This is a genomic window from Anaerosalibacter sp. Marseille-P3206 (assembly GCF_900155565.1).
Taxonomy (GTDB): domain Bacteria; phylum Bacillota; class Clostridia; order Tissierellales; family Sporanaerobacteraceae; genus FUHM01.
In genome coordinates, this window is record NZ_FUHM01000002.1 from 461,372 (window position 1) to 519,042 (window position 57,671).

At 29.7% G+C, this 57,671-nt stretch carries 50 protein-coding genes and 1 CRISPR repeat array; of the genes, 6 read left to right on the top strand and 44 right to left on the bottom strand.

Going from position 1 to position 57,671, the window contains the following annotated elements:
* Window positions 1-31: 31 nt before the first annotated feature.
* The 8 genes from nrdG to BQ9840_RS03590 form a co-directional block, all read right to left on the bottom strand.
* Complete coding sequence (nrdG, locus tag BQ9840_RS03555) at window positions 32-538, bottom strand: anaerobic ribonucleoside-triphosphate reductase activating protein (RefSeq protein ID WP_077368134.1); 507 nt, start codon at window positions 536-538, stop codon at window positions 32-34.
* Window positions 539-550: 12 nt separating this feature from the next.
* Entirely contained in the window at window positions 551-2,878 is a 2,328-nt protein-coding gene (locus BQ9840_RS03560; protein WP_077368136.1) for an anaerobic ribonucleoside triphosphate reductase, read from the bottom strand.
* 275 nt (window positions 2,879-3,153) lie between these two features.
* Window positions 3,154-3,630, bottom strand: a complete 477-nt coding sequence (msrA, locus tag BQ9840_RS03565; protein ID WP_077368138.1) for a peptide-methionine (S)-S-oxide reductase MsrA — start codon at window positions 3,628-3,630, stop codon at window positions 3,154-3,156.
* A 55-nt stretch (window positions 3,631-3,685) separates the two neighbouring features.
* Window positions 3,686-4,492 (bottom strand): DUF92 domain-containing protein, encoded by an 807-nt coding sequence (locus BQ9840_RS03570; RefSeq protein WP_077368140.1) that lies wholly within the window; start codon window positions 4,490-4,492, stop codon window positions 3,686-3,688.
* Window positions 4,493-4,506: 14 nt separating this feature from the next.
* Window positions 4,507-5,160 carry a diacylglycerol/polyprenol kinase family protein gene (locus BQ9840_RS03575; protein ID WP_077368142.1) on the bottom strand — a complete coding sequence of 218 codons (654 nt, stop codon included), beginning with the start codon at window positions 5,158-5,160 and terminating at the stop codon, window positions 4,507-4,509.
* An 80-nt stretch (window positions 5,161-5,240) separates the two neighbouring features.
* Complete coding sequence (locus BQ9840_RS03580; protein WP_077368144.1) at window positions 5,241-6,077, bottom strand: DegV family protein; 837 nt, start codon at window positions 6,075-6,077, stop codon at window positions 5,241-5,243.
* An 82-nt stretch (window positions 6,078-6,159) separates the two neighbouring features.
* Entirely contained in the window at window positions 6,160-6,927 is a 768-nt protein-coding gene (locus tag BQ9840_RS03585; RefSeq protein ID WP_077368146.1) for a patatin-like phospholipase family protein, read from the bottom strand.
* An 88-nt stretch (window positions 6,928-7,015) separates the two neighbouring features.
* Entirely contained in the window at window positions 7,016-7,177 is a 162-nt protein-coding gene (locus BQ9840_RS03590) for a hypothetical protein (protein WP_200804861.1), read from the bottom strand.
* Window positions 7,178-7,309: 132 nt separating this feature from the next.
* Here BQ9840_RS03590 and BQ9840_RS03595 point away from each other — a divergent pair, with 132 nt between their 5' ends.
* Window positions 7,310-9,112 (top strand): heme NO-binding domain-containing protein, encoded by a 1,803-nt coding sequence (locus BQ9840_RS03595; RefSeq protein WP_077368148.1) that lies wholly within the window; start codon window positions 7,310-7,312, stop codon window positions 9,110-9,112.
* Between the two features lie 61 nt (window positions 9,113-9,173).
* Here BQ9840_RS03595 and BQ9840_RS03600 read toward each other — a convergent pair whose 3' ends face one another.
* Together BQ9840_RS03600 and BQ9840_RS03605 are read right to left on the bottom strand one after the other, a co-directional pair.
* The gene (locus BQ9840_RS03600) at window positions 9,174-10,025 is read right to left on the bottom strand and encodes a hypothetical protein (protein WP_077368150.1); all 852 of its coding nucleotides are present in this window, start codon (window positions 10,023-10,025) and stop codon (window positions 9,174-9,176) included.
* 25 nt (window positions 10,026-10,050) lie between these two features.
* On the bottom strand, window positions 10,051-11,148 hold the full coding sequence (locus BQ9840_RS03605) for an NADH:flavin oxidoreductase (RefSeq protein WP_200804862.1): 1,098 nt from the start codon (window positions 11,146-11,148) through the stop codon (window positions 10,051-10,053).
* A gap of 247 nt (window positions 11,149-11,395) precedes the next feature.
* Between BQ9840_RS03605 and BQ9840_RS03610 the strand changes: the two genes are divergently transcribed.
* Window positions 11,396-12,259, top strand: a complete 864-nt coding sequence (locus tag BQ9840_RS03610; protein WP_159436069.1) for a DUF4349 domain-containing protein — start codon at window positions 11,396-11,398, stop codon at window positions 12,257-12,259.
* A gap of 177 nt (window positions 12,260-12,436) precedes the next feature.
* Here BQ9840_RS03610 and BQ9840_RS03615 read toward each other — a convergent pair whose 3' ends face one another.
* The 24 genes from BQ9840_RS03615 to BQ9840_RS03730 all read right to left on the bottom strand — a co-directional run bounded on the left by BQ9840_RS03615 (window position 12,437) and on the right by BQ9840_RS03730 (window position 38,683).
* Window positions 12,437-12,943, bottom strand: a complete 507-nt coding sequence (locus BQ9840_RS03615) for a GNAT family N-acetyltransferase (RefSeq protein WP_077368156.1) — start codon at window positions 12,941-12,943, stop codon at window positions 12,437-12,439.
* Window positions 12,944-12,957: 14 nt separating this feature from the next.
* Window positions 12,958-13,545, bottom strand: a complete 588-nt coding sequence (locus tag BQ9840_RS03620; RefSeq protein ID WP_077368158.1) for a GrpB family protein — start codon at window positions 13,543-13,545, stop codon at window positions 12,958-12,960.
* A 129-nt stretch (window positions 13,546-13,674) separates the two neighbouring features.
* The gene (locus BQ9840_RS03625; RefSeq protein WP_077368160.1) at window positions 13,675-14,184 is read right to left on the bottom strand and encodes a nitroreductase family protein; all 510 of its coding nucleotides are present in this window, start codon (window positions 14,182-14,184) and stop codon (window positions 13,675-13,677) included.
* A gap of 28 nt (window positions 14,185-14,212) precedes the next feature.
* Window positions 14,213-14,656, bottom strand: a complete 444-nt coding sequence (locus BQ9840_RS03630) for a hypothetical protein (RefSeq protein ID WP_077368161.1) — start codon at window positions 14,654-14,656, stop codon at window positions 14,213-14,215.
* A gap of 12 nt (window positions 14,657-14,668) precedes the next feature.
* The gene (locus BQ9840_RS03635; RefSeq protein ID WP_077368163.1) at window positions 14,669-14,890 is read right to left on the bottom strand and encodes a YdbC family protein; all 222 of its coding nucleotides are present in this window, start codon (window positions 14,888-14,890) and stop codon (window positions 14,669-14,671) included.
* A gap of 115 nt (window positions 14,891-15,005) precedes the next feature.
* Window positions 15,006-17,324 (bottom strand): CRISPR-associated helicase/endonuclease Cas3, encoded by a 2,319-nt coding sequence (locus tag BQ9840_RS03640; protein WP_077368165.1) that lies wholly within the window; start codon window positions 17,322-17,324, stop codon window positions 15,006-15,008.
* A gap of 3 nt (window positions 17,325-17,327) precedes the next feature.
* A complete protein-coding gene (gene cas5 / locus BQ9840_RS03645) occupies window positions 17,328-18,152 on the bottom strand; it encodes a CRISPR-associated protein Cas5 (RefSeq protein WP_077368167.1) in 825 nt (274 codons plus the stop codon).
* Window positions 18,142-19,164 (bottom strand): type I-B CRISPR-associated protein Cas7/Cst2/DevR, encoded by a 1,023-nt coding sequence (gene cas7i, locus BQ9840_RS03650; protein ID WP_077368169.1) that lies wholly within the window; start codon window positions 19,162-19,164, stop codon window positions 18,142-18,144. The genes cas5 and cas7i overlap by 11 nt, the downstream gene beginning before the upstream one ends.
* Window positions 19,165-19,166: 2 nt before the next feature.
* Window positions 19,167-20,657 (bottom strand): hypothetical protein, encoded by a 1,491-nt coding sequence (locus BQ9840_RS03655; RefSeq protein WP_143254309.1) that lies wholly within the window; start codon window positions 20,655-20,657, stop codon window positions 19,167-19,169.
* A 9-nt stretch (window positions 20,658-20,666) separates the two neighbouring features.
* Window positions 20,667-21,398, bottom strand: a complete 732-nt coding sequence (cas6, locus tag BQ9840_RS03660; protein WP_077368173.1) for a CRISPR-associated endoribonuclease Cas6 — start codon at window positions 21,396-21,398, stop codon at window positions 20,667-20,669.
* Between the two features lie 188 nt (window positions 21,399-21,586).
* A CRISPR array of direct repeats spans window positions 21,587-23,193; the repeat unit is 29 nt; unit sequence ATTTACATCCCACATAGTTAATATAAAAC.
* 289 nt (window positions 23,194-23,482) lie between these two features.
* Window positions 23,483-25,378 (bottom strand): ATP-dependent helicase, encoded by a 1,896-nt coding sequence (locus tag BQ9840_RS03665; RefSeq protein WP_077368176.1) that lies wholly within the window; start codon window positions 25,376-25,378, stop codon window positions 23,483-23,485.
* Between the two features lie 252 nt (window positions 25,379-25,630).
* Window positions 25,631-26,608 (bottom strand): HNH endonuclease, encoded by a 978-nt coding sequence (locus BQ9840_RS03670; protein WP_077368178.1) that lies wholly within the window; start codon window positions 26,606-26,608, stop codon window positions 25,631-25,633.
* An 11-nt stretch (window positions 26,609-26,619) separates the two neighbouring features.
* Complete coding sequence (locus BQ9840_RS03675; RefSeq protein WP_077368181.1) at window positions 26,620-28,377, bottom strand: DNA cytosine methyltransferase; 1,758 nt, start codon at window positions 28,375-28,377, stop codon at window positions 26,620-26,622.
* Window positions 28,378-29,186: 809 nt separating this feature from the next.
* Window positions 29,187-29,435 carry a type II toxin-antitoxin system prevent-host-death family antitoxin gene (locus BQ9840_RS03680; protein WP_077368183.1) on the bottom strand — a complete coding sequence of 83 codons (249 nt, stop codon included), beginning with the start codon at window positions 29,433-29,435 and terminating at the stop codon, window positions 29,187-29,189.
* Window positions 29,436-29,454: 19 nt separating this feature from the next.
* Entirely contained in the window at window positions 29,455-29,643 is a 189-nt protein-coding gene (locus BQ9840_RS03685; RefSeq protein WP_077368186.1) for a hypothetical protein, read from the bottom strand.
* A 166-nt stretch (window positions 29,644-29,809) separates the two neighbouring features.
* The gene (locus BQ9840_RS03690) at window positions 29,810-30,052 is read right to left on the bottom strand and encodes a type II toxin-antitoxin system RelE family toxin (protein ID WP_077368188.1); all 243 of its coding nucleotides are present in this window, start codon (window positions 30,050-30,052) and stop codon (window positions 29,810-29,812) included.
* Complete coding sequence (locus BQ9840_RS03695) at window positions 30,045-30,266, bottom strand: hypothetical protein (protein ID WP_077368191.1); 222 nt, start codon at window positions 30,264-30,266, stop codon at window positions 30,045-30,047. The genes BQ9840_RS03690 and BQ9840_RS03695 overlap by 8 nt, the downstream gene beginning before the upstream one ends.
* A 308-nt stretch (window positions 30,267-30,574) precedes the next feature.
* Window positions 30,575-31,510: a hypothetical protein gene (locus tag BQ9840_RS03700; RefSeq protein ID WP_077368194.1), complete on the bottom strand. Its 936-nt coding sequence runs from the start codon at window positions 31,508-31,510 to the stop codon at window positions 30,575-30,577.
* Window positions 31,511-31,562: 52 nt separating this feature from the next.
* Window positions 31,563-32,768, bottom strand: coding sequence for a glycosyltransferase family 4 protein (locus BQ9840_RS03705; RefSeq protein ID WP_077368196.1), 1,206 nt, complete (start codon window positions 32,766-32,768; stop codon window positions 31,563-31,565).
* A 53-nt stretch (window positions 32,769-32,821) separates the two neighbouring features.
* Window positions 32,822-33,733 carry a helix-turn-helix domain-containing protein gene (locus BQ9840_RS03710; protein WP_077368199.1) on the bottom strand — a complete coding sequence of 304 codons (912 nt, stop codon included), beginning with the start codon at window positions 33,731-33,733 and terminating at the stop codon, window positions 32,822-32,824.
* Between the two features lie 150 nt (window positions 33,734-33,883).
* Complete coding sequence (gene uvsE, locus BQ9840_RS03715; protein WP_077368202.1) at window positions 33,884-35,137, bottom strand: UV DNA damage repair endonuclease UvsE; 1,254 nt, start codon at window positions 35,135-35,137, stop codon at window positions 33,884-33,886.
* A gap of 247 nt (window positions 35,138-35,384) precedes the next feature.
* Window positions 35,385-36,350 carry an IS3 family transposase gene (locus tag BQ9840_RS03720; RefSeq protein WP_077368205.1) on the bottom strand — a complete coding sequence of 322 codons (966 nt, stop codon included), beginning with the start codon at window positions 36,348-36,350 and terminating at the stop codon, window positions 35,385-35,387.
* A complete protein-coding gene (locus BQ9840_RS12825) occupies window positions 36,347-37,024 on the bottom strand; it encodes a helix-turn-helix domain-containing protein (protein WP_077368208.1) in 678 nt (225 codons plus the stop codon). The genes BQ9840_RS03720 and BQ9840_RS12825 overlap by 4 nt, the downstream gene beginning before the upstream one ends.
* Window positions 37,025-37,102: 78 nt before the next feature.
* Entirely contained in the window at window positions 37,103-38,683 is a 1,581-nt protein-coding gene (locus tag BQ9840_RS03730; RefSeq protein ID WP_077368211.1) for a hypothetical protein, read from the bottom strand.
* Window positions 38,684-39,310: 627 nt separating this feature from the next.
* Between BQ9840_RS03730 and BQ9840_RS03735 the strand changes: the two genes are divergently transcribed.
* The 4 genes from BQ9840_RS03735 to BQ9840_RS03750 all read left to right on the top strand — a co-directional run bounded on the left by BQ9840_RS03735 (window position 39,311) and on the right by BQ9840_RS03750 (window position 43,887).
* The gene (locus BQ9840_RS03735) at window positions 39,311-40,675 is read left to right on the top strand and encodes an alanine/glycine:cation symporter family protein (RefSeq protein WP_077368214.1); all 1,365 of its coding nucleotides are present in this window, start codon (window positions 39,311-39,313) and stop codon (window positions 40,673-40,675) included.
* Between the two features lie 80 nt (window positions 40,676-40,755).
* Window positions 40,756-41,442, top strand: a complete 687-nt coding sequence (locus BQ9840_RS03740; RefSeq protein ID WP_077368216.1) for a YoaK family protein — start codon at window positions 40,756-40,758, stop codon at window positions 41,440-41,442.
* Between the two features lie 158 nt (window positions 41,443-41,600).
* Entirely contained in the window at window positions 41,601-42,785 is a 1,185-nt protein-coding gene (locus BQ9840_RS03745) for an ornithine cyclodeaminase family domain (protein ID WP_077368219.1), read from the top strand.
* A 10-nt stretch (window positions 42,786-42,795) separates the two neighbouring features.
* Window positions 42,796-43,887, top strand: a complete 1,092-nt coding sequence (locus BQ9840_RS03750) for an ornithine cyclodeaminase family domain (protein WP_077368222.1) — start codon at window positions 42,796-42,798, stop codon at window positions 43,885-43,887.
* 45 nt (window positions 43,888-43,932) lie between these two features.
* On the opposite strand, the gene BQ9840_RS03755 is transcribed toward BQ9840_RS03750, so the two are convergent.
* From BQ9840_RS03755 to BQ9840_RS03800, 10 genes are all read right to left on the bottom strand, one after another.
* On the bottom strand, window positions 43,933-46,512 hold the full coding sequence (locus tag BQ9840_RS03755) for an ATP-dependent Clp protease ATP-binding subunit (protein ID WP_077368224.1): 2,580 nt from the start codon (window positions 46,510-46,512) through the stop codon (window positions 43,933-43,935).
* 204 nt (window positions 46,513-46,716) lie between these two features.
* Window positions 46,717-48,003: a nickel pincer cofactor biosynthesis protein LarC gene (gene larC / locus BQ9840_RS03760; protein ID WP_077368226.1), complete on the bottom strand. Its 1,287-nt coding sequence runs from the start codon at window positions 48,001-48,003 to the stop codon at window positions 46,717-46,719.
* Window positions 47,996-48,748: a nickel pincer cofactor biosynthesis protein LarB gene (larB, locus tag BQ9840_RS03765; RefSeq protein WP_077368229.1), complete on the bottom strand. Its 753-nt coding sequence runs from the start codon at window positions 48,746-48,748 to the stop codon at window positions 47,996-47,998. Before larB ends, larC begins: the two co-directional genes overlap by 8 nt.
* Before the next feature lie 16 nt (window positions 48,749-48,764).
* A complete protein-coding gene (locus tag BQ9840_RS03770) occupies window positions 48,765-49,193 on the bottom strand; it encodes a DUF3842 family protein (RefSeq protein ID WP_200804863.1) in 429 nt (142 codons plus the stop codon).
* Between the two features lie 80 nt (window positions 49,194-49,273).
* On the bottom strand, window positions 49,274-50,080 hold the full coding sequence (gene larE, locus BQ9840_RS03775; protein ID WP_077368232.1) for an ATP-dependent sacrificial sulfur transferase LarE: 807 nt from the start codon (window positions 50,078-50,080) through the stop codon (window positions 49,274-49,276).
* Window positions 50,081-50,157: 77 nt separating this feature from the next.
* Window positions 50,158-50,682 (bottom strand): FmdE family protein, encoded by a 525-nt coding sequence (locus BQ9840_RS03780; RefSeq protein WP_077368235.1) that lies wholly within the window; start codon window positions 50,680-50,682, stop codon window positions 50,158-50,160.
* Between the two features lie 199 nt (window positions 50,683-50,881).
* A complete protein-coding gene (locus BQ9840_RS03785; protein ID WP_077368238.1) occupies window positions 50,882-52,636 on the bottom strand; it encodes an ABC transporter ATP-binding protein in 1,755 nt (584 codons plus the stop codon).
* The gene (locus tag BQ9840_RS03790; RefSeq protein ID WP_077368241.1) at window positions 52,614-54,389 is read right to left on the bottom strand and encodes an ABC transporter ATP-binding protein; all 1,776 of its coding nucleotides are present in this window, start codon (window positions 54,387-54,389) and stop codon (window positions 52,614-52,616) included. Before BQ9840_RS03790 ends, BQ9840_RS03785 begins: the two co-directional genes overlap by 23 nt.
* A gap of 143 nt (window positions 54,390-54,532) precedes the next feature.
* On the bottom strand, window positions 54,533-56,467 hold the full coding sequence (locus BQ9840_RS03795) for a magnesium chelatase subunit D family protein (protein ID WP_077368244.1): 1,935 nt from the start codon (window positions 56,465-56,467) through the stop codon (window positions 54,533-54,535).
* A complete protein-coding gene (locus tag BQ9840_RS03800) occupies window positions 56,457-57,500 on the bottom strand; it encodes an ATP-binding protein (protein WP_077368247.1) in 1,044 nt (347 codons plus the stop codon). The genes BQ9840_RS03795 and BQ9840_RS03800 overlap by 11 nt, the downstream gene beginning before the upstream one ends.
* Window positions 57,501-57,671 lie beyond the last annotated feature (171 nt).

Here is a 57,671-nt window from a genome sequence, read left to right on the forward strand (position 1 = left end):
GAAAAAATACTAAAAAATATTACATATTTTTTTATACAGCTAATATTATTTGATTTAATTCCAGTGATTTCTTTACATCTATAATTCTTTGATTTGAAGAACCTCTGAATTTCAATGCAAGACTTTTTTTATTTAAATCAAATTTTCCATCCACTAAAATATCAGTAGTATAAAGAAGGGACTTCCATTGTGAATTTACATTTATTTCATCAATTATTTCTTCATAAGTATATCCCGTATAGGTCATTACATTTAATCCTAGTGCTTTGACTTTCTCTCCTAAAATCGCAAAACTATCTGCTTGTTCAAATGGATCTCCCCCACTAAATGTAACTCCATCTAGTAGGGGATTTTTCTTTACTAGTTCTAATATTTCTTCTACACTCATTAGCTCTCCGCCTTCAAAAGAATGGGTTTCAGGATTATGACATCCAGGACAATGATGTTTACAGCCTTGAGCAAATACTACCAATCTAATCCCTGGACCATCTACTATTGATTCCTTGACTATACCCGCAACTCTTATAGTAGTGTTCATTACAACCACCTCTTATTTATATGAACAAGAGAAATGTTTTACTCTATCTCTTTCCTCAGCTCTTTTTGCATCATTAAATCTATCTAATGTTCCAACAAGGTACCCAGTAATACGACGAATCCTTTCAAATTTAATATCTCCTTCTTCTCTGCCGCATTTTGGACAAGTATCTCCTATGATTCCTGTATATCCACAAATAGGGTCTCTATCAACAGGATGATTAATAGAACCATAACCAACTCCGGCTTCTTTCATAGCTCTAATTATCTTTTCGAAGGCTTCTAAGTTTTGAGTAGGATCTCCATCTACTTCTACATAGGTTATATGTCCTCCATTTGTCAATTCATGATATGGAGCTTCAATACTTATCTTGTCAAAAGCTGTTGTTTGGTAATATACAGGCACATGGAAACTATTTGTATAGTATTCCCTATCTGTAACCCCTGGAATTTCACCATATCTCTCTCTATCCATCTTTACAAATCTACCTGCAGTTCCCTCTGCTGGTGTAGCTATAAGAGAAAAGTTCATTTTGTATTTTTGACTTGCTTCATCCATCCTCTTTCTCATATGACCAATGATTTCAAGTCCTAACTTTTGTGATTCTTCAGATTCTCCATGATGTTTTCCAGTTAGTGATTTCAAACATTCTGCCAAACCAATAAATCCAGCTGTGAGTGTTCCATGTTTTAATACATCTCGAACTTCATCTTCCCAATCTAATTTATCTGAATCCAACCATAAACCTTGTCCCATTAAGAAAGGGAAATTCTTTACTTTTTTCTGTGCTTGCAATTCAAATCTTGCTAAAAGTTGATCTATAACTATATCGATAGTTTTATCTAATTCCTCAAAGAATTTATTTATATTTTGTTCACTTTTAATAGCAAGTCTTGGTAAGTTTATAGTTGTAAAACTTAAATTTCCTCTTCCAAAAATAATCTCCTTCGAAGGATCATACACATTAGCTGCAACACGCGTCCTACAACCCATATATGCTAATTCTGTCTCTGGATGTCCTTCTACATAGTATTGTAAATTATATGGTGCATCTAAGAAGGAGAAGTTTGGAAATAGTCTCTTTGCACTTACTTTGCATGATAGTTTAAAAAGATCGTAGTTAGGATCACCTGGATTGTAGTTGATTCCTTCCTTTACTTTAAATATTTGTATTGGGAAAATTGGTGTTTCTCCATTTCCTAATCCTCTTTCTGTAGCTAGAAGAACATTTTTAACTACCATTCTACCTTCTGGTGATGTGTCTGTTCCATAGTTTATAGAACTAAACGGAATTTGGGCTCCTGCTCTACTGTGCATAGTGTTTAAATTGTGAATTAGAGCTTCCATAGCTTGATAAGTTCTTCTGTCTGTCTCTTTTAATGCATGCTTTTCAGCAAACTTCTGAGCCTTTTCTATTATACTAGCATCTTTAATTATTTCTTGAAGATACATTTTCTCTAGTTTTTTATACTCTTGATTTTCCTCTAATGATGGTATAAGTCCATGTTTTTCTTCTATTTTTTCAAAAACATCTATAATAGCCTCTTCTGAATAATCTTCATCATAAATAAGTTGTAAAGCCTTCAATAAATTTTGTCTATATACTTTTCTATAGGTCTTTCTAACACCATTAGCAAGACCATAATCAAAGTTAGGAATACTCTGGCCTCCGTGTTGATCGTTTTGGTTTGATTGGATAGCAATACAAGCCAAAGCTGCATAACTTTGAATATCTTTAGGTTCTCTCAAAAACCCATGACCTGTGCTAAATCCACCTTTAAACAAAGTATCTATATCAATTTGACAACATGTAGTTGTAAGTGTTAAAAAATCCAAATCATGTATATGAATATCGCCATTTTTATGAGCCATAGAATGTTCTGGATTTAAAATGAATAAATCATAAAATTGTTTTGCACCCTCTGAACCATACTTAAGCATAGTCCCCATTGCAGTATTGCCATCTATATTAGCATTTTCTCTCTTTAAATCATTGTCCTCTGCTTCTTGAAAAGTCAAATCCTCATATACTTTCATAAGCCTAGTGTTCATCTCTCTGACCCTTGTTCTCTCTGCTCTATACAATATAAACTCTTTAGCAGTCCTTGCATGGCCAGATTCTATAAGTACTTTTTCTACAGCATCTTGAATCTGTTCTACTTCTGGAATACTACCTCTGTATTTCTCATCAAGATAATCAGCTACATCTTCAGCCAAACTAAGTGAAATATCATAGTCTTGTCCACCTGCAGCTTGAGCAGCTTTAAATATTGCGTTTGCAATCTTTTCTAAGTTAAATGGTACTTCTCTACCATCCCTCTTTTTAATTTTCTTAATCATTTAACAACCTCCTTACCCCTTCCTATTTTTCTTTTTTTGTGTTAATATATGTGTTGGTGGTCTTTATTAATTACTACATATCGTTATTATATGATATCAAACTACAACATATTGTGCAATAGTTTAAGACAAAATTTAAAAATCTGAATAGATAAAAGAAGGAAATAACGTCGGTTTTCAAGATTTGTCAAACGCAGATATAATAGTAGGGAACTTCAGTGATATTTCAATAGACCAAATCCAATTTCATCACTTACATTCCCTACAATAGATTCTTATGCATCCAAATTAATATGACAATATCCATTTGGATTTTTCTTTAGATATTTTTGATGATACTCTTCAGCTTCATAAAAGCTGGTTAATGGTTTAATTTCAGTTACTATTGGCTTATCGTATTTCTCTTGTTCAACCTTTAATGTACTTTCGATAACAGGTATATCTTCTTTGTCAATATAATATATCCCAGTCCTATATTGATGACCTATATCTCCACCTTGTTTATTTAACCATGTAGGCTCAATAATTCGCCAAAACCTAAACAAAAGTTTCTCCAAAGATATAATATTTTCATCAAACTCAATAAAACAAGCTTCTGCATGACCAGTAGTTCCTGTGCAAACTTCTTGATAGGTGGGATTTTCTTTTAAACCATTAGCATAGCCAACCTTAGTCTTTATAACACCATCTATTCTAGACATATACTCTTCAACACCCCAAAAACATCCACCAGCTAATACAATTTTCTTCACAAAAACACCTCCATCTTTATTTTCAAATAGGAGACAAAAAACCGACCTCTGTCTCCTAGATTAGACTTGAAAGACCAGTAATAATCATAGAAGATAATAGCCCACTAGATAAGTTTACAAAATTGTTATCTATAATAGATATACCGCTATATAGTGCATTTTCAATCCCTCCTGAGTATTTCTTTTCAGTAAGAGTATTGCTTATACAGCTAATGTATTTAGCTTGAACAGTAGCACCTAAAATGCTATCTATAATAGAACCTAAGAATCCACCTAGTGTTGACAATAAAAAAAATGCTAATAGATACTCATTGATTCCAAAAGATAGGATATAGCCAACAACAGATATCACTGCAATAAATCCTGCTCCAAATAGTGAAGCCATAATTCCTAAAGGACTAATGCCTCCTGAAACACCTTTTTCAATTGGCTCCCAAGTAATAATAGATACAGGATCTTTTTTACTTAATATACCAATTTCAGAAGCCCAAGTATCAGCATTTGCCGATGCAAGTGCTGTAGTAAACCCTAATATATAAATATAATTTCCAGTAATATAATAAATTAGTCCAAATATAAAACTAGGTAAACCATTTGCAATAACTTGAGTAAAATCCCTTTTACCAGTCTTTTCATTCATCCTTTCATATTTATTTTTTCTAGATTTTTTAAAGTGACTAAATAAGCTAGAAGAAACAAAAAAACTAATCATAACCAAGAAAAAATATAATCCACCAAATTTATAAATAGCTAACCCATACAAGGTAGCTGCTACAAAGCCACTTGTAGATAGTGATTCTTTCTTATAAGCTAAGTAAGCAATAGAAAAACTTAATAAAAAGCCAATTATATAATCCAGCAAATTCTACACTCCTCTCAAAACACCAATAAATAATACAACAAAGAAACCACTAAAGGAACCGCCAAATTGTCCGTTCCCTTTGGTGAAAACAACTCTACTATAGTTGCTACTACAGCTATTAGTATAACATACCCAAATGAATGAAGACTATTTGTATAAAAAGTAATTGCAAAAAGACATATAAATGAAAATACAAACATTGCAAGTGAACCTTCAACACTCTTTTTAATACTTCCAAAATTCAAGCGATGTTTCCCATATTTGCTACCAATTATAGCTGCAAAACCGTCTCCATAACCCATAACCAATATCCCAGCAGCACCAATCCAAGGACTTAGCTTTTCTGAAAAACTGATTAAAGACAATATAAGTAGTGAAACAGCATAATATACGGTTCCCAATGTTTCTTCTTCCTCTTCTCGCTCCATAGCCTTAAATATATTGTTTTTATATGATAGATAATTAATCAATACAAAAATAGCTGGAACTATAGAGGCACTCATTGGTGTTTTAAAATAATGCATTGCAATAAACCACCAATTAGACAACATTATATGTATAAACTTCCTACTTCCTTCATTTGAAATTAAATCTCTTTTATTTAAAATAGTAGCAACTGCAATTATTAAAAATATATAAACAAAAGATACAATTATTCCAATAGCCATAAATTAACCCCCTTTTTAACAATTAAAAACATCTCTTCCTACTTCAAAGAGATGTTTTTATCTATTTATAATTATTTTTCTTAATTAAATGCTACAACTATACCCCCATCATTTGCATAAACTGAACTAAGGCCTGCCATCTCTGTCACTATTATATTCTTAAAGTTATACTTTTTCTCTATTTCTTCCTTAAGTTCATTAGCTTTTTCAGGAGCATTACAGTGAGCTATCCCTATCGTCTTCCCTTCAGTATTTCCAGCTTCAATACCTATTATCTCAACAAATCTTTTAAAAGCCCTTTTACTTCCTCTAACCTTGTCTACTAACTTAATATTACCTTCTTGGTCTCCACCCATTATGGGCTTTATATTCAATAGAGAAGCAATATGTGCTGCAATCTTTGTCATTCTTCCACCTTTGATTAGATTGTCAAGATTATCTAGTATAAACAAAGTCTTCATCTCTTTAATGTATTGATTAACCTTATTTACAATGTCAAGTTTATCATATTTCTCTTGTATCAATTCAAAAATCTTCATGCTAATTAAAGTTTCGCCAACACAAGCACTTTTTGAATCAAATATGTGAATAAATTTTTCTGTACTCTCTTCTATAATGTTTTTAGCAATCATAGCACTATTATAAGTGCCACTCAACTGAGAAGACAAAGTAACCACAAATACATTGTCTGCCTTTTCATATTCCTTTATAAAGTCTCCTGGAGAAGGACTAGAAGTTTTTACAGAATTTTCGCTATTAGACATAGCACTTAAAAGTTCATTGATATTTAATTTTTCATCATCAACATAAGTTTTATCATCTATTTGAATTTTTAATGGAACTAATCCTATATCCATTTTCTCTTTTAGCTCATCATTTAAGTCACAACTACTATCTGCAACAATTCTACAATTCATTACCCCTTCACCTCTTTTAAAATATTCTCAATACCATTATTATGTTTGATTTTAGTCTATGTATAGCTATTTTTTCCTCAAATTAAAAAATAACCTGTTTACTTATAGCATATCCTTCTTGGAATATACTATTTAAAAATTCATGTTCAAATCTCAACGTATCATTAGCTTTGAAATCTGTTTTAGGCTCAATAACAACAATATCATTCATTGAGTAGTTGTTTATAATATAATCTGGTATTTCATAATTCTTTTTAAACACTATTAAACACAAATTATCTACTTTATGTTCTATAAATGGAAAAAGAAAATTATTGTTTACTACACCACCATCTATATTATATGATTCATAAATACCAGATTGTAAATCTTCTATAAAATTTTCACACATAATTGAAGAATCAAAACTATTTCTTACATCTTCAATTGAATCATAGTCTTTCATTCTATAAGGAAGTAATGAACTATATTTTATAGCCTTTAGCTGAGCATCGTGTGGAGATTTTACTAAATCCACAACAACTTCTTTCAATTGATTATTTTCAACATGAGTATAGTTTACATATACATTGTCTATCACTTCATTTATACCTTCTAATGTACTTAAATAATCAATCATTCCCTGATTATCTATAACAACATCAAAAGGTATTTCTACAGCAAAATCATTTTCTATCCAAAACTTCTTCATTTTTTCTATTTCATTTTTATATATAAAATAACTATTGATAGCACCTATTGATGTTCCAGATATTATATTAAATTCATACCCTCTTTCATACAATCCATAAATAACACCTGCTTGAAATGCTCCCTTTGCTCCTCCACCTTGCAAAAACAAACCATTCATCTTTAGTCCCTCCTTAACCCCATTGCTACCAATCACGATTTTAACTTATTATATCACATAATACAATGGTTTGACCACTATATCCTTTTTACAATCTTTTTTCATTTATCCTATCACTAATCCGTTTATTGTAGTCGATTGTTTTTCTCTCATATCCTCTTCCATCAGGAGAAGAAAGTAAAAAATCGGCTGTAGCTTGATTGTTTGCAACAGGTATATCATATAATACAGCAATTCTAAGCAATGCCATTATAAAACCTCCTCTTATCATTAATCTATAATATATTTCTACATATTTTTTATTTTTCCTCTTTATATTTTAGTTTTTTGGTAAATGCTGTGATATAATATATGTAATCGTAAGACAAGGGGGAAAATAATTATGAAAGGTACTATTGTTTCTGCTTGGATTCAAACTTGTAGAGAAGTATATGGAGAAGAAATAACTAATCAAGCAATGACACATTTTGATATTAGTCCAAATAAAATTTTTACTCTTTCTGAAGATGTAGAAGATAGAACTGCATTAGGTATTCTTGAATATATTGCTGATAAACTAAACAAATCTTCAGATGAAGTATGGAGAACTATGGGAAATCACAATGTATTTACATATTCAAAAGTCTATCCTGCATTCTTTAGGTACAAAAATCTATACTCTTTCCTTCAAGCTATGTATGATATCCATGTAGTGGTCACTAAGAGGATACTAGGAGCAAAACCTCCTATACTAAATTTAAAGCCAATAGACAAATATACTGCACATATGACTTATTCTTCACCTAGAGGGATGTTCTCCTATTTCCACGGCATGTTAGAAGGAGCAGCCAAATATTTTGGAGAAAACATTGAAGTTGAAACTTTAGAAAAAACAAATGATTTTACAAAAATAGCTATAACATTTTCTGAGGAAATCTATTATCAAAGAAAGTTTAGATTAAATAAAATCTTATCCTTAGGATTTATAAAAAATATGGAAGGTAAAATATCATTAGCATCATTATTACTTGTAGGTGTTCCCAGTGCACTGTTATTTAAATTTACACCTAATAATATAGCTTTACCAGCAACTTTAATTCTTTCAGCTGTTATACCATTTTTTATCAGCAAAGGATTATTTAAACCATTAAAATATATTAACGAAAATTTAGATGAATTAAATAATAAGGATTTATCCCTAGTGTATGATATATCAACCAATGACTTTTTTGAAGATATTAATAAAAAATTAAGAGAAGTAAAAGAAAACATAAAAACAGATTTTGTAGGCTATAAAGGTACTACAGACGAACTAAATGTATTTTCTGACAAATTTGCTGAGATTTCAAACAATATGAGTTATACTTCAAATGAAATATCCAATGTAGTAGAACAAGTGGCAGAAGGAGCTATACATCAAGCTAATGAAACAGAAGAAGTGGCAACTCAGTTAAATGATTCTATTATATCTTTAAATGAAGTAGTCGAAAAAGAAAATCAAGGTAAAGTGGAATTAGAAGAAGCTGTAAATAAAATCAATAAGGGCTTTGAAGATTTAAAATCTACTTCTTCTAATTTAAATCAAGTATTATTACAGTTTTCTCAAGTAAAATCTAAAGGTCAAGATTTGCAAAATAGGGCATATGAAGTCCGCAATATTGTTGAAACTGTTGAAAAAATAGCAGAACAAACAAATCTATTAGCTCTTAATGCTAGTATTGAAGCCTCTAGAGCTGGAATATATGGACAAGGGTTTACTGTTGTAGCTATGGAGATTAGAAAACTTGCAGAAGGCTCCAAAGAAGCAGTTCAAACTATCAATAACAATTTAGAATCCTTTATTCAAAATATAGATAAATTTGTATTTGATATTTCTGACCAGTTTAATATACTAGAAAAAGAAAATGTTAAACTCAATTCAGTAGCAGAAGAAAATGCCATTTCTGTAAACTCTATAGCTCAAGTATCTGAGTTGATTATTGAATTGACAAATGAACTTACAAAAGAAACCAATAATATTAATTCTATCTCACAAGCTATAGAAACATTGGCAGCAATTGCTGAAGAAAACTCTGCATCTTCTGAGGAAGTATCAGCTAATGTACAAACTTATACAGAAGAAATCAGAAAGATGACAGCTAGTATATATGAGTTTAAGAAAGTTAGTATACAATTTAGTGAAGACTTAGAAAAATATATAGTATAATGTTAATTTAGATATTTTTAAAGCCATGATTATTGTTTGTAATCATGGCTTTAATTTTAAATTATAAAATATCAGGAAAATATCGTAGTACTATCATTCCTAATAAAAAACTTAAAACATTTGCCGTTATAGAAAAAGCTACACGTCTTGATTTAGAATGCTGTGTCAAATACCTTGAAAACATTGTTGTTTCAATAATCAGAATTACAATTTCAAAAGGAATGTAAGTAAGTATTGCAGCAAATGAGCCAGATGTATACATAGCTCCAAAAACAATAAGTGTTAATAATACTTGTGTTAATAGATTAATATACAAAAATGGTTTCCAATTTTTCTTTAAATTAAATCCAAATAAAACAAGTATTAGCCCTTCAATTATAAGAGTAATACCACAAGTAGAAATAAATTGTAATAAATATGCCTTAACCATTGACTTTTCTACTAAATCCCCTGTCTCACAATCAAAATATACAGTACTATTAAACGCCTTTCTATCTACAACATTTTTAGATACTATTGTCTCTCCATCCGAAGTCACTATAATAACCTTGAATTTATCCGGAACTCCAACATAACTAAATTCGTGAATCATATCCTTTCCATCTGGAACACCAGTAAGCTTCCCAAAAATCGGAACCTTCGTTCCAGTAACAAGTGCAGGACGCCATCCATCAACATTATAATTTTCAAGAATATTATACATATTTTCTGAGTAAATTTCTTTATCATGTATGTTCTCATGGGAATCATCCCTACTATAATCAACTAGCAAATCTAAATAGTATTCAGTTTGTGGTGGGTTTTTGACAATGATTTCAATAGATGGTTTTGGCCCGAAGTCAGCACTAGCTACTATTGGAAATGTTAAAAGAAAAACCATTAAAACTAGAAAAAATACCGAGGTCTTTTTCATTTTACTTACCTCCTAAGGACATAATTTATCTATTCTGTACTGGGCAATTCCTCCCATCAATAAACCATCTACATGGCTTACAATCTAAACATTTGATTACATCTTTACCTTCCCTTATGTGATTTACAAAATTATGATCTGCAAGTTGTGCCCTACCTACTGCTACAAAATCTGCTAATTTATTTTCAATCAAGTATCTAACTTGTTCTACTGTCTTAATTGAATTTACAACAATAACAGGTATATCTACATTCTCTTTAATTATAGTTCCTCCATATACAATCCAATTGCAAGGAAAATCATCAGGTAATTCCTTATCAATTGCTGTATTGTCAAACCCAGTGGAAACATGAAGATAATCTATACCTATACTTTCAAATATCTTGGCCATATAAATACTATTTTCCAAATCATTTTCATTACATCCCATTCTAATACCTACAACAAAACTAGAATTAACATTTTGTTTTATTCCTTCAAAAATCTCCATTACAATTCTAATCCTGTTTTCAAAATTTCCACCATATTCATCTGTACGTTTGTTAACTTTTGTAGAGAAAAACTGTGTAAATAAATACGAATGAGCACCATGAAGCTCAATACCATCAAAACCAGCTTTTTCTGCTCTAATAGCTGCATTTACAAAATCTTCTTGTATAGAATGTATCTCATCTTTAGTCATTGCTCTAGCAGATACCTTCTCATCATTGTAATCAGAAGATGTTATAGTATCTTCATTGATACCCCTTGGAGTTCTAAGACCTGCATGGTGAAGTTGAATAAAAACTTTTCTCTCATGCTTATGACATACTTCAACTATTCTTTTTAATCCAGATATATGTTCATCAGACCAAATTCCCAATTGATCTTTAGACAATCTTCCATTTTCACTAACACATGTTGCTTCCACAATAATAAGTCCACTACCGCCCTTTGCCATCTTTTCATAATGTTCAATATTATTTTCAGATACAAATCCATTGTTAACTGGGAAATTAAAACAAACCATTGGTGGCACTACAATTCTATTTTTAATTTCTAAATCCTTTATATTTTTTGATGTAAATAATGAATCCATTATTATTTCGCCCTTTCTAAATATTATCTTGGCATGTAAATCCATATTTTTACTTAATTATATCATATAATACATTAAGTTAACCATTATAGCATTAAAATTTTTTATATATAATAAAAAACTTTCAATTCATCAATGAATTTTTCCTCACTTTCTCCATCATCATAATCTGTGACAGAGACAAAATTCGGGTAGTATCGGGTGCCTTTTTTAAATATGCAAAAATCTGTAACTATTTTGTAATTTGAATTTTCCAGTTTCCCTTATATAATGATTATAGGAGGTGAAAATAGTGAGAAAATTTCAAAAATATTTAATACTAGGTCTAATATTATTTTTAATCCTTTCATCATTGACAGGCTGTGGTTCTAAAGAATCAAGTGACAACAGTTCTTCTAATGAAATGAATTTAGCACCTACCGAAGAAAGCAAAAAAGAACGTGGCAATAACGAGGAAGCTAGTCCTCTGGAACCTGAAAAAGTCATCACCACCGTTTATATCCAACTTAAAACTACTGAATTTGAAAAAGCTAATAAAGACTTAAATGCTTTAATATCCAAGAATAATGCTTATGTAGAAAACTCTCAAATAAATTATAACCAACATTACAACAATAAAAGCTATAGAAATGGTTTTTATCTAATTAGAGTTCCAAAAGATAAAATATCTTCTTTTAAATCAGGACTTAATGGTGTTGGCAATGTAGTCAGTGAAAGTACCACTAAACAAGATGTGACCAGTGAATATAGAGATACTGAATCTAGATTGAAAGTTCTTGAAGTCAAAGAAGAAAGAATTTTAGCTCTACTATCTAAAGCGGGAAAAATGGAAGATATAATCAAGTTAGAAAATGAACTCAGCGAAACCATATATGAAAAAGAAAGACTTAAGACCAATCTCATAAATATTGATGATAAAGTAGATTTTAGTACCTTTGAAATCAATATTGAAGAAGTAGAGAGATTAACCAATCAAGAAACTACGGATACCACCTTTGGAGGAAAGCTAGTTAATGCCTTTAAGAATTCCTTATTTTCTTTTAGAAAAGTATTAGAGACATTTGTAATCTCAATAATCTATATACTTCCCTTCGCAGTAGTAATCGGAGCAATAGCATATTTTGTCATTAAATTTATAATGAAAAGAAAAAAATAAAACTTAAGAACATAAATTAATTAAGGTGGCATCAGAATATCTGATGCCACCCTATATATCTATTACAGTTCCATTTATATTCACTGATTCCACTTTTTCTTTAAATTAAATCCAAATAAAATAAGTATTAGTCCTTCAATTAACTGAGGTCTTTTTCATTAATATCACCTCTATTAATTACTTTAATTTCAATAAATTTGCTTTATATTCTTTAAATCCACAAAAATCTTCCCTATAAAACTCTCCAACTACATTAAATCCAATACTAGTATGAAAAGCTAATGAAGCTTTGTTTTTATCTGGAGCTGTGTTTACATATACAATTATTCCTTTTTCTTTAAAATTATTTTTTAAAAATCCATATAATTTCTTTCCAATATTTTGTCCTTGAAATTCTTTTTTTACAGCTATTTGTTCACAATATATGCAATTATCAATGTCATCTATTATTTTAGTATATGCTAACATATCTATTGGATACTCTGTACTAGACCACAAAAATCCTACAATATCTTCATCTATTCTAGCAACAATGAAATTTTCAATATTATCTTTTATGAAATCTTTAGGTATTATTCTTAATAAAACTCCATTTTCTTTGTTTGAATTATATTTTACATTAAGCTCTTTTGAAATATTATAAATAGATATATAATCTTCTTTTTTTGCCTTTTCTATAATCATTAATAATTCTCCTCTTATGATTTTCTAATATTAGGATTATATCTATCCCCAAATTCTTCCCTTGCTTTCTTTGTATATTTCTTGATAAAATCTGTCTTTGCTTCAGTATATCCATCACGATTATTCTTATATTTTGGCAACAAGCTTAACTTAAACTCCCCATACTCCTTAACAATATCACTATTCACTAAAAGATAATCTCTGAAATAAAGCTCATCCCAATCATCATAATATCGAACATGAAGATGATATACCTTTTCAGCAAATCCATGAGGTGTATATCCCTTATTAAGTACAATTTCTTCATTTTCTTCATGCATTAGTATCCATCCATCATCTAAAAGTATGTTTTTTATTTGTTTCATATCTATATCTCTATCAATTTCCACTAAAATATCTACAGTTGGTTTTGAAATTAAACCACTTACTGCACTACTGCCAATATGGTTAATTCGCTTAATATTTTTTAATCCAATGCATTTTATGATCTTTTCCTTTTCCAGTTCATACCACTTGCTATAGTCTTGATTATGCTCTTTTAAAATAATGGGAAATAAAGCCCATAGCTCTTCTAATGTCATTTCCGATAGTTGTTTTTTCATTGGTATCATCTCCTTTTTAAGTTATAATTTCTATAGGAGCTTTTGATAAAATTAGGATTGTACTGGGTAACTTTGACGCTTCCCTTTACTATAAACTTAAATAATTAATATTAGTAAATCACTCTACTCTTAATATTTGTCATAGCTTATTATTTCTTCAAGGGATTTTCTTGGTCTTTGAGTTGGAGATTCTGAAGGATATCCTAATGGAGTCATTGCCACTACCCTCACTTCTTGTGGAATATCCAATATTTCTTTTACCTTGTTTTCATCAAAACTTCCAAGCCAACAAGTGCCCAATCCTAACTCATAAGCTTCCAATACCATATATGCCGTAGCAATGGACACATCAATAGTATAACGTGGTTGTCCACATTTCATTAGCCCGCTTGTTTCTTTGCCACAACAAACTAATATTATTGGAGCTTCTCCAACAAATGGTTGGCAAATTGCTTCATTTGTTAGCTTTTCCCTTGTTTCTTGATCCTTTACAACTATAAACTTCCACTCCTGTACATTCCTTGCAGATGGAGAAAGCCTAGCTGCCTCTAATACTTTTAATAGCTTTTCATCTTCCACTGGTTCGCTACTATACTTTCTTATACTTCTTCTCCCTTTTATTGCTGATAAAACATCCATTCCATAATCCTCCTTATATAAACATTTATCAATAAAAATTTTGTATCATCAGGATTTCTTCCTGATTTATACCATCTATTATTTCATATAGTTTTGTTTTGCCATTAGCCTCTATAATTGAAATAGCTTTGTTGTACATATAAATGATAGTTGAACCCTTTTCGTCTAATGTAGTTATTTTGCAAATAACTACATTTTTATCAATACCATTTTCGGACAAAGTAATTTTATTACCTTCAGGCACTTTATATCTTTTATTATCTAGAACTTCTATTATCTTCTCTAAATCTTTCTTTTCTATTTCTCTATTATTTGGATTGTCTAAGTCTATGTTAAACAAAATAGAATCTATATCATTAACTTCGATTTTACATATCTCATCAAAACTATATATTTTATCTTTATTATTTGAAGTAGCGAAGATAATAATAACTACTACAACTATGATTATTGGAATAATAAATTTCTTCATGTGAGCACCTCTTTATAAATCCATATCATTTAAAATATCCCTTAATTCCTTTAATTCATCTTTTGTTAATGTAACTCCTTTTCCCATCTTTTCATGCTCAGGAGCCCAGTCCCTCAGATCATACTTAGGATCTCTATTGTTCCAACTGATCAGGTTTAGTTCCTTTGTCCAACCCTTTGGTGATTCTGATACTGTACCTACTTTTTCAATGATTTCATATTTAATATCTGCCATTTCAAATTCCTCCTTAGTTATTTTTTGTAATATTAAATCCCACATAGTTAATATAAATCTATAAATCCATTATTTTACTTTATTATACCATATAAAATATTAAACTTACCATATTCTACTTCTTCTTTTTCCTCAACCCTGCTTCGTCATCATAGGTCCATATTTTTTTCATTGCTTCTTTTTTAATTATATTTAATCTTCCTTCTTTTTTCAAAAAATCTGAACTGGATAATTGAAAATATATATTTCTCGATACTGGAATAGACACTTCTTGGAGCTTTCTATATACTTGTTTCTTATCCTTTATATCTCTTATCTCTTTATAATCTTCTTCTAATATCACTTTGAAATTTATTTCTACATTTCTAAAGAGTATTTCTGCTTGTTTTTTATTGTCCACTATATTTAAATATGGTTCATAGTTAAATATTAACTTCTCTCCATCTATATCCCCTTCTTTTGTTACTCCAAATATATCTCTTATATCGTCTTCTGCTTTTTTAAATTCACTTACATAGAACTTTTTAACTTTTTCTTCATCATAATATTGCTCTAACAATTCATTTCTTCTTTCTAATGTCAATAGTCCTTCATCTTTCAACAGCCTATAAGTTGCTTCTTTTAACACTTGGCTATATACTATATTGTCTTTATAATTATCCAAAATATAAAAATATCCATTCTCTAAAGTACTATGTCTATTGCATCTACCCATTCTTTGAATAATAGAATCCATCGGTGCTGCATCACTTATAACAATTTGAAAATCTAAATCCAAAGATACTTCCACCATTTGAGTTGCTACCCAAATATCTCCTTCTTGTTCTCTTATCTCACTATACTTTGCTTTTTTATCTCCAAGTTTAAATCTACTATGCAATAAATTTACTTTACTATTCTGGAATTTTTCCTTTAAAAATTGATAAGTTTCTATTGCTTCAGATATTGTATTTTTAACTACAAGAATCTTATAATTCTTCTTCAATCCATCATCTATTATATCGCTAATATCCTTTTCTTTAATGACTTTCACCCTAATATTTTGTCCACTTTTAATTTCATCATTACTTAAATGTGCAAAATCTACTCCAGACTCTTCTAGCTTTTCACTATATATTTTCGGCATTGTAGCTGTCATTAGATGAAATCTTGAATTTAAGTATTTGTTAGCAAACTGAATAAAATATACTAATATAAGAAACATCCTAGGAGTCAAAAGATGAACTTCATCTACTGTAATATTTGAATTGTAAATACTAGCAAAAGTCTTTTCATATCCCGGATATTTAAACATGGATAACAAATATTGATCTAATGTTGCAATTGTATATGGCTTAGATAAGTTTTTAGTAAGAACATTATCCTTTAGTGAAATATTTAAACCATCTTTATCATCTTCATTATCCACATATAGAGAAATATCGCCATGAAGTATGCCCACCTTATCCTCATCTAATATCTCCAATGCATCAAAAAAGAAACTCTCTGCAGATATTTTATTGGGAACTAAATATACTTTTCTTTTACCAGCCCATCTATAATCAGCAATAGTCTTTCCACTACCTGTAAAAGCAGTTGTTATTAAATCAGTGTTTTGATATTCTCTAATATCTCGTTGTAATTTATTGAAAGATACTTCGTTTTTTTCTAGATCGTTTTTATCAGAAAGATATTCTATCAATTTTTCATCTAAATCATCGTTTGATAAATCATTAATATATGAAAAGTCAAGGATTTGAGTTGAAGCAATATGATCAATTAAGTTTAGAAATCCTTTATAAAGTATATATTCAGTATATAACTCTTCTACATTTTCACTGTCTTTCCCAATAAATCTATCAGTTAAATATCTTAAAAAATCATAATCAAGAAAATCATCATCTCTAAAATTAATTTTTAAACCTAACACTCTTTCAATAAATCCTTCAACTTCTTCAATATTATATTCATTTGAATTAAGCACATTTAATTCTACATCCTCATACAGAGCTCTTTCATATTCACTATAAGATTTACATATATATTTAAAGTAGTTTCCATGATGGAGCATAATAGCTTTATATAGAACAGTTCGTTTGTTTTCAGGTATGGCTTTTTTATCAAAGATACTTTTCAAAAATGCTCCAGTTAAAATATTGTGATTTTTATCTTTAATTTTTATATATTTATTTTTTAATTCATTCAACTTTTCCTCATTATCTTTCACATCCTCTATTTCATTTGCTATTTCAATTTTATATTGAAAACTTGAATTCATTTTTCCAAGATCATGAAGAACACAAATTATCATTAAATTTTCTAAAAATTCATCTTCACCTTGCAAATAAGGTACAATCTTATCATATACTTTCAATAAATCTTCTGTATGTTCAATAAGACTTTGCTCCACTATAAAGTTTTCACTATTTTTTGACTTAGCCATTATAGTTTTCAATATCTATTCACCTTCTCTCTTCATCCAGACAAAAGGAATCTTTTCATTTTCTCCTTCATATACATTAAACATTCCACTTCTAGGATAATATCCTTCACTATCAAGGTATATGAAATGGCCGTATTCCATAACCCTATCTACTTTTTGTCTCCTACTATATTCTTTATAAGTTGTAGGGATATTGTACAATACTCCACTGTTTAATAATTCCTCATATCTATCATCTCTTATATCTACTCCTACATAAGTATTTTTTAAGATGATATCATCCTTTATTGCTTCTCTCTTGTTTTCTATACAAGTTGTATATATCTCAACTTCCTCTAATAATTTACTTGCTCTTCTGGGAACCACAAAATCTTCACTTCTTCCAAGTACCATATACCTTTTTGGATTCAAAAAAGATTTCTTCACCTTTTCGTATTCAGCTTTACTTTCAGTTGTAAAAAATACTGTCAAATACACATCACAAAGTTCCTCAAAATACATAATTCTATTACTATATATGTTTTTATAATAATCAAAAAACTCGCCTTTTTTTAATTTTATATATTTATCTTTTCCCTTGACTAAATTGTTGTATCCTTTCCAAAATTCTCCCCATTCTCCTCTAGTAAAGCTCATATCCTTTCTTTCATAATCACCAACTACTGCAATTTTAAATTCTGATTCCAGTCTCTCCCCTACTACATAAGTAATCATTCCTGCTATGGTAGTTGCTGTTGGAAGGGGAAGAGTCGGAATATAGTCATCTTGCATTATCTTTGCTTCCCTGTAATGAGCTATAGGTTGATATATATTGATTTTCAAGACCTTTTCAGTCTTCATTTTTACTCGCCCTTTCCTCACTTACATACCAACAATTATCTTCTCCTACATAAAGAATTTCACCTAATTTCTTAATTTCCTTCACTGGAAATATGCTCGTAAGTTTTTTATTCAAATCATCTTCATTGAGCTTTAATCTATTATCTACTGCTACTACATACATCTCATCATTCAAATCATAGCTATAAATGGTATTAAATGGGTTCGAAATATCCAATCTATTTTCTTCGTCAAGAATTATATCATTCCAAAAATATGGGATGGTATTTTCAAAAGCTCCACCAAATACTGCTAATGGCTTTAAAAGAACCTTCTCATGCCTAATATCTCTTGTCAATTTTGTCACTACATCTAATATATCTTTTAAAACTTCTTCCCTTATTTCTTTACTGAAATATTCTCTTTCATCTGGAAGCAAATACTTACCATCCTTTACTTCTAACACTCCAAGACGATCCAATTCAATAGTTATAGTCCATGTATAGTATCCTCCAAATATCTCTTCATTAGCTAAAGCTTGAGTCTTAGGGATATCTGCTTCTTCACTCTTTTCATCCTTATCAAAATATTTTCTATCTAAATCTCTATCTAAGAACCCTCTGTTTGTAATTAATTGAACATCATTTCTGTATGGATGTACCGATTTAAAAGGTATTATCCTCAAAGGTGAAGTCTTGCTCAACTGCTTACTAGGAACTAGATATCCAAAGACATCAGCTTCTAATCCCTTTTCATTTGCAGATTCATAAGATTCTAAGGTTGGATATACATTCTTAACTTTTTTCTTGCTGTCTTTATTCAACACTATATCACTCAATACCCAACTATTATTTTTATGAAGCTGTTTTCTCATTTCATAAGTAATAGTTGATACCCCTGTTTTAGCGTATACTTCATTACCATAATGATATTTCTTTATTTCATTATAATTTCCCGCTCCTTGATCATAAGACAATGGAACAGGACTTTCTGTCAATATAGTAAGGGTTACACATGATACTCTCTTATCCATTCTCAACACTCCTTTTTATTATTTAAAAAACCTTCTAAAAATTTCCCTACACAATAATGAAGTTCATTCTTTGAACTATTCAAAATAGTTTCAGAATATTCGTTTGGCATCTCTACATTGTTTACAATAATCAAATGAGTTAAGAAATCAAACATACCTGCTCTATCATCCGCTTTAAGCATATTAGTAATTCTCAATGCTATATTTTTCCTATTATTGTTAATTTCTTCATCTGAAGATGAAACCATGTTTTTTTTCAAGTTTTCTCCTAATTTACTAAAATAATTGTCTTTCATGAAACAACCTCCTCCCTCCTGTATTGAATTCAATATATTTATAAACTTCTGATAATTTTTGATATTCAACAATATCTCTTCGTTATCTTCAGAAGCAAAAGATAAAATATTTGAAATTAAAGTATCTCTTAAAGCTTCATAATTTTTGTATCTAATATATTGCTTGCATCTATCTCTCATCAAAGCCTTGTCATGAGAATAATTGTAGTTATCAGCAATGTGTATCAATTCAACATCTTGAATAAGCTTTTCATACTCTGTCAAGATTTGGAAAGTAAGTATAACTCCTTTATTGCTATCCGTTATTACATCATATAATCTTATCCCTTTTCCCTTCAATTTCCCCAATTTCAATTGGAAAGCTGCATCTTCATATATTCTTTTTTTAAGCATTAAATTATTGTTTATATATCGAAGAAAATACAAATCATCTGTATATCCAAGAACCTTTGGCCTTTTCCTACTAATATATAGAAGAAACATTAAATTCAAAAATTCACATTCAAAACAAATACTATTTTTGCATTCACCATAATTATTAAAAGTACTCATTTCAGACCCAAAGAAAGAATAATTATATTTTGAATTGATTCTTTCTTTTTTTTCATCTTTATGAGTAATATCCAACCTTGTAGCTATATTTGTATGACAAACTGTACACTTTTCATCAATTGGCTCATACTTTTTAAGTATATCTCTCTGTTCATCATCATTTTTATTGTTTATTTTAAATACTAAATCAATTAATTCTTTAAAATTGTAGTGGAAATTCTCCTCAGATCCTGAATTAGCTCCATACTTTCCACTATTCCTAACATAAGGAAAATACTTTTTACTAAACTTATCTAAATAAAACTCTTTGTCTTTTTCCTTTAAGGAACTTTGAGATATTATTTCTTTAAAATTACCAATATTTAATTTTTCAACAACTACCTCTTCTAATCCTTTTTTATTAAGATCATCTCTTATACCATTTAAAAAAACTTGAAATATTTCATGTTCTATAATGTAATCGTACAATGTTTTAGGTTTCAAACCTTCTACTGCCAAACAATTAGCTTCTAGTGTTATATCCCAGTTGCCTTCCGTTTCATAAGTGGATTTCATCTCTTGTAATATATCATATAGCTCTATAATCCCTATATCAGCTACTACATCTCCTGTCCTATAAAATCTATACTTTTCTATCGTCCTCACCCCCATTCATCAAAGAACTTCTATCATTCCTGCATTTTGACCTCTACGATATCCTATCCCCAATCTATATATGTCATTTAAGTCTTCAATATCCCCTGCAAGTTTGAAAGCTCCTCTATAACCAGTGATATAAAAAATTTTCTTCCCTGTATTTGCTGTAAATTCTTCTATTTCTTCTTTTAAAACAGTTTTCTTCATATCAATAGCTTTAAAAGACAATTCTTCCTTTAGACCATATCCCCTATAATTCTTTAAGATTAGGTTTGTTATATAATTTAATTCTACTTCATAACTTTTATCTTCTGGCCCTATGAATTTATTTTCCTTTGTTTTGATTATTATTGGAGAAAGAGTCTTGAAATCGACAGTTGGAGTTAGTATGATTTTTTCTTTTTGATAAGTTATTTTTCCTCGGGTAAGTTTATAATCTTTGTATTGGAATTCGTTAGTTTTTAAAAGTCCATTATATATATTTGTCATGAAATGCATATCTGGAGAACTAATATTTAAAATCATTTTTCCATTTAGTTTTATCTCATTATCTAAGATTTCATAGTCCTCCAAATATGTTGAGGTACAAAAATGCTTTGTCCTTTTATTACTGTTTTTTTTGTTATAATAATACAGTGAAGTACAGTAATTAATATTAACTTTTTTTAGTGCTTCCTTAAATAAACTGCTAATTAGAAAACCTTGGCTAATAGGAATAAGTGTAGAATAAAAAGGAATCGCTAAACGCATCTTATAATTTCACCTCCCTTTCTTAATTATATTATTACCTTTCATATAGGTTATTATTTTGTTATTTTAAATATACCATTAGTTTATAACAATGTAAAATTTTGAAATATGATAAAAAGGCCAGTATATTAGATTTAATTCCATATACTGGCCTTTTGCTAGTTTTTTCTTTGTATTCCTACCCTTTGAAAATATTCCCACATAGTTAAGATAAAAAGTTTTCATTACTTACATTTTTATAACCTTACATGTTTTTACATCCCACATAGTTTAGATAAAACCTTCATAAATCTTATAAAACAACAGATAATTATCAATATTTACATCCCACATAGTTAATATAAAACTATAAAAACGATTAAAAAGCTATTTATAAGCTTTAAAATTTACATCCCACATAGTTAATATAAAACCTGCCAATATTCCTTGCAAAATTCCGTTTAGTACTATATTTACATCCCACATAGTTAATATAAAACTATTTTAATATTTCTTTTGAAGTTTCTTCATTAAATATATTTACATCCCACATAGTTAATATAAAACTAATTTTTATAAAACTCATGAAGAAGCAAGAATAAGTATTTACATCCCACATAGTTAATATAAAACCATTCAACTGATCATTTGAATCTATTTTGTTTTTGTAATTTACATCCCACATAGTTAATATAAAACACATTTGCTACAGATAGACTGAGAGAAGGTATAAGACATTTACATCCCACATAGTTAATATAAAACTGTTTGATAAAAATCTTTTTATGTTTGATAAAAAGAATTTACATCCCACATAGTTAATATAAAACGTGGTTGCCTGGAAAAAGAAAACTTAGAGAAAATAGCATTTACATCCCACATAGTTAATATAAAACTCTAAAATGTCTAAGAAAGTAAGTGATAACTTAAAGCAATTTACATCCCACATAGTTAATATAAAACTTAAATTTTGTAGTATTCCACTTTGTTTTATACTCTATTTACATCCCACATAGTTAATATAAAACTGTTTTTGTGCAAGATTGGAGATTATAAAATTCATATTTACATCCCACATAGTTAATATAAAACCCAAGCCTCTCCGTAACTGCCATTTATTGCATGTTCATTTACATCCCACATAGTTAATATAAAACCTTTGCCTCCTGAAAATACTGAATCGTTTATTCCCATTTACATCCCACATAGTTAATATAAAACCAATGCGAATAAACTAGACGTAATAGATGAAGATCAGATTTACATCCCACATAGTTAATATAAAACAGATTGGTAGAAGAATTAAAGCAAAAAGAACCGAACAATTTACATCCCACATAGTTAATATAAAACTTACCTTCCCCATCTACCATTATTTCACCTGTAAGATTTACATCCCACATAGTTAATATAAAACGAGTCTCCTGTGCCTCTTCATCTTCTATAGCGAAATGATTTACATCCCACATAGTTAATATAAAACTCTTTTTTGTCCCATGTATACCACCTCAAATGTGGAATTTACATCCCACATAGTTAATATAAAACATGAAATTAAGCTCTATTCTAAATGTTTCATCCTTCTTATTTACATCCCACATAGTTAATATAAAACGAAAGCTTTTATATATTTACATTAGACACAAAAAATAATTTACATCCCACATAGTTAATATAAAACTATACTGCTGATGTTACCTATACAAAGCCTATTAAGCCATATTTACATCCCACATAGTTAATATAAAACCAATTAAAACATAATACTTATGTCCATCAATTAATTCATTTACATCCCACATAGTTAATATAAAACCCTAAAACTAGAAATGTCTATACTAGTTGATATCACTCATTTATACCTATTCCTAAAATCGCTGTAAGCTATGTTAGTTGCAGTAAACCTACGATCGTGTTTGGATGTTTTTTACAAAAACTCTTGTAGCTTAGTGTATTCAATCGTTATACCATTTCTTTTAAAAAATAGGTTCGCTGCAAATCCATAATTTTACTTTGTTTTATTATATCATATAATCTCTATTATTGAATGTTTAAATAAAACTTATTTTGTGAAGCTTTCAACAAAAGTTGAGTAGTACTAGGTATTATTCAATAATTTCTTCTATTTCACTAATAAATGGAGACTTCTTTCCAGAAGATAATAAATACAAATTTTCTTTTGCCCTAGTCATACCAACATACATAAGTCGCCTTTCTTCATCAAGATCATGGTTATTAAAAAATGATTTATTATTTATTTCACTCATATATGTTGGCAATATTCCATCGTTTATATCAATAATAAATACATTTTTAAATTCTAAACCTTTAGAACTATGTAATGTAGATAATGTTATCGCTTCCCTATTTTTATTAATTACAGATTCCCTTATTTTAAGCTGTAATCTTCCAACCCATGTCCAATATGTTTTAATTGATGGTTCATTCTTAGTCAAAAACCTCATTATATCAATATATCTATAATAAATAGAATTTTGATAATCAACATTTTTAGATAATCTAGATAAATAATTTTTATACTCCATGTTTTCTAATATATAATCTATTGCATTAAAAGGTTTCATTTTAACTATCTCATCTAAATGCTCTTCAAATCTATTCATTAAATTTCTTTGTTCATTAGTAAAACCTCTTAATCTTCTAAATGTTGTAAAAATATCTTCACCATTTAATTGTTCATCACGTATTTTTATTATATCTTGTCTTTTTAACAGCAATCCCATTTTATTGTAAACTTGATAAAATGCCCTCAATAGAGTTTTATCATCAGCTAATAATATAATAGCAATAATGTCATTTTTAGTGAAATGTCTAAAAAAGCGGAACTCACCAATATTCGAATAAAATTTCACACCTTTATTAATTAAATAACAAGTAGGTTTAATAATTGACAAACTATCCCTAAATAAAATAGCTGTTTCATCTAATTCACTCATATGTTTATCCATAATTTCTTTTATTACAAATTTGTATTGTTCATCTTCATTATTAAATTGATTAATATATATATTCCCATTTTTATTACTATTTGCTTTTATTTCTTTTGTAAATCTTTTATTAGATTTTTCAATAAACTTTTTACTTTTTTCTACAATATCTTTAGAAGAACGGTAATTTACATCTAAATAAAATTTATTAGAATAAGAAAAGTCATCACCAAATTTCTCTAATATTTCAGGCCTACTACCCCTAAAGCTATATATTGTTTGGTCAGAATCTCCAACAAACATAATATTGCCAAAAAAATTTACTATTTGCTTTATAAATTCATATTGAACGCCTGAAATATCTTGAGCTTCATCTACTAATATATATTGATACTTTTCACTAAAATACTTATTTAATGCAAAATTTTCTTTCAATAGTTTATACGCTACATAAATCATGTCATCATAATCAACTAGATTTTCTTCTTTTTTAATTTCCTCATATCTTTTGTAAATTGAGCTAAAAGAATCAACTAATGTAATTCCACTAATATTTACATGACTATCTAATTTGTTATTATTTATAAAAGTTAATAGATTAATTATTTTTTCTAATTCAATTTCACTGGGCTCCCTATTATTTATTTCTCTATAAATTTTAATTATCACACTCTTTTGCTCATTACCAAGAATATTAAATTTAATATTTGTTTTATATGAATAATAACTAATTACTGATAAAGCAAAACTATGAATAGTAGTAAATTTAACTTTTTCTATATCATTTATATGGATTTTACTTATCATTAAATCTTTAAATCTATTAGAAATATCCTCAACAGAAGCATTAGAATACGTTAAAACTAATATTTTTTCTGGTTTAATATCATATTCATTAATTAGTGCTCCTATTTTAGCACAAATTATTGTTGTTTTCCCACTTCCAGCTGTACTATTTACTACTGCTGGACCATTAAAATGGTTTATTATTTTTATTTGTTCTTCGTTGAATACTAATCCATTTTTATCTTTTAATGTAGAAATAATATCCATAGAATCACCTTCTTATTTAGATATATTAATCAGCACCTTTTAAAACTATTAATTTTTACTCTTTATTTGCAAATCCATATTATTTAAAATATCCATCTTTCTTTAATTCTTATTCTAATAACAAAAGAAGTTGACTATATTTTAGTTTTTTATTTTTTCATAAGTAACCTTTGTTATAATAATTTAATAGTTTTTTCAACTACCTTTTTAATTATATTTAGTCTAATTTTTTTATATTATCTTTATTTTTATTTAACCTTTAAATACATTTTTTCTATGATATTCTAAATAAACTATTCTTTTCTCGTCTAATGGTAACTTTGATATTGTTTTTCCTGTATATATTTGCAATCTATTTTGATTCATTGGTGATATCCATGGAGATACCATTAATTTTTTATTATTTTCAAAAGTAATAAAACCTCTATCGAATAATGTATCATAGGTTGGCGTTAATATAAAACCATTTTTGGGATCTACTTTTTCTCTATCATTTGAATCAGCCCATGGTTTTATATGTGAAGCAATTAATAACCTTTCATCATTAACTAACGTAAAAGGGCAAAATAAACATTCATTTAATAATTTAGTTCTATATTCACCTTGTCCTACTCGTGATGATATTAATCTTTCCTTACTTCGTTTTGATATTTTATCATTTTTTACAATCAAATTTTCTTGATCTCTCTCTCTTGGTCGATAAAACTTTACTATATCAGATTTATAATCTATGAACAATTTAAAATAATAATATATTTTATTATTATTTTTTAATTTAAGTATAGATACATAAGAAATATTAGGTATCCCGACTTCTCTCATTAAAGTATAATAATCAGAATCAGAATTGATATATACTCTTGGAAGAGCTACGTCGGACCTATATATATTAAATTCAAGGAAATCATTTTCTAAGTTACTTATTTTTTCTCTAAGCTTTTCATATACTTTAGGCATGACATCTTTATTAGAATATTCTTGCTGTGGAAATAAATATTCATCTTTCGAATCAGTCAAAAACTTTTCAAAATCACTTTTTAGAAAAAAACATCGATCACTAAAATCACCCCAAAACTCAACTAATCTATCATTATAATTTCCAACATATAACTTAGCCTCGCCATGACCAGTTCCAATTTTGTTGATTTTTACAAAAGAATCCGCTATAGTTATACATTCAACAGTATCTATTATATCGAATCTTCTTTCATTAATAATGATATTATTCAAGAAATTACCTCCTACTTAATTATATTTGGATAACTTTCTATTATGCTATCCATTATTGCAATTAAAACATCAACAACTATTGAATTACCCGCTTGTTGATATGCAGGTGTATCAGCAACAACAATTTTAAAACTGTCACAAAACCCCATTAATCTCAAACATTCTCTTGGAGTTAATTTTCGAATTCTGCCTTCAGTTGTAACATAATTATCTACACCCGCTCGATGCATTTTATGCATTGATGTTAATAATGGTCTTGCTATATCTAAATCTATTTCAGGTTTTGAGTAAAAACCTTTTGTACCTGATGACAATACGTATTTTTTGACTTTTTCCGATAAAAAATATTTTTCTAAATCTTTTATTGTTTTTTCTTTATCTTTATTTTCTTCTTCAAACACAAAATCACCATGCCAATTAAATTGCTGGTTTTTTTTCTGACATAATTGAATATCTCCATCTATTTGAGTATATCTTTTATCTATATTTTTCTTATTTGTTACAAATTTAACACCTTTCTTGGATAAATAATATTTCCCAGAAACATTGTCTAGTAAAAAATCTTTCATCGTTTTTTCCAATGGCTTTGGAGAAGGAAATATGAATTTTTTTCTGTTTTTTTTAATATCTTTTCTAAACCCAACTACGAATAATCTTTCTCTATTTTGTGGTATTCCATAATCTTTTGAATTTAAAACATCATAGCTCCAATCATAGTTTAGATCATCAAACACCTTTTTCATCGTTCTCCATGTATTTCCATCATCATTACTTAATACAGCTTTAACATTTTCATAAATAAATACTTTTGGTTGAATTTCATATATTAATCTTGCATACTCATAAAATAAAGTTCCTCTAGTATCTTCAAGACCTCTTTGTTTTCCAACCAAACTAAATGATTGACATGGGCTTCCGCCAACAAATAAATCAATTTTATCTCTATACTGATTACCGTCTAAAAAAGAAACATTCCAATGATAATCATCAGGATTTAAGTCATAATTAGCCATATATGATTTTTTTACTTTATTTTGAGATTCTTTGCCCTTATAAAGATTATCAACATATTCTTTTTTTTTCTTATAATCTTTAATTTTATCTAATTCTTTTAAAATATAAAACGTATTTATTTTTTCATGTAACATAGATAATTTTTCAGCAATATTTTTTAATTTATTTTCTTTTCTTTTGAAATTACTAATTAATACAAATTCATCATAATTAAATTTATTTTTTATTATTGCTTTATAAATATCGCTATCTTTAAATTTCTTACCGTATATCCTTTTATAATCTGATTCGACTTTTATTATTGCTTTCATTGACTCAAAATATTTCACTTTATCAGATGTATTATCATTTCTAAGAATATTAATCCATTTATTGTATACTTTTATTACATTTGGATTAAAATAATTGTTTTCAACAAAATAAGTAAGTAATATTTTTATAAAATTTATAAATTCTTTATTTGGTGTTAATAACCCTAAAAACTCATCATAACTTTTACTTATAATAGATAAGTTATTTGATAATTCTTGTATATAATTTTTATCATTGCCTTTATCATTTCTTATAATATCTATCATATTATTTAATTCTATTAATTCTGATTCAACCTCTTCTATATTGTTATCAATATTTTTTGATAAAATATCTACATCTCCATTATCACATGCAAATACTATTTTATGAGGGATTCCCATTCTAATTAATGCATGTTCAATTGCTCCAATTCCACTAAAAACTGTTCCTAACTTTAGCATTTTTTATCTATCACCTTACTTTCTTTTTATTAACAATGTGTAATATTGATTTTATATTATTATAATCTATTTTAAAATCTAATTCACCTATGGTTTTTTTATCAAAATTTCAATTTATTTATTATATATTCTCACAATGTTTTTGAAACTTTGTTTAATATTAGTTGAATGAGACTTTAATAATATGTGTATTTAACTATCTTGCTTTTGATTTTCGGCATACTAGAACTAACGTTCTGTATATATTATAATATATAACGGCTATATAAGCAACATAAAAAATTTAACAATATAAGAAATAATAAATAAAGAAAAAATATTTATAAAATTTATAGATGAAATCCATATTGGAGATAAGTTTGAAGTTAAAGAAGGGTGGATTATAACTACAGATAAGTTTACGTCGATAGAAACCATATGGAAGATAATGCATAAGCAATGGGATATTAAAAACAGAATGTCATTTAAACCATGGTTCCCTTCGTAGCCCTACGGACGTAGAAACCATATTGATATTCATAAATAAAAAAGTTCTACTCTTTCCTAACTTTTTTAATAAGATAGCTCTCTCTTTTATAAAAATTTCAATTTATAATATTTATTACACACAAAAATAGAAATAAGCTCCTGAGATTTTTGCTCATCACTCATTTCTATAAGTTTCTTTAACGAGATAATATTTGTCTTAATTTCTCTTAACCTGGTCTTTCTCTTTCATACTGTGTTTCATAGGCAATATAAAATATAGTTTCTTCAAAACATCTAATGCTGATTGTAAAAAAGCAACTTTATAATTCTCCTTCTATAAGTCATCTTAATCTAGAGCTTACTTCATCAATTGAATAAGTTTTTGTACCATTTAATTTTTGTGCTTCTGCTTCTAATAGTTTTTCACGAAGGTCTAATAACTCTTCTCTTTTTGTATAATATTCTATGCTCATTACTACTAAATCACCTTCACCATTTTTAGTTACAAAAACAGGCTGTTGCTTCTCTTTGCAAATTTTTGATATTTCATTATATTCATTTCTAAGTGCTGTGGATGGTTTTATAAGCATATCAAAGCACCTCCTATCATTATTCTATAATTATTATATCATTTATTAATAAATTAATTAATTTTTCAACCTTTCTATCTAAATTAATAACTCTATTTAGGGAATCATTTATCTTTGATTGAACTATCCAATCGAATATCAGTCCATCAAAAAAATAATCTGCAAAAGTATCAAAAGAGCTAATGTTTATATCAATATCTGTAGACATTTCTATATCAAATAGTTCTTTTTCAAATGCTCTGATTAAACTTTGAACATTGTAAACCTGTTCTTTTGCTTCATCTATTTTTGAATGTTTTGCAGCTGTTATATTCCCTTCTTTTTACTATGTCATAAATACACAAAAAAGATGGTCAGCCTTAGCTTTCCATCCTCTATTTATATATATCTCCTCTAGTATCTATTTCAGCAATTATTATATTGTCGTTTTCTATGTGATATATAATCCTATACTTCCCTACCCTCAATCTATATAATGGAGGGTATTTTTCACCTTTTAACTTTTTAATATCTCCTTGAGGTATTTTCTCAATTGAATCTAAAATCCTTTTCCTTGTATCATAATCATATTTTTTAAGTGCTTTGAATGCAGATTTAAGATAAATAATATTACTCATCACTTTCACCAATTAATAATTTTCTTACTTCTTCGGAATTCATCCTTTCATCAGTGTTTATATTGTCCCAAATCTTTTCTTCTTCTTCAGGTGTTAGATATAATTCTTGTTCACTTTTGCCTTTAATATACAATAAAAAGTCTAATACTTCTCCTGCTTTAGTTTCAGGAATTTCATCTATCAACTTTTTAAGTCTATCTTTAGCAGTATTCAATTTAACACCCCCATATTTATTATTTCTACCTAATAATATTATACCCTAGTTCTTAATTAAAGAATACAAAATATTCTCCCCTGGCACTAACTTACTATAGTACAATAGATATTAAATCAAAAATAAAAAAATTCTACTCTTTCCTAACTTTTTTTAATAAGATAGCTCTCTCTTTTAAAAAAATTTCAATTTCATAATATTTATTAAATGATGAAGTAGCCATCTACACCCCTCCTAATGATAACCATTAGAAATCTTTCTAAATTTAAAACACTATATCTATTCACTAATATTATATTTAATTGCAATTACTCCTCCATTAACCTATCAATACTTTCTTTTACCGTTTCTAATTTATTTTCTAATTTATATAAATCGTTTATTAATAAATTTATTAATTTTTCAACCTTTCTATCTAAATTAATAACTCTATCTAGGGAATCATTTATCTTTGATTGAACTATCCAATCGAATATCAATCCATCAAAAAAATAATCTGCAAAAGTATCAAAAGAGCTAATGTTTATATCAATATCTGTAGACATTTCTATATCAGATAGTTCTTTTTCAAATGCTCTGATTAAACTTTGAACATTGTAAACCTGTTCTTTTGCTTCATCTATTTTTGAATGTTTTGCAGCTGTTGCTATGATTCCTCCTCCAAACAAGTCCCAAGTTCCCCAACTTTTAGCACTTTCTAAAGTTTCTATTAATTGACTTAAGGCACTATGCAAATTATTCCCTGCATTTTTTGCTTCCTTGACTTCTTTTATATCCAATTCCAAATCAGTAGCTTTATCTAAGTTGGCTATTAACATTTGAGATTTCTCATCATTTTTACCTAATATTAATTCCTGTTTTTCTTTTAATAATTTTTTATATTCTTCATCTAAGTCTATGTATTTTCTTAACTCTTCTCTATAGTTTATGATTTCTGTTTCTATATCACTTAAAGAATTCAAACATTCGTCATATTTAAGTTTGGCTGCAAGGTATTCTTGCCTTTCTTTATCTAGTTGTTCTTCTTTGCTACCTAATATAGAATAAAACAATCCTGTTATACTTAGTGATTCTAATTTCTTAACATCTTTTTCTTCTTTATTTAAAATTTTATTTAGTTCATCTTTTCTATTCTTTTGCATTTCTAATTCTGTTTTAGCTTGTTCTAACATAGACTCTAATTTCTGTTTTCTATTCATTTTCTCTCTTAATTTAAAAATTCTATCATTGATATCTTCAAACATTTTTCCACCTCATTTTTTTGGTTTTTTATTATTTAAATATTCGCCCCCGGCACTAACTTACTAACTTATTTATATTATCAACTAATCCTTCCCAAGAAAAAGAGCTTATTTTATCCTTAATTTCACTAGGAAATTCTTTCTTCTCTCTTACCTTTTCAATTTGAGTTAATATGGCCTTTTTTAGATTTTCTTTAAACTCTGGTAAATCTTCTTTAACTGGTTTATCTGTATCGTATATTCTAGGAAGGGGAACATATTTAATTACACCAGAATCTTTTATTTCTTCTCCTAGAAGTGTCATTAAAGCTTCTATTTCTGTTGTTACTACATATAGTCCACAAGCTAGACTCTCTATAGCCATAAGTCCTAACCCTTCATAGTAAGAAGGCATAAGATAAATATCCTTGTTTCTTAATTCCTCACCTAAGGCTACTTGGTTTTCTACATTGTATAGTCTTATGCTGCTATCATCTACAATGTATTCTTCTATTTTCTTTTTATTATCCTCATTAGGGATCCCTATAATATCCAAAGTTACATTCTCTATCCCTAGAGACTTGTACACTTCTATAAGTTCATAAATTCCTTTAGATGGGTCTATTTTTGCACAAAATACAAGTCTAACTTTATCATCATATTTCTTCACTTTTGGAGGATAAAATATTTTTTGATTGAAACCTCCACCTACTGCTATTATCTTGTTTCTATCTATACCATATTCATTTACTATTTCATCTTTTTGATGTTCAGAAGCTGAAAATACATAATCTAGCTCATGTATCCTATCTACATATTTATCTTTAAGATGTGGATTCATTTTAGCTTGTCTTAGATCTGTATTATGACATATCCCAATGATCTTTGTATCTGGAAACACTTCCCGAACTAAAGAAGTCAATATCCATAGATGATGTGCAAATATAATATCAGGAACGAAATCTTCCTTTGCTTGTTCTAGTTTTTTTCTGAAAACTTCTCTATACATTTCTACCATTTCTTCAGTCATAGATGAATATAAAGTGTTTTCATAAGGCATGACATTACTCATTCCAACTATAGGAAAGGGCAATTCTTCGCTTTTAAAAGCTACAGGATATTGATCCTTATTATTTAATATATCCCATTTATATTCATCTTGATATCCAAAAATAGCTTTTTGCTCATGATTATATTTTTTAAAACCTTCTATAAGATTTGAATAGTATACTCCTGATCCTGTCTTTGAAGGCAATTGTGCCAAAACATGTAATATTCTCATGTTTTCCTCTCTTTCTTTTTATATTTTTTTATCGGATGTTTGTCTTTATCTATTTATAATGCATAAAATTTATATAATTCAAATGCCTTATTAAACAAATCAAAATCTTTTTCAAAGCATTCTATTGCCTTTTGCCATTCTCCGCTATATGCACTGGCAGCACCTAGTTCAAACCAAGGACCTGAAACATTTTCATATTTACTGGTCATTTCACTCCAGATTTGATTTGCTTTATCTAAATTTCCTTTTTTCTGTTCAATTAAAGCTTGATAATGATATTCTCTCCAATCTCTTCTTTTGTTCCTATTTTGCAATGATTTATATTGATTTAGAACATTCTCTGCTTCTACAAGGCGACCATCACAAATCAGTGAATCTAATAACCATAGATATCCCTTATCAGCATCAGGATACAATTTAACAAATTCATAATAATAGTCAATTCTTTTAGCATGATTCATCATATTCCAATCTCCTATTGGAACTTTATGTGCATTATTTAAAGCTTTGTGCAAATCTGAAGAAAAAGGTGTTAAGTTAAGACCTTTTTTCGATGCCTGGCTAGCCTTCCTTTGAAATTCTTGAACCTTGTGCAAATAGAGCCAAGAGAGTGTTGTATATGCATGGGATCTTTCATCAACAGTTTTATTTGTATTTTTAATTTGTCCCTTCAAAAAAAGTTCAGCATCAAGAAATTCATCCTGAGAAATTTCTCTTTCATAATCAAGTAAATTATCCAATCGTTCAACTTTTGCCTCATCAGTTATAGAAAACAATTCATCAATAGTAATACCAAAGAAAATTGATATAGCAGGTAATAAAGAAATATCAGGGCTAGAAATTTCATTTTCCCATTTAGAAACCGCTTGTGTTGTTACTCCAAGATATTTAGCTAACTCATCTTGAGTTATACTTTTTTCTTTTCTTAAATATCTAATTTTCTTCCCAATTTCTAATTGATTCATTAAATTCAACTCCTTATTTTGAGTTACCCTTATTTACTTATATTATAAGCTCCAACACAGATGAATACTATCAATTATTTGTTTACTATACTATCCAATTGGTTGAATATGAAAAAATATTCGCCCCCGGCACTAACTTACTAACTTAGTTTATATAAAATAATATGAATCCAAAAGATAAGATTGATTGTATTTGACAGCTATTTTCCATAGGTTGTTTTTAATTGTCTTAAGTGATGTTTGCCCTTGTTCATATTTTTCAATATTATTTAAAAAACTATTTTTTTCTCTGTCTGTTGCTTTTTTCTTAAAATAACCCCAAATGTGTAATGCAGCATTTATAGAATTACCAATAGTGATTTCTTTGCTTAAAGCATTTTGTATTAGATTATAAAACTCAGTAGCGGGATAAGCATCTTTATCATTAAGCAATTTTCGAATTTCTACATAATCTGATGGTGAATTTTCTAATACCATGTATTTATATCTGCTCCACTCAATTTCAAGATCTTTTATTGATTTATCACTAGAAGTACAATTAATACACTTAACAGCTGAAAGATTTTTGTCTTTCACTTCAAGCATGATATCTATATCATCTCTTTCTAAACCTTCGTAAAAACTCATAAACTTATTGATTTGTATAGTACTTGAATGTGAGCCAGCCTTTTTTAGAGGATTTTGCTGTGAATAATGAATCTTTTGAATGCCATCTTTTTCTCTCCATGTTTCTTTACATTTATCGATCCAATAATAATCACTTTTACTTTTGTCAAATGGATTTACTTGATTATGCAGATTATCAAAAACTACTGGAACATTAATAATACTACCAATCTCCAATACGTCACTTATATTGTAGGATTTGTCATCATTTTCAATTATAAGTCTTCGTTTTACTGAATCATCTAGTTCTCTATAATTGCTTATAAATCGTCTTATTGCTTGGCTTTTGTCATTATAAACTCCACCAATATGCAAAACAATTTTATTATCCTCTCCTATACCAAGAGTATCTAAAATTTTAGTATGATAACGTAAATCCTCTATTGCATTTTCTACAACCTCTTTTTTGGGAGAATTCAATACAGTGTATTGGCCAGGATGCATTGAAACTCTCATACCACTAGTTTTAATTTTATGACCTATTCTTGAAAATTGGGAATCAAATATATCCCACCATTCAAGGTTATTTACAGGATTTGAACCAAATGGTATTATGTCAGAACTGATTCTAAAAAGTTTGATTTTGTTTTTTATATTATAATCAATAATATTTTCTAGAGAATTTAAGTTATAAGAAATTAGCTCTAATAGCTTTTCTTTGTTTGCATTTTTTAGCATACAACTCTTTTGATCTGTATCTGGTACTCCTACTGTTAAACAAGCATATCCTATATTCATAAAAATCTCCTTTTCCAGTATCATTTATGATCTCTGCTAATAAATCCATAAATTTATCCAATATCCTACTCCTCTCCTCAAAGATTATATCAATTTACTATATAATACCCTGCTACTATTTCTATATAAACATTAATATGAAAAAAACGATAGCACATAGTGATATGCCCCTTGTCAAGTAGACAGGTAAAATATCTAAAATAATTTTTATGAACTACCACATGACATCTAAGTTATGTGGTAGTTTTTATGCTGTCCATTTTTCTTTGTACTTCTCTATTCTCTTATTCGCAGATATAGGGTATTCTATAGGAGTTTTAATTGATAAAGCTTCTGTCCTAACTTCTAATGGCGTTTTACAGTTAAATCTGTCTTGTAATCTTTCCTCTGAGTAAAAACGCATGTAATCATTAATTGCATATCTTAGGGACTCTTCATCTGTAATTTCATACATTTGATACATTTCTGATTTAATTATTCCCCAGAATCCTTCTACCGGTCCATTATCAATACAGTGTCCTACTCTTGACATTGACTGTTTCATTTCTTGTTCTTTCAGTTTTCTTTGAAATACTTTACTTGTGTATTGAAATCCTCTATCGCTATGGAAGATTGGTTTTGCTAATGGATTATCTTTTATTGCTTTATCAAAGGTCTTAAATACTAATTTGTTATCGTTTCTACTACTTAATACATAGGCTACTGGATACCTATCATACAAATCAAGTATGGCGCTTAAGTAAATCTTTTTCTTTTCTCTTGGTACTTTAAATTCTGTAATGTCTGTTACCCATTTTTGATTTGGTTCTGTTGCATAAAAGTCTCTTTGTAATATGTTCTCTGCTATTGTTTCCGGCTTAACTGAAATGTATTTATTCTTCTTTTTTCGGATTACTGAGTGAATACCTAATTTTTGCATAATCCTATGGACTCTTTTTTTACTGTAATTAGTTTGATTGAAATGGTTAATCCAAGATGTCATTCTACGATATCCTAAAATATGATTAAATCTTTCATCATATTCTTTTATTAATCTTGCTAATTCAATATTTTCTAATTCTTGTTGAGGTACTTCTCTGTGGAGCCATTTGTAGTATGATGCTCTTGATATGTTAAGTACTTTACACATCCAATTAATACTCCATATTTTTGTTTCATAAAAGTATTTTATTGCTAGATACTTATTTTCGTTACGTTGTTTGCCAAGCCTCACATCCCTTCGAATTCTTTCACTTTTTTTAGCAGTTCTACCACCATATCTTTTTCTTCTAGTTTCTTTTTTAATCTAATATTCTCTCGACGTAATTTCTCTAATTCATCTAATTCTTCATCTTTTTTATGGTGTCCTCGTCTATCTATTAGCCCTTCTTCGCCTATATCATCATACTTTTTAACCCAAGAGTAAACTTGGCTGTATGAAACATCATAAAGGCTTGCTGCTTCTTTGTAATTACGATTATGTTCAATACAATATTTAACTATTTCTTTTCGCTCTTCTATAGTTGTTTTTCTTCTGGAATTTGCCATATATACCTCCCCTTTAGGATCATAATCCTTGAGTTCTATATTGGCATTATACCTTGAAATCCAACCACTTAAAACAGAACGACTTGAAATATTATATTTTGCTGTTATATCATTAACACTTCCTTCTCCGGATAATACAGCTTCTACGCACATTGTTTTAAATTCGGAAGTATATTTTTTATTTCCTGCTTTATTTTGAAAAGCTAAAATGCCATAAAGTTTATACTTGGAAACCCATGACTGTATTGTTTGCAGACCAATACTATATTTATTAGCTAAAAAAGGGAATGAGCCTAATCCATCAAGATATTCTTGAGATACTTTCGCTTTAAATTCAGGAGTATGTGGTGATTTTGCCATAAAAAACCTCCATAAGTAGTTTTGGTTATTTACCTTGTCTACTTATGGAGTATCATATCATAGACTATCGTTTTTTTATCATTTTAAAACTTCCAATTTCGTTACTCTGTTTAGATTGTTTTTTTCATAGTATTCAATATTTACTTCATCATCAACTTTAATAAATGGTAACTTTTCTGATACTCCAATATTAGCTATAAATATATTGCTACTATTATCTAATATTAAATAATAATGAGTGTTACCTTCAATGACAACTGATTGTATACTTAGTATTTTACCCTTTGTATTTAAAAATTCTGTTGGCTCTTCTTCTTCAGACTCAATATTGCTTATATCTCTGCCCGTATGAGTACTAACAACATTGTTTACTGTAGTACCTATTGATACTTGTTGATAATTCCCAGCATCAACTAGTGCATACATTTTTACAAGTCCTGCTTCATCTTTCAATGACATAAAATATGTTGGTTTATTGCCTATATTTAATAATATTGGGAAAGTTGATGTATATCCTTTTTCTTGCACTGCTCCTTCTGCACTTCTCATAGCTGAAAACTCTTCTGCTGATGACATCTTATAAAACTTAGTGGATTTTGTTCTCAAGTTTACAAGTACAAAACCAACATTAGATTCATCAGAACCTACAGATGTCATACCTGTATATAGGTAAACATCATCATCTATAGCTAGATAGTTGTATCCTTCAGTTGTTTGTAGTACACCCTTTTGAGCAAATAGAGAGTTGAAGAATCCTGATTGAAGTCCGCCATTCCAGTTAAGCTGCTGGATTATTTCCTCAGCATCATAAATTCTATCTACCCATTTTGGTACATCTTGTATAGCATATTTTGTACTTTCTCCATTTGTTGCATTTGTTAGTATTACTTCTTTTACATCAAATCCTCCAAAAAATCCAATTTTATTTTGATATACTGGTGCCACCCAATATGGAATTCCATCTTCATCAATTTCAAAATTAATTTCAAAGAACATATCTAGAGGATAATTTTGTCTTAGATGTCTATAAATATCCCTTGAAAATTTATCCGATTTAGAATATTTTATATTGTTTTTTGCTTTCTTTAATTCTACTTTACCATCTATCATATCTACTATAATATAGTTGGGTATTCCTTCACTTTTGTTACCTATCCACTTTAAGAACCCATTATATTCAAGTGGAGTAACTCTTACTGGTTTGTCATTGTAATTGATTTGAGTATAAGCGTCAGATACATTGTACTGAGAAACTAACTCTAGCATTTCACCCATTTTTCTACTACCTAATCTTTGAGCTGTATCTCTATCAACTGTAGGTACTTGTTCAAATGAAGCTTCTTTTATATCTTCTTCAAAAGAACTATTTTCTTTTTTGATTAAATTTGCATATCTTGTTGAATGAAACATTGTTGCAGAAGACACTTTTAATATAATTAATAAAATAATTAATATTGCTGGTATCTTGAAATACTTATAATTCTTTATATCAAATGTCATAGCAATAAGTATGGTATATACTGAAATGACTATTAGATATATCCAAAACAAAAGTGAATGTAAATTGATTGGTGGTAAAAATATATACCACAATATAAAAGCTAGTAATGGTATTGATAATAGTCTTACGATTTTAGAAGAATTAAATTTTTCTTTCACTAACCACGCCTCCTTACATTTATATTATATTATTTCTACTTATTCCATTCTAAGCTATATTTAATTTACTTTCAATATAAAAAAAAGTTATCTTATGTCGTGGTAATTTTTGGGCGATTTGCCTTATTTAAATTATATAAACATAAATATTTAGCTAAAACAAAAGCATACTAAAGCATAGACATAGCCTTTGTACTTGACGAAGAGAAATAATATTGTATAATAAATTATGGGCAAAAACGAAATATTATGATAAAATTAATTGTCAAAAGTTTTTGTTCAACTCCTGCTAAAGTAATATATATAATTAAATTAATGAGAAATTTTGTATTAATTTGTTTTTAATTGTCGTTTTTTTCTTATTAAAACAATACTATAAAGAGGGGGTGCAAAATATAATTATCAAGTAAAAAAGCAGGAGCACTAGACACATTTATTTAGAAGTAAACGAAATCATTGGTATTTAACGAAGCGGAAAAGGTTATCCATTGATTTTCTGCTCATCTTTTATTGCTATTATTATTTTAGAAACATGATAAAATGCATAGAATTATAATGATTAATGCAATGTATATCAATGAGTAAAAACAATTATCGTAAAACTAAAACATTAGAGGAGGATGTATCATGGAGACTATTACTAAAATAGCCAATTGGATATGGGGACCACCAATGTTAATTTTACTAGTAGGTGGAGGAATATTTTTAACAATTAAATTAGGATTTTTTCAATTTAGATATTTAGGATTTATTTTTAGTCAAACTCTTGGGAAAATGTTTGAAAAGAATACTAAGGGTGAAGGTTCTATCACTCCTTTCCAAGCTTTAAGTTCTGCACTTGCTTCTACTATTGGTGGAGCAAATATCGTTGGTGTACCAGCAGCGATTGCTATGGGTGGACCTGGAGCAATCTTTTGGATGTGGGTTACTGCAATTGTTGGTCAGGCAACTAAATTTACAGAAGCAACACTTGGTGTAGCATATAGAGAGAAAAATGAAGAAGGCGAATATGTAGGTGGACCTTATTATTACCTTAAAAATGGTATAAAAAGCAATGCTGGAAAAGTTTTAGGAACTATGTGTGCCTTTTTCTTCATGGTTGAAATATTAGCTTCATTACCAGTTCAAACTCAATCAATTACTCAAACTCTTTCAACTATCCATATACCACCTGTTGTTAGTGCACTTGCTGTTATAGTAGTTGTAGGAATCGTAGTATTTGGTGGAGTTCAACGTGTTGGGGAAGTAACTGAAAAATTAGTTCCTTTTATGGCAGTAGTTTATTTAATTCTTTCTTTAGTAATCATATTTGCTAATGCTAGTCGTATACCTGAAGCATTCTCATTGATATTTAAGGGAGCATTTACTGCTCAAGCAGCTGTTGGTGGATTTGCTGGAGCAGGTATTGCACAAGCAATAAGATGGGGATCTGCAAGAGGAATGTATTCAAACGAAGCAGGTATGGGTAGTACTTCAATATCTCATGCTGCAGCTAGTACAGACCATCCTGCAAGACAAGGACTTTGGGGAGTATTTGAAGTTTTCATGGATACAATTGTTATTTGTACTATGACTGGACTTGTTGTAATCACAACTGGAATCTGGAAAGAAGTAAGTGCACAAGATGCTGCTTCAGCAGTTGCTAGAGCTTTCCAATCACAATTTGGGCAAGCTTTTGGTGGTGGAATACTATCCGTTTGTATATTGTTATTTGTACTTTCAACTATTATAGTAATGGTATTCTATTGTAGAAAACAAGCTGAAAACTTATTTGGACTTTCAGTTGGTAAAGTTATAACTTTTGTATGTTTAGGATGTATTCTTTACGGAGCATTTGGTAAATTAGACAATATGTTTGCAATACTTGATATTACATTAGCAGCAGTAATTTTACCAAATATGATAGGCTTAGTAATGCTAAGTGGAAAAGTAAAAGATTTGAAAAACGACTTTTTCTCAAATCCAAAATTCTATCCTGGCGCTAAAAAATAATATTAAAAGATTATTATTAAGGCGTAGCAAATGCTACGCCTTGTTTTTTAGCTTGAAAGTAGAAGGGGTTAAAATAAGTTATGAACAAAATATCAAATAAGTTAAATATTAAAATTTTTACGCCGGTTAATTTTATAGGTTTCATTCTTGTAATGATGGCAGGCTGGATCGATACTATTGGGGTATGTCTTTTTTTAGATGAAAGATCTTCTTTCATGACAGGACGTGCTGCTAAACTTGGTAAATACATCTTTTATGGAGAAACGCAAGAAATCAAAATAATTTTATTGGTTATACTATCATTTATAATGGGTGCTTGTATTTCTACATTGATTACTAGAAAAACAGGGTTAATTGGTGGGCTATCTTTTACAAGTGTGCTTATTATATTAACTGTTTTTAGTACTTTTTATAAAGGTATAAATATTGCTTCAATAACTATTCCAATGAGTATGGGTAGTCAAAATGCTGCCACAAGTCTAACTGATATAAACCGTACTACTCATTTAACTGGTCCAGCTACGGATATTGGTATAAATATTGCCAAAGGAAATTGGAATCTAGTAGTTTTTTGGGCTTTACGTTGGATAGGATTCTCCATGGGAGCAGCTATTGCATTTGATTTACTACATACTTTTGAGAGTAAAATGATAAGTTTTTCCCATACATTATTAATTCCAGCAGTCATTATTTTGGTTACTGGTATTGTTCAAAAAAAGTTTTTTCCTATTCCTCTATCAGAGGATATACGTAAGTTAACAGATTAATATTGTATTTTTTTAACAACTTTCTAATATTTTTGTTGTATTTTATATAGATTTGTTGAAATTTAAGATATTTTAATCATTTATCACTAGAAATATTTTTTATTAATGTTATAATATATAATGGTACAATATTTAATAATTAAATAAGGAGGATTTACATGACATTTGAATTACCAAAATTTACACCACCAGACTTTACTTCTGAAAAATTTGCAAATGCAAATGAAATTCATGTTGAAGAGGTAAAAAAAGACGGGATTGCCCCAAGTGGTTTTTATCTTACACGTCATATGCCCACTTATTATCATTACAAAGATAAGTGGATTTTACCTGAACACAATTCCCAAAATTGTGTTGCAGTATTAGTTGATGATACTATTGTCATCAAAGAACTTAATGATTTAGTTGTTGGTGATAAAGTAGTTATGGGAAAAGAAACCGATGGCACTAATGGAGTTGTAGTGTATAAAGAAGGTTTTGATGAATCTGTTGTTAGCATGCCTGGCAGATCAGTTGAAACATCTTTTACTGATGACTACGAATACCTATTTGAACTTATGCGCCATGAAAAAGAAAATGGTGGATACATAGTTTGGGTATTAGGACCTTCTGTTGTATTCGACTACGACACTAGAATTGGTTTGTCAGAACTTGCTGAAAATGGATATGTGCAAGCTCTATTAGCAGGAAATGCTATGGCAACTCATGACTTAGAAGGTGGTTACCTAGATACCGCTCTTGGTCAAAACATATATACACAAGTTTCTGTACCAATGGGACATTACAATCACTTAGATTTATTGAATGAAGTTAGAAGAACTGGATCAATCGATAAATTTATTGCTGATGGTAATGTAAAAGATGGTTTCATAAAAACACTAAATAGATTAGACATACCTTTTGTATTAGCAGGTTCTGTTAGAGACGACGGTCCTCTACCAGAAGTATATGGTAATATGTCAGAAGCACTAAGAGCAATAAAAGAGCAAACTGACAAGGCTACTCTTATTATTTGCTTAGCAACTATGCTTCACTCTGTATCTACTGCTGAACTAGCTTCAAGCTATAGAATCAGAGAAGATGGTACCGTTACACCTGTATTTATGTATTCAATAGACGTAACTGAAAACGTAGTAAATAAAGTTGCTCAAGCTAGAGAATATATTGGAGTTAAAACTCTTGTTACAAACGTACAAGACTTTGTAGTAAATGTTCAAAAATCACTTCTAAAACCAGTTGGTGAGCTACAAGCAGAACCAGTTGAAGTGAATGTTCATGAATATGTTGAAAAAAACACTGCGAAAGAAGAATCAAAATCTGCAAGTGAATTAAAAATTAAGTAGGAGGAATAATATGACATTAGAAATACCAAAGTTTACACCGCCAGATTTTAGTCAGGAATTCTTCGTTAATGCACCTAATGCTAAATTAGTGGAAGTAGTAAAAGACGGAGTATCTCCTGCAAATTATCACGCACTTTCTGTTTTCCCAGAATACTTCAAGATTAATGGGAAATGGGTATTAGCTACTGAAAGTAGAATGGATACAGTTTGTGTAGCTATTGATGAACCAGGAAAAGAAGCTGTAGATATAGTTGAATTTAGAAATCTAAGAGTTGGTGACAAAGTAGTTGTAGGAAGAACAGAAGACGGAAGCGAAGGTATCTATATGTATACTCAAGGATTCCTAACTGAAGAAGGAAACTCTGACACTTTTGCATTCCGTAGTGGTAGATCAAGAGAAACTGCTTTCTCTATGGACTATGACCAACTTTATGACATTCTTAGACATGAAAAAGAACATAATGGATATGTAACTTGGGTTATAGGAACAGCAATAACTCTAGATGAAGGCTCAAGAGATGCTATGGCAAGACTTGTTAGAGAAGGCTATGTTGATGCTATCATATGTGGTACATCTTTTGCTGCATTTGACTTAGAATGTGCTACATTTGGTACTACTTGGGGCCAAGAAACTTTCGAAAGAGAGTCTACTACTCTTGGAAACTACTTTGAAACTATAAACATGGTAAGAGAAGCAGGTTCCATGAAAGAATTTGTTAAATCAGGAAAACCTAAGGACGGAATTATGAAGGCATGTGTTGAATGTGATGTACCTGTTATTATTGGTGGTACTATCAGAGATAGATTTGGTCTACCTGAAACATTTGACAATGTATATGACGCTCAAAATGCTATGCGTAAACACATTCGTAAGACTTCAACTGTAGTTATGGTATCTGCAATACTATTTACTATAGCTACTGGAAATATGACACCTTCATATAACGAATTTGACGGAGTTATACGTCCTGTTTACATGTACACAGTAGATATCCAAGAATTTGCTGTAAATAAATTATCCGATAGAGGTACTTTAACTGCTAAATCAGTAGTTACAAATACTCAAGACTTTATAAAGAATATCGGAAGAGCATTAGCTTAGAAGCATATTTAATAGAGCCATTAGAAAATTCTAATGGCTCTATTTTTATTCCTCTACATTGAATACCAACTCACCATCAATACTATCTATTAGAACCTTATCCTTAAAATCTATCTCATCTCGTAAAATCATTCTACCTATTTCTGTAACTATTTCTTTTTCGATAAATCTATTTATTGACCTTGCTCCATAATGAATTGAATAAGCTTTGTCTATTATATAATCAACTGCATTATCAGTTAGAGATATGGATATTCTCCTATCACTTAGGTCTTTGTTTATTTGTTCTAGACTAAGATCTATTATCTTTGCTACATCTGATTTGCTTAATGGTTTAAACAATACAATATCATCAAGTCTATTTAAAAACTCAGGTTTGAATAGTTCTCTTACTTGTTTCATAACTGCTTTTCTAGATTCCTCACTTATTCCCTCTTCAGAATCCATTCCATTGATTATATCTATAGAACCAATATTTGATGTCATTATGATGATGGTATTTTTAAAGTCAATGGTTCTTCCCCTATTGTCAGTAAGTCTACCTTCGTCTAATACTTGCAATAATATATTGAATACATCTTGATTAGCTTTTTCAATTTCATCAAAAAGTACTACAGAATATGGCTGTCTCCTAACTGCTTCTGTTAGTTGCCCACCTTGATCATAGCCCACATATCCTGGAGGTGCTCCAAGTAGTCTAGATACTGAGTGTTTTTCCATGTACTCACTCATGTCTAATCTTACAAGATTACTTTCATCATCAAACATTGTCTCTGTGAGAACTTTTGCTAGCTCAGTCTTACCAACACCTGTTGGCCCTAGGAACATAAATGAACCAACTGGTTTATCTAGCTTTATTACCCCAGATCTTGCCCTTATTATTGCATCAGTAACTGCGCTTACAGCTTCTTCTTGGCCTATTATTTTCTTATGAAGAACTTTATCTAAGTTTAGTAACTTTTCCTTTTCAGTTTCTGTAAGTTTACTAATTGGTATACCAGTCCATTTTGATACTACCTCTGCTATCTCATCTTCAGTTACTTCTTCTTTGATGTCATAAGTATGCTTGATGTTTTTAAGTTCAAGTTCTTCACTTTCTAATTTTTGAAGTTTTATATATTTTAACTCAGATACTTTTTCAAAATCATTGTTTCTTGTTGCTTCATCTATTTGTCTTTTTACTTCATCTATTTGTTGTTTTAGTTCTTTCGTTCTATCTACTATTTTTTTGTCTTCAGTCCATTTTTCATATTCAACTTCATAAGTTTCATTTAACTGTTTTATCTTTTGCTCTATTTCTTTGCATCTTAATTTTGAAATTTCATCATCTTCTTCTCTAATGGATACCTTTTCCATTTCTAGTTGTAGAATTTTTCTTTGCATTTCATCTAGTTCATCTGGTAAGGCATCAATACTTGTTCGTACCATTGAAGAAGCTTCATCCATTAAGTCTATAGCCTTATCTGGCAAATATCTATCTGTAATATATCTATCTGACAATACAGCACACGCTATTACAGCATTGTCTGAAACTCTTATACCATGATGCATTTCATATTTTGCCTTTATTCCTCTTAAGATTGAAATAGTTTCCTCAACAGTAGGTTGCGTAACTACTATCTTTTGGAATCTCCTATCCAATGCTCCATCTTTTTCTATATATTCTCTGTATTCATCATAAGTTGTAGCACCAATTGTCAATATTTCGCCTCTAGCAAGCATTGGTTTTAACATATTAGAAGTATCTAGTCCTCCTGCTCCATTGCCTGCTCCAACAACTGTATGCAGTTCATCAATAAACATGATTATTTGACCATTTGAAGATTCTATTATTTTTAGTACTTCTTTTAATCTCTCTTCAAATTCACCTCTAAACTTTGCTCCCGCTATTAGAGATCCCATATCTAGTGCATATATAGTCCTGTCTCTAAGGGATTCTGGAACATCTTGTTTTACTATTCTCTGAGCTAATCCTTCTACAATTGCTGTCTTTCCAACACCAGGATCTCCTATTATTACAGGATTATTTTTAGTTCGTCTTGATAGTATCCTTATCATCCTGTTTATTTCTTCATCTCTACCTATAACAGGGTCAAGCTCCCCTTGTCTTGCTTCATATGTAAGATCACGACCATATTTTTCTAATACTTTAGCCATTCCTTCAGGTTGATTTGCTTTAATTCCAATGGTTGATCTATATTCTATGACCTTTTCTTTGAAGTTTTCATATTCAATATTGTATTTTTCAAAAATACTTTGACTTGTTATTTTATTCTCCTTTAAGATAGCTAGGTACATATGCTCTATGTGAATATGTGAATCATACATTTGCCTTGACAATTCTTCAGCTACAAGCAGTATTTTTTGACAAGTTCTGTTGTAGTATAACTTTGTCAAAGCGTCTTGACTCCTTAATTTACTTATGGCTTCTTCTAGATCTTTTTTATAGGCAAATAAATCTATGCCCATATCTCTTAATATGTCTACAACTATTGAGTTTTTTTGTTGTATTAGAGCCATATGAATATGTAATTCTGTTAATTCAACATTTCCTTTTCTTATAGCTATGTTTTGGGCCTCTTGCATAACTTGTATACTCTTTTCATTAAATCTTTGTGCGTTCAAAAGAATCACTCTCCTTGTCTTTTAGTTTGTTAATTGATTGACCCTTAATTTTAAACAAAAACTCAGAAAACCTCCCATTATAATTGTACATTAAGTGTCTGAATTCATCAAGGGTAAAGACTAAAGGTATTCATATGACTCTTAAAAAAAGGCTTCAATATAAAAATTATTAAGAAGCCTTTTTTAATCCTATTTTAGAAAGCATTATTTTAAGCTTATCTTTATTTCATCATAAACAATCTTAAAACTTAAACCTAATTTATCACATATATTTTTTACATCTTCGTATTCTGGATAATAGTATTTATCATTTTCAAAGTAGCAAACTTTAACATTAACTTCACCATACTTTGTATTAGCATTGATTGTTTCTCGTTTTAATATTGTACGATTAGTTCTGTATTTTCTTATTCCTATGGAAGTAGTGTTTTTAAATATTATGGATTCCATGGATTTAATCTTATCTTCTTCACACAGTATGCTTAATTTGTAAGCGGGTCTGTTTTTTTTCATGAAAATAGGTGTATAAAAAACATCCCTTGCTCCACCTTCTATAAGCTTTTCCATTGTAAATCCAAGATTTTCTCCTGTACAATCATCTAAGTTGGTCTCTAATACCCAAATCTCATCATTATCAGCATTTGGATGTACTTCTTCTATGATAAATGCTCTTAGTATATTTGCTCTTTCAAAATCTTTTTTACCTGCTCCTATTCCTACTTTTCTGATTTTATAGTTTTCTGGCAAACTATCTCTTGTCTTAAGTGCTGCTGCTATAGCTGCGCCTGTAGGTGTTATCATTTCTCCTTTTGCATCTGTAATTTTAATTGGTAGTGAATTGTCAATAACTATATTTGTAACAGCTGGTACTGGAACTGGAATTATTCCATGTTGACATCTTACATGGCCACTTCCTTCATATAGTTTAGAAACAACAACTTCATCAATATTTAAATTGTCAATACATACTGCTGTTGCTACAATGTCAACAATAGAGTCAACTGCTCCTACTTCATGAAAATGAACCTTTTCGATATCTATTCCATGAGCTTTAGACTCAGCTTTTGCTACAATATCAAATATATTTTTTGAAATTTCTTTTGCTCTATGGGAAATTTCTGATTCCTCGATAATTTTATATATGTCATAAACATTTCTATGAACATGGTCATGATGATGCTCGTGATCATGTTCGTGACTATGATGTTCATGAGAATGGTGATGGTGGTGGTCATGATCATGTTCATGATCATGAGAGTGATCGTGGTGATGGTGATGATGTTCATCTTGGTGTAATATAACATCAAAGTCACAGGCATCTATACCACATTTTTGAGTTCTTCCTATTTTAATATCATATTCATCAACTTTTAAACTATCTAATGCTTGTCTTAATATTTTTTCATCTGCACCTAAGTCAAGTAATGACGCCACTGTCATATCTCCGCTTATGCCTGAGAAACATTCTAAATATAGTGTTTTTTTATACATTTCCTTTCACCGCCAGTCTATTTATTTGAGTACTTATATAACCAGCACCAAATCCATTGTCAATGTTTACCACTGAAATTCCTTCTGCACATGAATTAAGCATCGTTAATAATGATGATAATCCTTGGAAGTTAGCACCATATCCAATAGAAGTTGGCACAGCAATCACTGGTTTATCAATCATTCCCGCAATAACCCCTGGTAATGCCCCTTCCATTCCTGCCACTGCTACAACACAGTTAGCTTTTCTAACTTCATCCATTTTAGACAATAATCTATGTATTCCAGCTACACCAACGTCATATATTCTAATAACATTGCTACCGAAGAATTCAGCTGTTTGGGCTGCCTCTTCAGCTATTGGTATATCTGATGTTCCTCCTGTACATATAGCAATACATCCAATTTTTTCTGTATTTGATTTTACTATTTTAATAATACGAGATAATTCATCATATTCCGCTTCTGGAATCGCTTTTTGTACTTTTAAGTATTGTTCTTTGCTAGCTCTAGTGCCTAATACATCAATACCTTTTTCGTTGAAGTTTTGGAATATTTTTATTAAGTGATCATCTGATTTTCCACTACAATATATAACTTCTCCAAAACCCGAACGTAATTTTCTATGGTGATCTAATTTTGCAAATCCTAAATCCTCATAAGGTAGCTTCTTTAATTCTTCCTTAGCATCTTCTATAGAAATTTCGTCATTTTTTACTTTAAATAATAATTCATGAATATCCATTTTTATACTCCTCGCTTTATTCTAAATTATTTATATAGTCATTTACTAGTTCTACGCCATAATCTACACATTCTTGTAAATTATATTCTCCAGGCAATGCAACTCTAATATTACACCTTGTGAGTGGTATTAAAATTTTCATTGCATGGCTAGAACCAATAGCCTCAGCCATTTTAGGCGACAACTCTCCCATCATGGAATCTGGCATCAGTATTGCTACAACACCCATTATTATATCCGCATCTTTCACATTATAAACAATTGCATTTTCACCTGTTGCAGCTTCGTCAGCTCCAGCTTTTAACATATTTTTAGTAGCGCTAGAATTGGTCCCTAATGCTTGAATTTTTATATTTGGTACTTGAGATTTTAATCTTTCAATGATTATACTGCCAATCCCGCCACCTTGGCCATCTACTACAGCTACTGTTATTGTTTTACTCATATTAATGCCTCCAATCTTTTAATTAATAATCCTTTATATAATATTACAGCATTAATAGACAATAAAGCAAATGAAATATTCTATTTTTGGATATCCATACTTCCAGAACGAAATCCCTCCAAATCTAATGTTATATAAATAAATCCTAAGTCTTTTAGATAATTGATAACTAAATCTTTTTTCTCTAAGAACTTTGAAAATTCTTCTTTGTTTACTTCAATCCTCACTATATCTCCATGTACCCTAACTCTAATAACTTCAAAGCCTAATGATTTTATATATTCTTCTGCTTTTTCAATTTTTTCTAGTAATTCACTAGTTATCTTTGTATTGTAGGGTAATCTTGTAGCCAAACAGGGAGTTGATGGTCTCGTTGCTACAGAAATATTTAATTCTTTTGCCATTTCTCTAACTTCTTCTTTAGTTATACCCAATTTTGCCAATGGACTTATTACTCCAATTTCACTTAAAGCTCTAAGCCCTGGTCTATATACATTTAAATCATCTGCATTAGTACCATCAACAATATGTTTGAGATTGTTTTTCTTTGCAAATTCTAGTAATTGTGTGAACAAATATCTCTTACATTGATAACATCTGTCAATGGGATTCATAAGAAATTCTTCATTTTCAAATTCGTCAACTTGGATTATATTATGAATTGCTCCCATGCTCTTTGCTACTTCCTTTGAAATAGTGATATCTGATAAGGGATGTAGCTTTGTATCAAAAGTTACTGCATATACATTTTTGTTTTGCTCTTTTGCAGCCTCACAAGCTACCTTTAATATTAAGCTACTATCTACTCCACCTGAAAAGGCAATACAAATCCCTTCTTCTACAAGTTTTGATATTTCTTTTTTTAAATTTAAATATTTGTTTTTCATATTATTCACCTTCCTAAGAACTATTATATATTATGTTCTTAAAAGAAGGTATCTATTTATTAAAGTGTTTTAAAAAATTACCAACCTCTAGAGTAATCTTCAAAACAATCAAGACATACTTTTTTGCCTTCACTGATTCTAATTTTGTGTTCTGGTGCACTTTCTCCACAATTTTCGCAAACAATAGAATTAAATATCCTTGCCTTTTCTGGTAATTCGAATTTTGGTTCACTAAAATCAAAGATTTCATCAACTGGGGCATTTAATATGTATTCCTGTCGTTCTTTACGATCCATTTCTCCTTTAAATGGCTTTACAATCATTCTGATTTTTTCACCGTTTGCACGCTTGAAGAAGCTAAAAGCCATCTTTCCTGTAGGTCTATAAATAAGATTTCCTTTCCCAAATGTACAACCTGTAATAACTTGTACTGCATCTACTCCACAAGCATCATTTTCAGTAACACATACAATTTCTTCATCTTTAGAAAATGTGAAACCCATTTTTTCCATTGCTGCTTCACAAGCTTTATATCCTGTAGCAAGTCCTGGGCATTCATGTCCATGGAACTCTACTGATTTTTCCCATAATGTTTTATTCATTTTCATACTCCTTTCAATCAAAAAAATAACCCATGAATAGACCCGTCATCACGGTATCCCTTCATGGGTTTCTAAAGCCTTCATGGCTTTCATTTCCGCTATAAATATTATCATATTTCACTAGCAATGTCAAAACAAATTTCGCTACAGAAGGGACGGTTCTTTTTGTCGCATCGCTTTTTCCAAGTTAACACACAAGTTAACATCTGGCACCAATATTCCATCCTAGTTTCTCTATTTGACTGTATTTAGCATACCATCCATCTTTTCCTGCCAACTCTGTTGGTGTGCCAGTTTCTACTATTTTCCCTCTTTCCAACATGATAACTTTATCTGCATCTATAATCCCAGATATTCTATGGCTTATTGTTAGGATGGTTCTATCTTTAGATATTTCTTTTAATGCTTTAAAGATCTTTGCCTCAGTTACAGAGTCTAATCCAGAGCTTACTTCATCAAGAAGTAGTATTGGAGGATTATTTACCAATGCAGTTGCTAAGGATAATAATTGATATTGACCATAAGAAAGTTTCATTTCTCCTTCTCCTATGAATGTATTATATCCCTTTGGTAGCCTGATAATATCTTCATGTAGTCCAACTATTTTGGCTACTTTTATTACTTGTTCTTCTGTAATATCCTCATCGTATAAGGTGATTGCTTCTTTAATTGTCCCATCATATATGGGAAAAGATTGAGGTACAATCCCTATAATTCTTCTTCTAATATTTGCTGGTATTTCAAATGGATCAAATTCTCCTATCTTTATGCTACCTTGATTTGGCTTATATAATCCTGCTACAATATTTAAAATAGTACTTTTCCCAGCACCTGTTCTTCCTACTAGAGCCACCTTAGTCCCTGGTTCTATATCAAAGGTAATATTATCAACAATATTTTTTTCATTATCATAGGCAAAGGATATATTTTTTACGGATATTGAAAGTTTTTTGGGAATTTCTCTTTCTAAAATCAATTCCTTCTTACATTCCTCTTCCTCTTTATCAAAATCGTTTATCCTTTCTAGACCTGATAAAGCTTCTTGTATTGTTTGAAACTCTACTGCTATAGCTTCAATAGGCGCAAGCATTCTAGATATTAAATCAACTCCTGCTGCAACTGAACCAATACTTATACCTAATGTTCCTAATCCATTTGGCGCTGCTATAACAACAGTAATAGTTATTATAACTGCCCTTAATATTTGCATCAAACAAGGAAATATAGAATCTAATGTACTAGTTTTGTGAACAGCTTCAAGATTTTGATTTAGAGGTTTATGAAAATCCGATATAGATTGATTTTCCATTCCAAATATCTTAATTGTCCTTATTCCATTGAAAACTTCCTGAACATAAGCATTAATATGTCCAACTGCTTTTCTTGCTTCCATTTGAGATTTGAATGTATTGGATTTGAAAAATTTAGCAATAAGATATATTATAGGTATTAAAATTAACATATATAGTGCTAATTTGGGGCTTAAAATAAATATGGATACCATAATACCAATTGCTTTTAATCCATCAGATATCATTCCTATTAGACCACTTGTAAAAACTGTACCTACAGCATCTACATCTGAAGTAAATTGGCTCATTATTTCACCAACTGGTTTATTTGAAAAATATGATATTGGTAGTTTTGATAGTTTTTTGCCCATATTGAGCCTAATATTTAATATTATATCTTGGCCAATAATTGCCATCATGTATTCACGTGTAAAATCAGCAATACCACCTAATATTACAGATAAGAGATAAAAGGAAGACAATTTCCATAGCCCATCATAAACCCCTTTTGCAATATTGTTATCAATAATCTTTTTTAAAATTTGAGGTGGAGCTAGTTGCATTAAGATACCAGCAATAATAGCAATGATTAAAAATATAATGTATTTTAATTTATTATTGCTAGTTGTCTTTATTGCATTAGATACTATTTTGTTTTTCAATTACTCCACCTCCCAAAAATTGTTGTGAATCTATGATCTTACTATATATACCATCTGTATTTATTAATTCATTGTGAGTTCCTCTTTGGACAATTTTGCCTTTATCAAGGACTAGAACCATGTCCATATACTTAAATGCATCAAGTCTGTGGGAAAATATAAATATTGTTCGTTCTTCTCTGTTTTCTCTTAATTTCTTTATGATTTTAGCTTCTGTATTTATGTCTACAGCTGAAAAAGGATCATCAAGTATTAATATATTAGCATCCTTATATAATGCTCTCGCTAGTGCTATTCTTTGCTTTTGACCTCCAGATACTTTTGTGCCTTTTTCTCCAACTTGAGTATTAATACCATTTTCAAAAGAAGCAATATCCTGTTCTAATGAGGCAATATTTAATACCTTTCCTAATTTTTCAGTATTGTCATCATTCCAAGTAATATTGTTTTTTAGACTATCTGAAAAAAGGAAGGAATCGTGTCCCATGTATGTTGTAGTAGCCAATTTTTGCTCATAATCAATATCTTTTAGTTCTACATTGTCAAGAAAAATACTCCCATCATAATCGTAGAGCCCAGTTAGTGCAAGAGCTAAGGCACTTTTCCCTGAACCCACAGAACCAGTTACACCAATTATCATTCCAGATGAAACTTTAAATGAAATATCTTTTATTGCGTATTCATCACTGGTTGGATATTTAAAAGAAAGATTTTTTATGGATATCTCTTGTGGTTTAAGGCTATCTTCTTTTTTATATTTAACTTGGCTTTCATTATTTATTAACCCTAATACTCTATCCCAAGATGCTTTAGCACCCTGTTGAATATTAAATACCTTTGCTGCAGTGGTTGTTCTAACTGCTAATGCTAGAAACATGGTTATATAGGCTGTAAATGTACCTATAGTCCAATTGCCTTCAATTACCTTGTTTCCCCCTAAGAATATGACCACAACGATTCCAAGACTAGCCAAAGCTGAATATATTGGTGCTAATCCATTTTTAAAAATTGTCACCTTGACATTTTTGTTGGCCTGATCTTCTAATCTTTCTCCTAATCTTTCTATTTCAGCCTCTTCTCGCCCATATAGTCTTAATATATTTACCTCTGAAATCATTCTTCTAATTTGAATTGTTGATTTTGAAGTAGCTTTTCTAGCAGCTTTAGATTTTGAGTGAACCTTATTTTTCATTAACTGGGTCAATATAATAACTAACGGAATGGGAATAGTAGATATTAATGTAATTTTAGAGTCATAATACATAAGTGTCATCCAATATGCTATCATGAGAACCCAAGTATCCCATAACTCAGTTATGGTTTTTCTAACTGCTTCTACTACAATATCTACATCTCCAATGGTAGTAGACATCATATCTCCTATTTTTTGCTTTTCCACAGTGTTTAAATCCATGGCTAATATAGATTCCATTATCCCAATACGCATATCACCACTCATACGATTTGCCATATCTCTAACGTAAAACCGCTTGAAAAATCTCCCTATCTGAAAAGCCAAAGTAACTCCGATAAACTCTAATCCCGCCTTTACAATCCCTTTCATATTAGCTGAATTAACAACTGCATCTAATAATTTCCCTTGAAAAATAGGGCCTAGTACAATTGCTGAGTTGAAAAATATACCTGATACAGCAGTGATTAGAAATTGTTTATGGTATTTAATAATGTAAGATAATAGCTTATCTTTGTTCTTTGGGGGAGAGAATTTATATTTAGTATTTGTATTTTTCATTATAACCCTTCTTATTTATTGAATTTTGATGAAAAAAATAAATAAAGTAACATTAAATGCTACTTTATTTATTATAACAGATTTTTTATTTCTAGAAATAACTAAAATTAGATGCGACAAAAAGAACCGCCCCACTGTCGCAATTATCTAGCACCATTTACTGCAGTGAGTATTTCATCTGCCCTTAATTCTTCTATCTTATAGTACTTTGCATCCATTTTCTTTGCTATATCTTCTGCCAATTTGAGTTTTATAAAATCTTGTTCCGTGTCTAAAACTATGCTTTGAATTCCTTCTTTAGCAATTTTATCTGCTACTTCTAGTGCTTCTTCTAAAGGATCTCCACCTTCTAAGGATACATTTCCCCTTCCATCTGAAACCAATACCAAAACAGGTATAATATCAGGATCTTTTTTCATTGCTCCTTTCAATATCTCATAGCCTCTATATAGTCCCAATGTCAAAGGAGTTTTTCCGCCTGTTGGTAGTTCCTCTAGCTTTTTGTGAGCTAAATCAACACTTCTAGTTACTCCAAGGATAAGCTCTGCCTCTTCCCTTCTAAAGGCAATCATTCCTACACTGTCCCTCTTTTGATATGCATCTGTTAGAAGTGACATTATAGCTCCTTTTACAGCTTCCATTCTCTTTTGTACTCCCATAGAACCACTAGCATCTACTACAAACAAAATAGTACTTCCAGTTCGCTTCTCTCTTACTTTTTCTCTTACATCATAATCTCTTATTGCTAATGCTAGACCATTTTTGTCTCTAAATCTTTGATAAGGAGCTGCAGCTCTTAAAGTTGCATCAAAAGCTATATCCTTAGGTTTTCCTTTAGGAAATGTATATCGTACATATCTGCCTTGAAGTTCTCCTGTTTTTACTATGCTTCTTCTACCACTACCTTTTCTTTTCTTTCTATCTAGAGGTTTTATATCCAAATCTTTCACTTTGAATATATCTCCAATTGTATCTACAGTTTCTTCATCAGAACTTTGAGAATTATTTACATCATTGCTGTCTTCATTATTATCATTATCAATATCGTCTTCATCATCTTCTATGTCATCATTGTCATCTTGAGATTCTTCCTCTTGTTGTTCCTCTAATGGAGTTTCATTATTTTCTAAATCCTCATTGTTATTTTGTTTTTGTTCTTTATTTTCCTCATCATTTTCATTTTCATCTTGAGGTTCTTCTTCAGGAGCTTCTGAAACATTTGGAGGATTGTCTCTCATCCTGTGGGGAAGAGCTAATTCTGAAGCTTCTTTCAAATCTCCAATAGTGATGTTTTTTCTACCATCTAATACTGCAATTGCCTTAGCTGCTTCTACCATTACAATTTCTGCCCTATGTCCACTGCAATTTGATTTTATAGATATTTCTGAAGCTAATTTCATTATATCTTCTGATACTTTAACATTTGATATGAATTCTCTTGCACTTTTAATTTTATCCCATATCTTCTTATCTTTTTCTTTCCATTCGTTAATAAATAATAATGGATCATTTTCATACTCTATTCTTCTCTTTATAATCTTTACTCTCTCATCTAAATCTTCACTTCCTATTACATCTACATATAAGCCAAATCTATCTAGTAGTTGAGGCCTAAGTCCTCCTTCTTCAGGATTCATAGTACCTACTAATACAAAAGAACATTCATGTGTAAAAGAGATTCCTTCTCTTTCAACACGACTTATACCTGATTGAGATACTTCTAAGAGAGCATTTATAATGCTTTCACTTAATAAATTTACTTCATCGACATATAGTATATTTCCATTAGCCTTCATGAGTATACTGTTGTTAACAACTTTTTTCCCTTCTAATACAGCTTTTTCTATGTCTATAGCGCCAACAAGCCTGTCTTCTGTGACATTTAAAGGGAGTTCAACGACTTCCATATCATGTATTAAGTTGCCTAGTCCTCTCACTAAAGTAGATTTTCCCGTTCCCTTTTCTCCACTTATGAGAACACCACCAACAAGGGGATTGACAATATTTATAAGTAATGCTTTTTTTAGTTTGTCTTGTCCAACTATCGCTGAAAATGGATAGACATATCTACTTTTCATCTCCATCGCCCCTAATTAATTCTTCAACTTTTGAAAATTCCATTACTCCTTCTTCAAAAGGTCTTCTTCTCATTCTATGAGGAAGTACGAGGGACGCTGCTTCCACCATGTGTTCACTTTCTACTTCCAGTTTCCCATCAAAAGCTGCTATAGTTTTAGCAGTTTTTATCATACTTATATCTGCCCTATGGCCATCAACTCCAAGTTCAATACTAATCTTTGCTGCAGTTTTGTACATATCATCATTACATTTTACATCTTTTAACATTTTCATTGCATTAAGCATCTTATCTCTTAGTTTGCTTTGCTCTTCTTCCCATTTTAGTGCAAATTCTTCACTATCTTCTTCATATTCTAATCTTCTCTTTATTACTTCTACTCTACTTTCTACATCTCTTTCTCCTACTACATCTACTACCATTCCAAATCTATCTAAAAGCTGTGGTCTTAAGTCTCCCTCTTCTGGGTTCATAGTACCAACTAATATAAATCTTGCTGGATGAGTGTAGGAGATTCCTTCTCTTTCGATAGTATTTACTCCCATTGCAGCAGAGTCTAGAAGAACATCAACTACGTGATCATCCAAAAGATTTACCTCATCAACATAGAGAATATTTCTATTTGCCATAGCTAATATACCTGGTTCAAATTTCTTTTCTCCCATTTTTATTGCATGTTCTATATCAAGAGTTCCAACAACCCTATCTTCGGTTGCACTTACTGGTAAGTCAATAACCTTCATCTTTCCTTTTTTCTTTGATAATTCTTCACCCTTTTGGTGGTTTTCAAAACAAGAATCGCACATTGTACTTAGATCATCAGGATTACAGCCAAAAATACATCCTTCTACTTGATCTCTTTCAGGTAGAAGTTCTGCAAAAGCCCTTACAGCAGTAGATTTAGCAGTTCCCTTCTCTCCTCGTATGAGAACTCCTCCTAAGTTTGGATTTATAACATTTAGTATCAATGCCTTTTTCATAGTTTCTTGACCTACTATTGCAGTAAATGGATATAATCTTTTTTTGTTTTTCATATATAATTGCTCCTTTCGCCGATTTCCCTAATATCTCTAAAGAGATGGCTAATGCTTAAAATATTCCATTTTTAATCCAAAACCATAATATATTGTTTTTTTAATATTGTCAATGAAATGGGAACTATTAGTTAAAAATTTAACATTATCTTACTAACTATACTAAAAGCT

Excerpts from the sequence above, each read along its gene's own strand:
- nrdG (WP_077368134.1), bottom strand. The coding sequence starts at position 538 with ATGAACACTACTATAAGAGTTGCGGGTATAGTCAAGGAATCAATAGTA.
- BQ9840_RS03560 (WP_077368136.1), bottom strand. The coding sequence starts at position 2,878 with ATGATTAAGAAAATTAAAAAGAGGGATGGTAGAGAAGTACCATTTAAC.
- BQ9840_RS03575 (WP_077368142.1), bottom strand. The coding sequence starts at position 5,160 with ATGGCTATTGGAATAATTGTATCTTTTGTTTATATATTTTTAATAATT.
- BQ9840_RS03580 (WP_077368144.1), bottom strand. The coding sequence starts at position 6,077 with ATGAATTGTAGAATTGTTGCAGATAGTAGTTGTGACTTAAATGATGAG.
- BQ9840_RS03585 (WP_077368146.1), bottom strand. The coding sequence starts at position 6,927 with ATGAATGGTTTGTTTTTGCAAGGTGGAGGAGCAAAGGGAGCATTTCAA.
- BQ9840_RS03590 (WP_200804861.1), bottom strand. The coding sequence starts at position 7,177 with ATGGCATTGCTTAGAATTGCTGTATTATATGATATACCTGTTGCAAAC.
- BQ9840_RS03595 (WP_077368148.1), top strand. The coding sequence starts at position 7,310 with ATGAAAGGTACTATTGTTTCTGCTTGGATTCAAACTTGTAGAGAAGTA.
- BQ9840_RS03600 (WP_077368150.1), bottom strand. The coding sequence starts at position 10,025 with ATGAAAAAGACCTCGGTATTTTTTCTAGTTTTAATGGTTTTTCTTTTA.
- BQ9840_RS03605 (WP_200804862.1), bottom strand. The coding sequence starts at position 11,148 with ATGGATTTACATGCCAAGATAATATTTAGAAAGGGCGAAATAATAATG.
- BQ9840_RS03615 (WP_077368156.1), bottom strand. The coding sequence starts at position 12,943 with ATGATTATAGAAAAGGCAAAAAAAGAAGATTATATATCTATTTATAAT.
- BQ9840_RS03620 (WP_077368158.1), bottom strand. The coding sequence starts at position 13,545 with ATGAAAAAACAACTATCGGAAATGACATTAGAAGAGCTATGGGCTTTA.
- BQ9840_RS03625 (WP_077368160.1), bottom strand. The coding sequence starts at position 14,184 with ATGGATGTTTTATCAGCAATAAAAGGGAGAAGAAGTATAAGAAAGTAT.
- BQ9840_RS03630 (WP_077368161.1), bottom strand. The coding sequence starts at position 14,656 with ATGAAGAAATTTATTATTCCAATAATCATAGTTGTAGTAGTTATTATT.
- BQ9840_RS03635 (WP_077368163.1), bottom strand. The coding sequence starts at position 14,890 with ATGGCAGATATTAAATATGAAATCATTGAAAAAGTAGGTACAGTATCA.
- cas5 (WP_077368167.1), bottom strand. The coding sequence starts at position 18,152 with ATGAAGACTGAAAAGGTCTTGAAAATCAATATATATCAACCTATAGCT.
- cas7i (WP_077368169.1), bottom strand. The coding sequence starts at position 19,164 with ATGGATAAGAGAGTATCATGTGTAACCCTTACTATATTGACAGAAAGT.
- cas6 (WP_077368173.1), bottom strand. The coding sequence starts at position 21,398 with ATGCGTTTAGCGATTCCTTTTTATTCTACACTTATTCCTATTAGCCAA.
- BQ9840_RS03665 (WP_077368176.1), bottom strand. The coding sequence starts at position 25,378 with ATGGATATTATTTCTACATTAAAAGATAAAAATGGATTAGTATTCAAC.
- BQ9840_RS03675 (WP_077368181.1), bottom strand. The coding sequence starts at position 28,377 with ATGCTAAAGTTAGGAACAGTTTTTAGTGGAATTGGAGCAATTGAACAT.
- BQ9840_RS03680 (WP_077368183.1), bottom strand. The coding sequence starts at position 29,435 with ATGCTTATAAAACCATCCACAGCACTTAGAAATGAATATAATGAAATA.
- BQ9840_RS03685 (WP_077368186.1), bottom strand. The coding sequence starts at position 29,643 with ATGTCTACAGATATTGATATAAACATTAGCTCTTTTGATACTTTTGCA.
- BQ9840_RS03690 (WP_077368188.1), bottom strand. The coding sequence starts at position 30,052 with ATGAGTAATATTATTTATCTTAAATCTGCATTCAAAGCACTTAAAAAA.
- BQ9840_RS03700 (WP_077368194.1), bottom strand. The coding sequence starts at position 31,510 with ATGTTTGAAGATATCAATGATAGAATTTTTAAATTAAGAGAGAAAATG.
- BQ9840_RS03705 (WP_077368196.1), bottom strand. The coding sequence starts at position 32,768 with ATGAGAATATTACATGTTTTGGCACAATTGCCTTCAAAGACAGGATCA.
- BQ9840_RS03710 (WP_077368199.1), bottom strand. The coding sequence starts at position 33,733 with ATGAATCAATTAGAAATTGGGAAGAAAATTAGATATTTAAGAAAAGAA.
- uvsE (WP_077368202.1), bottom strand. The coding sequence starts at position 35,137 with ATGAATATAGGATATGCTTGTTTAACAGTAGGAGTACCAGATACAGAT.
- BQ9840_RS12825 (WP_077368208.1), bottom strand. The coding sequence starts at position 37,024 with ATGGCAAAATCACCACATACTCCTGAATTTAAAGCGAAAGTATCTCAA.
- BQ9840_RS03735 (WP_077368214.1), top strand. The coding sequence starts at position 39,311 with ATGGAGACTATTACTAAAATAGCCAATTGGATATGGGGACCACCAATG.
- BQ9840_RS03740 (WP_077368216.1), top strand. The coding sequence starts at position 40,756 with ATGAACAAAATATCAAATAAGTTAAATATTAAAATTTTTACGCCGGTT.
- BQ9840_RS03745 (WP_077368219.1), top strand. The coding sequence starts at position 41,601 with ATGACATTTGAATTACCAAAATTTACACCACCAGACTTTACTTCTGAA.
- BQ9840_RS03750 (WP_077368222.1), top strand. The coding sequence starts at position 42,796 with ATGACATTAGAAATACCAAAGTTTACACCGCCAGATTTTAGTCAGGAA.
- larC (WP_077368226.1), bottom strand. The coding sequence starts at position 48,003 with ATGTATAAAAAAACACTATATTTAGAATGTTTCTCAGGCATAAGCGGA.
- larB (WP_077368229.1), bottom strand. The coding sequence starts at position 48,748 with ATGGATATTCATGAATTATTATTTAAAGTAAAAAATGACGAAATTTCT.
- BQ9840_RS03770 (WP_200804863.1), bottom strand. The coding sequence starts at position 49,193 with ATGAGTAAAACAATAACAGTAGCTGTAGTAGATGGCCAAGGTGGCGGG.
- larE (WP_077368232.1), bottom strand. The coding sequence starts at position 50,080 with ATGAAAAACAAATATTTAAATTTAAAAAAAGAAATATCAAAACTTGTA.
- BQ9840_RS03780 (WP_077368235.1), bottom strand. The coding sequence starts at position 50,682 with ATGAATAAAACATTATGGGAAAAATCAGTAGAGTTCCATGGACATGAA.
- BQ9840_RS03790 (WP_077368241.1), bottom strand. The coding sequence starts at position 54,389 with ATGAAAAATACAAATACTAAATATAAATTCTCTCCCCCAAAGAACAAA.
- BQ9840_RS03795 (WP_077368244.1), bottom strand. The coding sequence starts at position 56,467 with ATGAAAAGTAGATATGTCTATCCATTTTCAGCGATAGTTGGACAAGAC.
- BQ9840_RS03800 (WP_077368247.1), bottom strand. The coding sequence starts at position 57,500 with ATGAAAAACAAAAAAAGATTATATCCATTTACTGCAATAGTAGGTCAA.